Origin of the sequence: Nonomuraea sp. MTCD27, assembly GCF_041950495.1 — a bacterium.
Classification (GTDB): domain Bacteria; phylum Actinomycetota; class Actinomycetes; order Streptosporangiales; family Streptosporangiaceae; genus Nonomuraea.
Map to the genome: position 1 here is coordinate 223,077 of NZ_JBGNUW010000010.1, position 56,576 is coordinate 279,652.

52 protein-coding genes (2 of these 52 cut by a window edge) are annotated in these 56,576 nt (G+C 70.8%); 29 read left to right on the forward strand and 23 right to left on the reverse strand.

The features are described 5' to 3' along the window. Positions 1-259: the 3' portion of a TetR/AcrR family transcriptional regulator gene (locus tag ACBJ59_RS28865; protein ID WP_375113358.1), read on the forward strand. 341 nt of this gene lie to the left of the window's left edge; 259 of the gene's 600 nt are visible here — the last part of the coding sequence; its start codon lies off the left edge, out of view; it ends in the stop codon at positions 257-259. On the opposite strand, the gene ACBJ59_RS28870 is transcribed toward ACBJ59_RS28865, so the two are convergent. The 3 genes from ACBJ59_RS28870 to ACBJ59_RS28880 are packed head-to-tail and all read right to left on the reverse strand — an operon-like array spanning position 256 to position 2,728. Beyond that, a complete protein-coding gene (locus ACBJ59_RS28870; RefSeq protein ID WP_375113359.1) occupies positions 256-612 on the reverse strand; it encodes a VOC family protein in 357 nt (118 codons plus the stop codon). The genes ACBJ59_RS28865 and ACBJ59_RS28870 overlap by 4 nt on opposite strands. A gap of 25 nt (positions 613-637) precedes the next feature. Continuing rightward, complete coding sequence (gene xseA, locus ACBJ59_RS28875) at positions 638-1,861, reverse strand: exodeoxyribonuclease VII large subunit (RefSeq protein ID WP_375113360.1); 1,224 nt, start codon at positions 1,859-1,861, stop codon at positions 638-640. 27 nt (positions 1,862-1,888) lie between these two features. Next, positions 1,889-2,728: a hypothetical protein gene (locus ACBJ59_RS28880; protein ID WP_375113361.1), complete on the reverse strand. Its 840-nt coding sequence runs from the start codon at positions 2,726-2,728 to the stop codon at positions 1,889-1,891. 101 nt (positions 2,729-2,829) lie between these two features. Between ACBJ59_RS28880 and ACBJ59_RS28885 the strand changes: the two genes are divergently transcribed. Then, positions 2,830-3,795, forward strand: a complete 966-nt coding sequence (locus ACBJ59_RS28885; protein ID WP_364118893.1) for a 4-hydroxy-3-methylbut-2-enyl diphosphate reductase — start codon at positions 2,830-2,832, stop codon at positions 3,793-3,795. Here the strand turns inward: ACBJ59_RS28885 and ACBJ59_RS28890 are convergent. Together ACBJ59_RS28890 and rmuC are read right to left on the reverse strand one after the other, a co-directional pair. Then, positions 3,792-4,304 (reverse strand): DUF6542 domain-containing protein, encoded by a 513-nt coding sequence (locus ACBJ59_RS28890; protein ID WP_364118890.1) that lies wholly within the window; start codon positions 4,302-4,304, stop codon positions 3,792-3,794. The genes ACBJ59_RS28885 and ACBJ59_RS28890 overlap by 4 nt on opposite strands. A 14-nt stretch (positions 4,305-4,318) precedes the next feature. Further along, positions 4,319-5,575 (reverse strand): DNA recombination protein RmuC, encoded by a 1,257-nt coding sequence (gene rmuC / locus ACBJ59_RS28895; protein ID WP_375113362.1) that lies wholly within the window; start codon positions 5,573-5,575, stop codon positions 4,319-4,321. Between the two features lie 96 nt (positions 5,576-5,671). Here rmuC and ACBJ59_RS28900 point away from each other — a divergent pair, with 96 nt between their 5' ends. Both ACBJ59_RS28900 and ychF read left to right on the forward strand, forming a co-directional pair. After that, the gene (locus tag ACBJ59_RS28900) at positions 5,672-6,400 is read left to right on the forward strand and encodes a hypothetical protein (protein WP_375113363.1); all 729 of its coding nucleotides are present in this window, start codon (positions 5,672-5,674) and stop codon (positions 6,398-6,400) included. Positions 6,401-6,411: 11 nt separating this feature from the next. Further along, the gene (ychF, locus tag ACBJ59_RS28905) at positions 6,412-7,488 is read left to right on the forward strand and encodes a redox-regulated ATPase YchF (RefSeq protein ID WP_364118885.1); all 1,077 of its coding nucleotides are present in this window, start codon (positions 6,412-6,414) and stop codon (positions 7,486-7,488) included. 64 nt (positions 7,489-7,552) lie between these two features. On the opposite strand, the gene ACBJ59_RS28910 is transcribed toward ychF, so the two are convergent. Next, positions 7,553-7,756, reverse strand: a complete 204-nt coding sequence (locus tag ACBJ59_RS28910) for a hypothetical protein (protein ID WP_375113364.1) — start codon at positions 7,754-7,756, stop codon at positions 7,553-7,555. A 193-nt stretch (positions 7,757-7,949) separates the two neighbouring features. Here ACBJ59_RS28910 and ACBJ59_RS28915 point away from each other — a divergent pair, with 193 nt between their 5' ends. The 11 genes from ACBJ59_RS28915 (at position 7,950) to ACBJ59_RS28965 (ending at position 23,005) form a co-directional block, all read left to right on the forward strand. After that, positions 7,950-8,249, forward strand: a complete 300-nt coding sequence (locus ACBJ59_RS28915; RefSeq protein WP_375113365.1) for a hypothetical protein — start codon at positions 7,950-7,952, stop codon at positions 8,247-8,249. A gap of 576 nt (positions 8,250-8,825) precedes the next feature. Beyond that, complete coding sequence (locus ACBJ59_RS28920) at positions 8,826-9,593, forward strand: conjugal transfer protein (RefSeq protein WP_375113366.1); 768 nt, start codon at positions 8,826-8,828, stop codon at positions 9,591-9,593. Positions 9,594-9,674: 81 nt separating this feature from the next. Then, complete coding sequence (locus ACBJ59_RS28925) at positions 9,675-9,920, forward strand: hypothetical protein (RefSeq protein WP_245642445.1); 246 nt, start codon at positions 9,675-9,677, stop codon at positions 9,918-9,920. 54 nt (positions 9,921-9,974) lie between these two features. Then, positions 9,975-13,166 (forward strand): TcpE family conjugal transfer membrane protein, encoded by a 3,192-nt coding sequence (locus ACBJ59_RS28930; protein WP_375113367.1) that lies wholly within the window; start codon positions 9,975-9,977, stop codon positions 13,164-13,166. Positions 13,167-13,213: 47 nt separating this feature from the next. Continuing rightward, on the forward strand, positions 13,214-15,691 hold the full coding sequence (locus ACBJ59_RS28935; protein ID WP_375113368.1) for an ATP-binding protein: 2,478 nt from the start codon (positions 13,214-13,216) through the stop codon (positions 15,689-15,691). Next, positions 15,688-18,021, forward strand: coding sequence for a type IV secretion system protein (locus tag ACBJ59_RS28940; protein ID WP_375113369.1), 2,334 nt, complete (start codon positions 15,688-15,690; stop codon positions 18,019-18,021). Before ACBJ59_RS28935 ends, ACBJ59_RS28940 begins: the two co-directional genes overlap by 4 nt. 3 nt (positions 18,022-18,024) lie before the next feature. Then, complete coding sequence (locus tag ACBJ59_RS28945; protein ID WP_375113370.1) at positions 18,025-18,651, forward strand: hypothetical protein; 627 nt, start codon at positions 18,025-18,027, stop codon at positions 18,649-18,651. Further along, on the forward strand, positions 18,648-19,742 hold the full coding sequence (locus ACBJ59_RS28950) for an NlpC/P60 family protein (RefSeq protein WP_375113371.1): 1,095 nt from the start codon (positions 18,648-18,650) through the stop codon (positions 19,740-19,742). Before ACBJ59_RS28945 ends, ACBJ59_RS28950 begins: the two co-directional genes overlap by 4 nt. A 5-nt stretch (positions 19,743-19,747) precedes the next feature. Further along, positions 19,748-20,143: a (deoxy)nucleoside triphosphate pyrophosphohydrolase gene (locus ACBJ59_RS28955; protein ID WP_375113508.1), complete on the forward strand. Its 396-nt coding sequence runs from the start codon at positions 19,748-19,750 to the stop codon at positions 20,141-20,143. A 64-nt stretch (positions 20,144-20,207) separates the two neighbouring features. Further along, positions 20,208-21,572 carry a hypothetical protein gene (locus tag ACBJ59_RS28960; protein ID WP_375113372.1) on the forward strand — a complete coding sequence of 455 codons (1,365 nt, stop codon included), beginning with the start codon at positions 20,208-20,210 and terminating at the stop codon, positions 21,570-21,572. A gap of 98 nt (positions 21,573-21,670) precedes the next feature. Beyond that, the gene (locus ACBJ59_RS28965; protein WP_375113373.1) at positions 21,671-23,005 is read left to right on the forward strand and encodes a hypothetical protein; all 1,335 of its coding nucleotides are present in this window, start codon (positions 21,671-21,673) and stop codon (positions 23,003-23,005) included. A gap of 53 nt (positions 23,006-23,058) precedes the next feature. On the opposite strand, the gene ACBJ59_RS28970 is transcribed toward ACBJ59_RS28965, so the two are convergent. The 7 genes from ACBJ59_RS28970 to ACBJ59_RS29000 form a co-directional block, all read right to left on the reverse strand. Further along, positions 23,059-23,817 (reverse strand): succinate dehydrogenase/fumarate reductase iron-sulfur subunit, encoded by a 759-nt coding sequence (locus ACBJ59_RS28970; protein WP_364118853.1) that lies wholly within the window; start codon positions 23,815-23,817, stop codon positions 23,059-23,061. Next, positions 23,814-25,715: a fumarate reductase/succinate dehydrogenase flavoprotein subunit gene (locus ACBJ59_RS28975; RefSeq protein WP_364118850.1), complete on the reverse strand. Its 1,902-nt coding sequence runs from the start codon at positions 25,713-25,715 to the stop codon at positions 23,814-23,816. The genes ACBJ59_RS28970 and ACBJ59_RS28975 overlap by 4 nt, the downstream gene beginning before the upstream one ends. 12 nt (positions 25,716-25,727) lie before the next feature. Continuing rightward, on the reverse strand, positions 25,728-26,513 hold the full coding sequence (locus tag ACBJ59_RS28980; protein ID WP_364118847.1) for a hypothetical protein: 786 nt from the start codon (positions 26,511-26,513) through the stop codon (positions 25,728-25,730). Positions 26,514-26,704: 191 nt separating this feature from the next. Next, positions 26,705-27,154, reverse strand: coding sequence for a response regulator (locus ACBJ59_RS28985; protein ID WP_375113374.1), 450 nt, complete (start codon positions 27,152-27,154; stop codon positions 26,705-26,707). Beyond that, positions 27,151-28,293 carry an ATP-binding protein gene (locus ACBJ59_RS28990; RefSeq protein ID WP_375113375.1) on the reverse strand — a complete coding sequence of 381 codons (1,143 nt, stop codon included), beginning with the start codon at positions 28,291-28,293 and terminating at the stop codon, positions 27,151-27,153. Before ACBJ59_RS28990 ends, ACBJ59_RS28985 begins: the two co-directional genes overlap by 4 nt. Continuing rightward, positions 28,290-29,426 carry a PP2C family protein-serine/threonine phosphatase gene (locus ACBJ59_RS28995; RefSeq protein ID WP_375113376.1) on the reverse strand — a complete coding sequence of 379 codons (1,137 nt, stop codon included), beginning with the start codon at positions 29,424-29,426 and terminating at the stop codon, positions 28,290-28,292. The genes ACBJ59_RS28990 and ACBJ59_RS28995 overlap by 4 nt, the downstream gene beginning before the upstream one ends. 30 nt (positions 29,427-29,456) lie before the next feature. Then, positions 29,457-30,386 (reverse strand): LysR family transcriptional regulator, encoded by a 930-nt coding sequence (locus ACBJ59_RS29000; protein ID WP_375113377.1) that lies wholly within the window; start codon positions 30,384-30,386, stop codon positions 29,457-29,459. Positions 30,387-30,519: 133 nt separating this feature from the next. On the opposite strand from ACBJ59_RS29000, the gene ACBJ59_RS29005 reads away from it, so the two are divergent. From ACBJ59_RS29005 to ACBJ59_RS29015, 3 genes are read left to right on the forward strand one after another with little or no spacing between them, the layout of a single operon-like run. Then, positions 30,520-31,278 (forward strand): succinate dehydrogenase cytochrome b subunit, encoded by a 759-nt coding sequence (locus tag ACBJ59_RS29005; protein WP_364118834.1) that lies wholly within the window; start codon positions 30,520-30,522, stop codon positions 31,276-31,278. Continuing rightward, positions 31,275-33,200 carry a fumarate reductase/succinate dehydrogenase flavoprotein subunit gene (locus ACBJ59_RS29010; RefSeq protein WP_375113378.1) on the forward strand — a complete coding sequence of 642 codons (1,926 nt, stop codon included), beginning with the start codon at positions 31,275-31,277 and terminating at the stop codon, positions 33,198-33,200. Before ACBJ59_RS29005 ends, ACBJ59_RS29010 begins: the two co-directional genes overlap by 4 nt. Beyond that, complete coding sequence (locus ACBJ59_RS29015) at positions 33,197-33,937, forward strand: succinate dehydrogenase/fumarate reductase iron-sulfur subunit (protein ID WP_375113379.1); 741 nt, start codon at positions 33,197-33,199, stop codon at positions 33,935-33,937. The genes ACBJ59_RS29010 and ACBJ59_RS29015 overlap by 4 nt, the downstream gene beginning before the upstream one ends. 113 nt (positions 33,938-34,050) lie before the next feature. On the opposite strand, the gene ACBJ59_RS29020 is transcribed toward ACBJ59_RS29015, so the two are convergent. Continuing rightward, positions 34,051-34,578 (reverse strand): NUDIX domain-containing protein, encoded by a 528-nt coding sequence (locus tag ACBJ59_RS29020; protein WP_375113380.1) that lies wholly within the window; start codon positions 34,576-34,578, stop codon positions 34,051-34,053. Between the two features lie 354 nt (positions 34,579-34,932). Here ACBJ59_RS29020 and ACBJ59_RS29025 point away from each other — a divergent pair, with 354 nt between their 5' ends. The 3 genes from ACBJ59_RS29025 (at position 34,933) to ACBJ59_RS29035 (ending at position 38,267) form a co-directional block, all read left to right on the forward strand. Beyond that, positions 34,933-36,399 carry an ATP-binding protein gene (locus tag ACBJ59_RS29025; RefSeq protein ID WP_375113381.1) on the forward strand — a complete coding sequence of 489 codons (1,467 nt, stop codon included), beginning with the start codon at positions 34,933-34,935 and terminating at the stop codon, positions 36,397-36,399. Positions 36,400-36,471: 72 nt separating this feature from the next. Next, on the forward strand, positions 36,472-37,089 hold the full coding sequence (locus ACBJ59_RS29030) for an RNA polymerase sigma factor (protein ID WP_375113382.1): 618 nt from the start codon (positions 36,472-36,474) through the stop codon (positions 37,087-37,089). Further along, complete coding sequence (locus ACBJ59_RS29035; protein ID WP_375113383.1) at positions 37,086-38,267, forward strand: CU044_5270 family protein; 1,182 nt, start codon at positions 37,086-37,088, stop codon at positions 38,265-38,267. Before ACBJ59_RS29030 ends, ACBJ59_RS29035 begins: the two co-directional genes overlap by 4 nt. Here the strand turns inward: ACBJ59_RS29035 and ACBJ59_RS29040 are convergent, their stop codons facing one another. The 3 genes from ACBJ59_RS29040 to ACBJ59_RS29050 form a co-directional block, all read right to left on the reverse strand. Beyond that, positions 38,268-38,675, reverse strand: a complete 408-nt coding sequence (locus ACBJ59_RS29040) for a hypothetical protein (RefSeq protein ID WP_375113384.1) — start codon at positions 38,673-38,675, stop codon at positions 38,268-38,270. It abuts the gene before it with no gap. Beyond that, positions 38,672-38,920, reverse strand: coding sequence for a hypothetical protein (locus ACBJ59_RS29045; protein ID WP_375113385.1), 249 nt, complete (start codon positions 38,918-38,920; stop codon positions 38,672-38,674). Before ACBJ59_RS29045 ends, ACBJ59_RS29040 begins: the two co-directional genes overlap by 4 nt. A gap of 88 nt (positions 38,921-39,008) precedes the next feature. Next, the gene (locus ACBJ59_RS29050; protein WP_375113386.1) at positions 39,009-39,629 is read right to left on the reverse strand and encodes a TetR/AcrR family transcriptional regulator; all 621 of its coding nucleotides are present in this window, start codon (positions 39,627-39,629) and stop codon (positions 39,009-39,011) included. Between the two features lie 80 nt (positions 39,630-39,709). On the opposite strand from ACBJ59_RS29050, the gene ACBJ59_RS29055 reads away from it, so the two are divergent. The 6 genes from ACBJ59_RS29055 (at position 39,710) to ACBJ59_RS29080 (ending at position 46,766) form a co-directional block, all read left to right on the forward strand. Next, positions 39,710-41,131, forward strand: coding sequence for a DHA2 family efflux MFS transporter permease subunit (locus ACBJ59_RS29055; protein WP_375113387.1), 1,422 nt, complete (start codon positions 39,710-39,712; stop codon positions 41,129-41,131). Between the two features lie 185 nt (positions 41,132-41,316). Beyond that, positions 41,317-42,504, forward strand: a complete 1,188-nt coding sequence (locus ACBJ59_RS29060) for an RtcB family protein (protein ID WP_375113388.1) — start codon at positions 41,317-41,319, stop codon at positions 42,502-42,504. 416 nt (positions 42,505-42,920) lie between these two features. Next, a complete protein-coding gene (locus ACBJ59_RS29065; protein WP_375113389.1) occupies positions 42,921-44,630 on the forward strand; it encodes a discoidin domain-containing protein in 1,710 nt (569 codons plus the stop codon). 17 nt (positions 44,631-44,647) lie between these two features. Beyond that, entirely contained in the window at positions 44,648-45,490 is an 843-nt protein-coding gene (locus ACBJ59_RS29070) for a DUF1996 domain-containing protein (RefSeq protein ID WP_375113390.1), read from the forward strand. 61 nt (positions 45,491-45,551) lie between these two features. After that, positions 45,552-46,088, forward strand: a complete 537-nt coding sequence (locus ACBJ59_RS29075) for a DUF305 domain-containing protein (protein WP_375113391.1) — start codon at positions 45,552-45,554, stop codon at positions 46,086-46,088. Between the two features lie 9 nt (positions 46,089-46,097). After that, positions 46,098-46,766, forward strand: coding sequence for a phosphotransferase (locus ACBJ59_RS29080; protein WP_375113392.1), 669 nt, complete (start codon positions 46,098-46,100; stop codon positions 46,764-46,766). Between the two features lie 90 nt (positions 46,767-46,856). Here ACBJ59_RS29080 and ACBJ59_RS29085 read toward each other — a convergent pair whose 3' ends face one another. The 6 genes from ACBJ59_RS29085 to ACBJ59_RS29110 all read right to left on the reverse strand — a co-directional run bounded on the left by ACBJ59_RS29085 (position 46,857) and on the right by ACBJ59_RS29110 (position 54,764). Beyond that, positions 46,857-47,660 carry an SDR family oxidoreductase gene (locus ACBJ59_RS29085; RefSeq protein ID WP_375113393.1) on the reverse strand — a complete coding sequence of 268 codons (804 nt, stop codon included), beginning with the start codon at positions 47,658-47,660 and terminating at the stop codon, positions 46,857-46,859. Between the two features lie 115 nt (positions 47,661-47,775). Further along, a complete protein-coding gene (locus ACBJ59_RS29090; RefSeq protein ID WP_364118787.1) occupies positions 47,776-48,396 on the reverse strand; it encodes a phosphotransferase in 621 nt (206 codons plus the stop codon). Beyond that, positions 48,393-49,124: a respiratory nitrate reductase subunit gamma gene (gene narI, locus ACBJ59_RS29095; protein WP_375113394.1), complete on the reverse strand. Its 732-nt coding sequence runs from the start codon at positions 49,122-49,124 to the stop codon at positions 48,393-48,395. The genes ACBJ59_RS29090 and narI overlap by 4 nt, the downstream gene beginning before the upstream one ends. After that, positions 49,121-49,675 (reverse strand): nitrate reductase molybdenum cofactor assembly chaperone, encoded by a 555-nt coding sequence (gene narJ, locus ACBJ59_RS29100; protein ID WP_375113395.1) that lies wholly within the window; start codon positions 49,673-49,675, stop codon positions 49,121-49,123. Before narJ ends, narI begins: the two co-directional genes overlap by 4 nt. Beyond that, positions 49,672-51,273 (reverse strand): nitrate reductase subunit beta, encoded by a 1,602-nt coding sequence (gene narH / locus ACBJ59_RS29105; RefSeq protein ID WP_375113396.1) that lies wholly within the window; start codon positions 51,271-51,273, stop codon positions 49,672-49,674. The genes narJ and narH overlap by 4 nt, the downstream gene beginning before the upstream one ends. Then, positions 51,273-54,764: a nitrate reductase subunit alpha gene (locus ACBJ59_RS29110; protein ID WP_375113397.1), complete on the reverse strand. Its 3,492-nt coding sequence runs from the start codon at positions 54,762-54,764 to the stop codon at positions 51,273-51,275. The genes narH and ACBJ59_RS29110 overlap by 1 nt, the downstream gene beginning before the upstream one ends. Positions 54,765-54,809: 45 nt before the next feature. On the opposite strand from ACBJ59_RS29110, the gene ACBJ59_RS29115 reads away from it, so the two are divergent. Continuing rightward, on the forward strand, positions 54,810-55,976 hold the full coding sequence (locus ACBJ59_RS29115; RefSeq protein WP_375113398.1) for a nitrate/nitrite transporter: 1,167 nt from the start codon (positions 54,810-54,812) through the stop codon (positions 55,974-55,976). A 66-nt stretch (positions 55,977-56,042) separates the two neighbouring features. Beyond that, positions 56,043-56,576, forward strand: partial view of an ABC transporter transmembrane domain-containing protein gene (locus tag ACBJ59_RS29120; RefSeq protein ID WP_375113399.1) — the start only. The gene runs 1,155 nt beyond the window's last position; the window shows 534 of its 1,689 coding nt (coding positions 1-534); its start codon is at positions 56,043-56,045; the stop codon falls past the right edge of the window.

A 56,576-nucleotide genomic window follows, 5' to 3' on the forward strand; every position in this document is an offset into this window, starting at 1 on the left:
GGCGCAGCAGGAGTTGTTCCTGGTGCTGGAGAAGGGCGGCAAGACGAACCGGTTCAGCGGGCCGTACCGCGTGCACCACATCCACCTGGCCACCCTGATCGCGCAGGCCTGCCCGGAGGTCGACGCCCGCTACCTGGCCGACGCCCTGCTCGCGCCGGTCAACGCCTGCCTGATCGCCTTCCAGCGGGAGGAGCGCGGCATGACGGTCGAGGAGATCAAGTCCGGCCTCACCACCCTGGCCGAGGCCGTCACCGGTTAGGTCATGAGGCAGAGCAGGTTGCCCTCCGAGTCCCGGAACGCGGCCATCCGGATCTCCTTGCCCGGCGTGCCGAACGTGCCGTCGTCGGTGAAGATCAGATGCGGCTCCTCGACGATCGCGACCTCGTTGGCCCGTAACCGGGCCACGTCCGCCTCGAGGTCGTCGGAGGCGAGGTAGAGCACGGCCGAGGGGGCGCTCTTCTCGATCAGCAGGCGTACGCCGTCGAGGTCGAAGAAGGCCAGCCCGGGCGGCCGGTAGGTGGCGATGTGCCGCAGGCCCAGCACGTCGCGGTAGAAGGCGGTGGCCCTCTCGAGGTCGTCGGCGTGCTGGGCGACCTGGGTGAGTCCTCTCATGGGCCGACGGTAGACCTCGGGCCGGTCACTCGCCCCCGGTTTCGCCCGGCTCCTCCGCGCGCACGGTCAGGCGGTCGTCGGTCAGGCGGATCGTCAGCACGGTGCCGGGGGAGACGTCTTTCGCCAGGCGTACGACCTCGCCGGAGGGATGTTGCACGATGGCGTAGCCGCGCTCCAGCGTGGCCGCCGGGGACAGGGAGACGAGGCGGGCGCGCAGGTGGGCGAGGTCGTCGGCGGCGCGGTCGAGGGAGCCGGACAACGAGCGCCTGGCCCGGTCGCGCAGCGCCTCGGCCTGCTCGGCCCGGCGCTCCAGCTCGCGTACGGGATCGGCCAGCGAGGGCCGCGAACGCACGGACGTCAGCCAGGACATCTCCCGGTCGAGCCAGCCGCTCACCACCCTGCGGCTCCGGTCGCGGAGCTGGCGCACCAGCGTGAGCTGCTCGCCCACGTCGGGCACGACCTTCTTGGCCGCGTCGGTGGGGGTGGACGCGCGCACGTCGGCCACCAGGTCGAGCAGCGGGCTGTCCTGCTCGTGGCCGATCGCGCTCACCACCGGGGTGCGGCAGGCGGCCACCGCGCGGACGAGCGTCTCGTCGGAGAACGGCAGGAGGTCCTCCAGCGAGCCGCCGCCGCGGGCGACGACGATCACCTCCACCGCGGAGTCGGCGTCGAGCTTGCGCAGCGCCTCGGTGACCTCGGCCACCGCGTACGGCCCCTGCACGGCCACTTCCTCGACCTTGAACCGCACGGCGGGCCAGCGCCGGCGGGAGTTCTCCAGCACGTCACGCTCGGCCGCCGAGTCGCGGCCGCAGACGAGCCCGATCGTGCCCGGCAGGAACGGCAGCCGCCGCTTCCTGTCGGCGTTGAACAGCCCCTCGGCGGCCAGCAGCTTCCTGAGCCGCTCCAGCCGGACCAGCAGCTCGCCCACGCCGACCGGGCGCATCTCCAGCGCGGTGAAGGCGAACGAGCCCCTGTTGACCCAGAAGTCGGGCTTGACGTGCACCACGACCCTCGCGCCGTCGGACGGTCGCGGCTCGGTCGCCTCGTAGACGCCACGCGGGGCTGTGACCCTGGCGGACACGTTGGCGACCGGGTCGCGCAGGGTCATGTACACCGTGCCGCCACGCGCGCTCAGGTCGGTGATCTGGCCCTCGACCCAGACCGTGCCGAGTCTGCCGATCCAGCCGCCCACCATCTGCAGGACCGTGCGGATCGGCAGGGGAGACTCGGGCGTGGTCTTCGAGGTCATGGCGGAAGACTACGGGTTCGGTGTGACTTATTCCCCGGCCTGGAGCTTGGCGAGGCGGTTCTCGAACATCCGGATGACCTCGGGCCGCGCCGTCGTCGCCCGCTCGTACGCCAGGTAGTCGCCGATCTGCTCGGCGGACTTGCCGCGCATCCTGGCGCGCAGCGAGGCGACGGTGAGCTCGGAGTAGCCGGGCAGCGGCTCGGTCAGATCCACGGCCGCGGGGGCGGCCGGCTCGGGCGCCCGGGTGGGCTCCGCCGTGGCCGCGGCGGGCTCGGGCGCGGGCGCCGGCTCGGGCGCGGCCACCGGCTCCGCGGCCTTGGGGGCGGCCTCGGGAGCGGGGGCGGGCTCGGGGGCCGGCTCGGGGGCGGGCTTGGCTGCGGGCTTGGGGGCGGGCTTGGGGGCGGCGTCGGTCTTGGTGGGGGACTCGGTCTTGGTGGGGGACTCGGCCTTGGGGGCGGCCTCCGTCTCCGGCTCGGCGACGGTCACCGGCTCGGCCTTGCCCGCCGGCGCGAAGATGACCGGGTCGGGCTTGGTCCTGGCGACGCCGTTGGGCTCGGCGGTGCCGGGCCGCGGCGCGAAGATGACCGGCTCCTTGCGCTCCGGCTTGTCCTCCTCGGTCTCCGCCGGGGCGACGGCCACCTGCTCGGCGGCGGAGGGACGGGAGTCGTGGACCTCCTCGCGCTCCTCCTCCTTGCGGCCGAGGCCCTTGATGGAGTTCTTCATGCGGTCCACGAGCAGCAGCGCCTGGCCCGCGGCGCTGAGCGTGGTCTGGACGACGAGCAGGGGCAGGTCCTTCGCCTTCTCCTTCAGCTCGTCCTTGTTGGTGACGGTTCTTGCGATGTTGCGTATCACGTCGCTAAGGGACATGTACGTCTCCCTGGGAGGTCAGTATTGGACGGCTAGTCTGGCAAACCGCGGGCAACCACGCACGCGCGGGCCAGGAGGCCGCTCCACGTAGCATAGAAAGTATGGAGCCCCAGACCCCCACTTCCCGCCGAGTCCTCGTCGCCAAGCCACGGGGCTACTGTGCCGGAGTCGATCGAGCCGTGGTAGCGGTCGAGAAGGCTCTGGAGCAGTACGGCGCGCCGATCTACGTTCGTAAGCAGATCGTTCACAACACCCACGTCGTCAAGACGCTCGAGGCCAGGGGCGCCATCTTCGTCGAGGAGACCGAGGAGGTGCCGGAGGGGGAGATCGTCGTGTTCTCCGCCCATGGAGTGTCCCCGGCCGTGCACGAGGAGGCCAGGCAGCGTCATCTGCGCACCATCGACGCCACCTGCCCGCTGGTCACGAAGGTGCACAACGAGGCGAAGCGGTTCGCCGCGAAGGACTACGACATCCTGCTGATCGGGCACGAGGGTCACGAGGAGGTCGAGGGCACCTCCGGTGAGGCCCCCGACCACATCCAGCTCGTCGACGGTCTCGACTCGGTCGACAAGGTGCAGGTGAAGGACCCGAGCCGGCTGGTGTGGCTGTCGCAGACCACGCTGTCGGTCGACGAGACCACCGAGACCGTCGCCCGGCTCAAGGAGCGCTTCCCCACGCTGATCGACCCGCCCAGCGACGACATCTGCTACGCCACGCAGAACCGTCAGGTGGCGGTCAAGGAGATCGCCGCCGAGTCGGAGCTCGTGATCGTGGTCGGCTCGGAAAACTCCTCCAACTCCAAGCGGCTGGTCGAGGTGGCCAAGGACTACGGCGCGCAGGCGTCCTACCTGGTCGACAACGCCGAGTTCATCCGCGACGAGTGGCTCGACGGCGTCACCACGGTCGGCGTGACCAGCGGTGCCTCCGTGCCGGAAGAGCTGGTCGACGAGGTGCTGGCGCGGCTGGCCAAGCACGGGTTCGGCGACGTGAGCGAGGTCGAGCCGGTGCAGGAGAGCATGCGCTTCGCCCTGCCCCACGAGCTGCGCAAGGACCTGCGCGTCTCCTAGTCCTCCCCGCGCGGGGTGCCGTAGACCTTGGGCTCGAAATAGCCCTCCGGTTCGGGTACGAACGGCTGGCGCGGGCGCGGCACCTCCGCCGCGCCCGCCTTCAGCTCTTCGCGCAGCTCGCGTACGTTGTCGCGGAGCCCCCGCCGCCACGCGACGCCCAGCACGATCGCCGAGCCCGCGAACAACCACGGCGCGCCCCGCGTCAGTGACGTGTAGAGCCCCAGCGCCAGCGACTGCACGATCGACACCGACCCGAAAGCCCGCCCGAGCTCGACGAACAGCGTGGCGCAGAAGAACACCAGCGGCGGCGTCACCACCAGCGACAGCAGCTCGCGCCGGTTGACCAGCAGGGCGCCGAGCAGGCTCGACAGCACGAACGCCGCGCCCACGACGTGGTCGACGTCGAGCACGGCCGTCAGCACATAGCCCGCCAGGGTGGCCACCAGGGCGAGCGCGATGGCGCCGCGCGCCGTCAACCTGACGGCAGAACGCCTGCCTTTCTCACCCACTCGGCCTCCCCCGTTTACTGTGACCCGTTGGCCAACTTACCGTTCGCGTGGGAAATCAGAGATGAGGTTTCGAGCAGTTCGGGGGAGGCCAGGGGTCTGGGCAGCGCTTCGAGCATCTCGGGGGAGTCGAGATCGCCGTCGACGACGCCCAGATCGTGCAGCTTGCGCGCGGTGACCAGGACGCGGCTTTCGAGCGACCCGACCGACTTGTTGTACGCCTCCACGGCCCGGGTCAGCGCCCTGCCGAGCGAGTCGACGTTGCGGCCCAGGGACGACAGCCGCTCGTACAACTCCTTGCCCAGCTCGAACACCGCCCGCGCGTTCTCGCTCAGCGCGGCCTGCTGCCAGGCGTAGTGCGCGGTGCGCAGCATCGTGATCAGCGTCGTGGGCGTGGCGATGTGCACGCGCCGCGTCATGGCGTATTCGAGCAGCCCGGGATCGCGTTCGAGGGCCGGCGCCAGGAACGCCTCACCGGGGATGAACAGCACCACGAACTCCGGCGACGGGTTGAACCCCTGCCAGTAGGCCTTGGCCGCCAGCCGGTCGATGTGCTCGCGCACGTGCCGGGCGTGCGCGTCGAGGCGGACGGAGGCCAGCGACTCGTCCGACGCCTCGGCGGCCTCCAGGTAGGCCGCCAGCGAGACCTTGGAGTCGACCACGATGTTCTTGCCCCCGGCCAGCCTGACGACCATGTCGGGCCGCATGGAGCCCTCGGTGACCTGCTCGTCGAAGTCGCAGTGGCGCTGCATGCCGGCGATCTCGGCGACCCTGCGGAGCTGCAGCTCGCCCCACCGGCCGCGCGCCTCGGGCCGCTGCAGGGCCCTGACCAGGGCGGTGGTCTGGGAGCGGAGCTGCTCGTGGCTCTGCCGGACGAACTCCATCTGCTTGACCAGCTCGGCCCGCGCCGCCCGCTGGCCCGACTCGGTGTCGCGAAGCTGCGCCTCGACCCGGGCGAGCGCGTCCTTCAGCGGCTCCACCAGGTGCTCGACGGCCTGCCTGCGCTGCTCCAGGTCGCCGGTGGCCTCGGCGCGGCTGGCCGCCAGCCTGGTCTCGGCCAGCTCCAGGAACCGTACGTTGTTGACGTCGAGCGCGCGCGTGGACAGGGCCTGGAAGCGCTCGGTGAGCTGCTCCTCGACGTAGACCAGCTTCTCGGCGGACGACCTGGCACGCGCGTCGGCCTCCGCCACCCGCACCGCCGCCCGCGTCCGGGCCACGAGGAACCCGATGACCAGCCCGACGGCGAGACCTATGAGAAGCGAGACGACGTCCACTCCATCGATGATTGCAGGACTTCGGGGCGCGGCTCTTCCCGACACGCTTGGGCGTTCCGCTTGTGCGGCATATGCGCTGTCACTCAGAGTACTGGGATGGACACGCTACCGAAGCTGGCCGCCGCCGGCGCCGCCGTGGCGGTCGCCCTGGTCGCGCTGGCCGGCGCCGTCATAGCCGGGTCAGGGGACGGGTCCGGAGCCGGGGCCGGGGTCCGGCCGGTGCTGCGCTGGTCGCCCGGCGCGTGCGTCACGGGCGGCTACGCGCTGATCGAGTGCAACGACGGGGAGTCCGAGGTGGTGGGGCTGGCCCCCGACCCGCCGGGGCCCGGCGACTGCCCGCTGGACACCGACGCCGTCCTGCGGGTCGGCGGGGGCCGTACGGCCTGCGTACGCAACTTCCTGGACCCGCACCCCGGCGCCCCCGGAGGAGGCGGCGGCCTGCTCAGGCCGGGCGACTGCGTCACGCTCGACGGCCGCGAACGGGCCTGCGCCCGGCCCGGCTGGTACGGCAGGGCGGTCGCGATCGTCCCGGCCGCCACCGGGTGCCCCGCCGGCACCCTGGACACCCTCGACGGCGACTCCCACGTGATCTGCCTGGGCCGGGGCGGCCAGGTGCTCGACCGGGGCGCGTGCGTCGCCGAGCCCGCCACCGACGTGATCGCCAGGTCCGCCGTCACCAGGGTGCCCTGCGACTCCCCGCACGCCTGGGCCAGGGTGCTGTCGTTCGAGGCCGCGCCCGGGGACTGCCCGCCGAGCTCGCGCCGCTACCTGCGCGCCGACGGTGGCTACCGTCCGGTGACCTGTCTGTACGTGCTCAGCAAGTAAACTCGCTCTCCGTGAGTCTCTCGATTGGCATCGTCGGCCTGCCCAACGTCGGTAAGTCCACGCTCTTCAACGCGCTGACCAAGACCGGCAACGCGCTCGCGGCGAACTACCCGTTCGCCACCATCGAGCCCAACGTGGGCATCGTCGGCGTGCCCGACGACCGGCTCCCCGTGCTGGCCGAGATCTTCGGATCGGCCCGCATCCTGCCCGCCAAGGTCGAGTTCGTCGACATCGCGGGCCTGGTCAAGGGCGCTTCGGAGGGGCAGGGCAGGGGCAACCAGTTCCTCGCCAACATCCGCGACACCGACGCGATCTGCCAGGTGATCCGGGTCTTCGGCGATCCCGACGTCACCCACGTGGACGGCGAGATCTCCCCCAAGCGCGACATCGAGACCATCAACACCGAGCTGATCATGGCCGACCTGCAGACGGTCGAGAAGGCCATCCCGCGCCTGCAGAAGGAGGCGCGCAACAACAAGGACAAGAAGGCCGCGCTGGAGGCCACAGAGGCCGCGCTGGCCGTCCTGGAGACCGGCAAGACCATCTTCGAGAGCGGCCTCGACCGCGACGAGCTGCGCGAGCTCCACCTGCTGACGGCCAAGCCGTTCCTGTACGTGTTCAACCTCGACGCCGACGAGCTGATCGACTCGGCGCTCAGGGAGCAGCTGTCCACGCTGGTCGCCCCGGCCGAGGCCGTCTTCCTCGACGCCAAGATCGAGTCGGAGCTGGTCGAGCTCGACGAGGACGAGGCGCTGGAGCTGCTGCAGTCGGTCGGGCAGGAGGAGTCGGGCCTGCGCCAGCTCGCCAGGGTCGGCTTCGAGACGCTGGGCCTGCAGACCTACCTGACGGCCGGGCCGAAGGAGACCAGGGCCTGGACGATCCGGAAGGGCGCCACGGCGCCCGAGGCGGCCGGCGTGATCCACACCGACTTCCAGCGCGGCTTCATCAAGGCTGAGGTCGTCTCCTTCGAGGAGCTGGTCGAGGCCGGTTCCATCGCCAACGCCCGCTCGGCCGGCAAGGCCCGCGTCGAGGGCAAGGACTACGTCATGCGCGACGGGGACGTGGTGGAGTTCCGCTTCAACGTCTGAGCAGGCGTTCGCGGCAAGTGGGGCGCGGCCGGAGCTTTTTCGGCCGCGCGCTCCCGTTCCCCTCTCAGCCGGCGTGGACGAGCTGCTGGTCCCACGTGCCGCCGCGGCAGATGGCCATGCCCTCGCCGACCGGCGTGACGGTGCCGCCGTCGTCGGTGCACTCGCCGGCGGTCACCCAGGCGGGCGCGGCGAGGGCGGGAGAGACCGCGGCGAGGGCGTACGCGGTGAGCAGAGCGGCGGGCGCGAGAGCCGCGGCGATTCGTCGCATGTCCTGAGTCCAATCACGTAGAGCGAACCTTCGCTACGGTAGGTTACCGACGGCGACCGGCGGCGAAGCACCCTTAGAGGTCTGATTCCCGGGGACGACTGGACGTTTGTTCCGGGGACAACTGATGCGTCAACCACTTTGGGCCCCCGCGCGTCGAATCGTCACGGCGTTCACGCTGACTCGGGAGGCCCTCATGATCCGTCGCATCATCCGGAAACGACGCCCGGCGCCCACGCTCGCCGGCATCAGCCTCGAGGAGGAGCTCGCCCTCATCAGGGTCGAGCTCATGTACGGCCTGCGTGTCAACCGCGAGGCGTACCTCCGCAGGAAGGTCGACGAGCGGAACGAGATGGCGACGCGGATGCGGGAGCGCGAGCCCGCCGAGATGCTGGCCGATCTGCGCGGCTCGCTGGAGCGGGCGGTCCGGCCCACGGTCGTCGATCTGCACAGCAGGCGCCAGGCGCGCTCCTCCCAGGACCCGGAGCCGGCCTGACCTGGACCCCCTCTGCTCGCGATCCATGCCGAATCCGCAGGTCGCGACAGTCCATGCCTGTTTTGGACAGGAATCCATGGCCGTCCCGCTATGCGATTTTAGGCGTCTGGCCTGGTCAGAAGCCGATTCCACCGGGAATTGACAGGAATCGGCACTGTGGCCTGTCATGCGGGCCCGGTTTGCCGTCAGGACGGTCATGCCGCAGCATGGGCGTGGCTTTCCTGGAACAATGGCGGAGACCGGATAGGGTGACTACTTCACCGCGGATGATGGGGATCGGCAACGGACGACACCGCGCCAGCCGGGGGGATCGGCGCGAGCGGAGGCGTGATGGCTCGTAGGTCTACCGTCCAGCACGATCCTCGGATCGCTGACGGGCCCGGGCTTTCCGCAACCCTGGACACGGCTGACTTCGACGCGCCGCAGCCCCGCCGGCCGCGGCGCGGCGGCTGGTCGGGTGGCGGCGGACGGTGGCTGGTGTGGACCGGCCGCATCATTCTCTGGGCGCTTATTGTGGTTATCGTGGTGAATGGGATTCGTGCCCCATTTGAGCGGTTTGCCCAGCAAGAGCCTGCAATGTCCAATGGCGCCGTGCAGGCGGACAAGGGGTTCCCCGCAGACCGCGGCATGGCTTTCGCCGCGCAGTTCGCCGGGGTCTATCTCAATTTCAACCCGGAAGACGCGGCCAGCAGGTCGAACAAACTGGCGGCGTTCCTGGCCGAGGGCATGGATCCGCAGCTGGGCTGGGACGGCTACGGCCAGATGGCGGCCGTCGCGATCCAGCCGTACGACATCGAGCCGACCGACGACCACAACGCCGTGGTGCGCGTGGCGTTCCAGTCGGGTCCGCGCAGGATGATGCTCTCGGTGCCGATCTACTACGCCGGCGACGCCGGCGGGCGCTTCGTCGTGGCGGGCAGCCCGGCGATCCTGCCCGCGCCGCCCCCGGCCGACCTCCCCCAGGTCGCCCGGCCGGAGACGGACGACGCGGCCGCGGCCGAGCTCAAACCACAGCTGGAGGGCTTCTTCAAGGACTACGCGTCCGGCGACGCCGCCGGGCTGCAGCGCTATGTCGCCGCGGGCAAGAGCCTGCCCAGCTTCGGCGGCGCGTTCGCCTTCTCACAGCTCAAGGAAGTCGTGGTGCCTGTGGGGGGTGCCACCCGAGAGATCCAGGCGGTCGTGGTGTGGGCCGTGCGGAACGGCGACGCCGCGCCCACTCCCAGCACCACCGACCCCACGGCGGTCGGCGGCACGCTGGAGCAGGTCTACCGCCTGACCGTCGAAAAGCAGGGCGACAAGTGGTTCGTCGCCGACATCCGCGGCGCCGGCCGGGTCGTTGGATAGAAGCACGGCCGCGCTGCTGATCGGTACCCCCCGGGAGGACGAGAAGTGACCTTGAAGACCATAGTGTTCACCTTGATCGAAATGACGCCGACACCGACGTCGACCGGCATTGACACCGGAGGGCTCGCCGACTTCCTGCGCGCGTTCTTCGCCCCGTTGTTCCTCGTCGTCGTCTCCGTGGTCGCGCTCTTCTTCCTCTTCACCCGCGAGATCACGCGGTTCGTGCAGTTCCTGATCCTGGCCGTGGCCATCGGAGTGATCTTCTACGTTCCCAACATCATCGAGGTGACGGCGAAGGCGATCGCGGGCGCACTGGGCATCAGGTAAGGGTTGAGACCGCTCCGCGGCGGTCATGTACGAGCGGGTGGAGAGGAGGACCGCGTGGACCTGCCCACGTACACGAACATCTGGCGGATAGAGAAGCGGCTCTACAAGCTGTACGACCTACGGCTGCCGATGCCGCTGCCGATCGTCTGGATCGGCGTTTTCGTCGGGGTGTTCGTCCCGTGGTCGCTCCTGCTGGTCCTGGTGGGCGTGCCGGTGGAGATGCCCTGGCACGTGCTGTTCCTGGTGCCGCCGGGCATCGTGACGTGGTTGTCCACGCGTCCCGTCATCGAGGGCAAGCGGCTGACCGAACTGCTGGAATCCCATCTCCGCTACCTGGGCCAGCCGAAGGCGTGGTACCGCCTGGCGCCCACGTCGGAGCCCGAGGCCGTCACGTTCTCCGGCCGCGTCTGGCGCACGACGCCGGCGCGGGCCAAGTCGAAGGCGCCGCGCAAGGCCCGCCGGCTGCAGCGCGGGCGCGAGGGGCAGCGGATCACCGGGCCCCGGCAGGTGCGTCCCGCCGTCGCCGCCGCGGCGGCCGCGGCATCGCAGGCGCCCGTGGCGGAGCCGCCCGCCCGTACGGGCTGGGGCGCCCGGCGCGGCGCAGCGCCCGCTCTCAGAGCCCGGACCCGGCATCAGGCCGCCGGATCCCCGGCGGGGCCGGTACGGCGCGAGGAGGGGCTCTCAGGGGCTCCTGGGCGGCGTCGGGAGCAGCCGGTGGCGCTCCACGACGAGCCGACCGGCCCGGTGACTCCGCCGGTGCCGGCATCCGCGTCGGCCCCGGGATCGGCGACGGCCGAACGCGAGCCTGCCGTGCGCGACAGGGAGACCGTGCGGCCGGTCGACGCGGGCCATGAGGCAGTCGTACGGGAGGCGATCGGCGGCCGTGCACTGCCCGCCCGCGATCCGGCCGACCGTTCGGCCGCCGGCCGCGAGGTGGCCGACCGTTCGGAGGCGGATCGCGAGGCGGGCGGTCGGGCGCGCGCGGGCCGGGAGGCCGCTGCCGGGGCGCAGGGCGCGCCGGAGGTCGGGACCGCGCATGGGGAGATGAGCGCCGAGGCTCTGGCCGCGCGTGAGGCGAGCGTGCCGATCAGGACGACCGAGAGCCGCAAGCCCGCCGCGGGCAAGCCCATCGACACCGAGGCGCTGCGGCGGTTGCGGCGGCTCGCGGCGAGTGCCGACGCCCCGGCCGGTACGGCTGGGCGGGCCGAGGGAGGCGTGCGCCGGGAAGGGGAGCGGCCCCAGGACGAGGTCGCCCGGGACCAGCACAGGAAGGGGCAGCCGCCGAGGCTCGCCCCCGGGCTGGTGCTGTCGGGCGCGCAGCGGGTCTGGCCGCCGCTCAACCCGGACGCCAAGCCCCTGCCCCGTCCCGGGACCCGCCGAAACCAGACCCCCGAGGACGTTCCGGGGAACGGGCGCCCACCGGGAGACGCTCAGGCGGGGGCTGCGAGCCGCAAGCCGGGCACCTCGGGCGACGAGCCGCGGGACGTCGTGCAGCAGGCGCCCGCTGCGGCGGGGGCTGAGGTGACCGACGCCGCTCTGGGGCCGGAACCGGCGACGAGTGCCGGCACCGCCCCGACGGTGGGCAGCGGTAGCACCGCGACAGCGGGCGATGGCGGTGCTGCGGGCGACGGCAGTGCTGCGGCGGCGGGCGACGGCGGTGCTGCGGGCGCTGGTAGCGCGACGGCGGCGGGAGATCGCGATGCGTCTGCGCATGATCGTGCGGTGCCTGACGAGTCGGCCGATGCGCCGGCTGAGGCGCAGGTGCCTCCGGCCGTGAGCGAGCGGCGGGCGTCCCGTGCCGTGGCGGCGGAGCAGGCCGACGCGGCGGCGGAGGAGCCGGCTTCTTCGGTCGAGGGTGAGCGCGAGGCGTCGGGCGTGAGTGGACGGGAGACGTCGGGCGTTAGTGGGCGTGGAATGTCTCCCGCCGTGAGCGAGCGGCGAGCGACCCCCGCTGTGCCCGAGCGGGGAGCGTCTCCGACCGGTGACGACCGCGAGGCGCCTGGGCGCGCAGGTGGGCGCGAGGCAACTCCGGCCGTGGAGAAGCGCGAGGCAACTCCAGAAGTGGAGAAGCGCGAGACGACCCCGGCCGTGGGGAAGCGTGGGGCGACCCCGGCTGGGCGGGGGCGCGGGGTGCCGTCGGTGGGGAGCGGGCGGGCGGGTGACCGTGGTGAAGGGCGGGAGGCGCCGAAGCTCGAGGTGGCGGCCGAGGGGGTCGGCCGGCCGCTGAACGAGCCGGATGACCCCGGGGAGATCGTCACGCCGGTTCCGGTCCCCAGGCCCGGGGAAGGGCGGGTGCGGAGGGTCGAGTCCGTCGTCGGGCGGGACTCCGGCGGGTGGCGGCGTATCGCGCAGGTCGTCGTCGGCGGTGGCGGGGTGCGTACCGACGGGTCCGAGATCGACGAGGCCAGGGCCCGGGGCGTGTTCAGCGGCGGTCGCCGGGTCGTCGTGCTGGGGTGCACCGGCGGCGCCGGTCAGAGCACCACGGCGCTCATGCTCGGCCACACCTTCGCCCAATACCGTGACGACAGGGTCGTGGCCGTCGACGCCAACACCGGCGGCGGCACCCTGACCAGCAAGATCCAGCCGGAGACCCCTGAGACCCTGACCTCGTTGCTGTCGGGGCTCGACCGGGTCAGCGGCTATCTCACGATGCGGGGGTACACCACGCGGACCGCCTCGGGGCTCGAGGTGATCAGCGCGGACACCGACGCGGGCGCCGAGCAGCGCCTGGCGGACCGGTCCTTCTTCTCCGACCACCGGCTCGGCGAATCCATGCGCCTGCTCGACCGCCACTACAAGCTGGCCGTCATCGACCCGGCCGCCGCCCTGGCGGCCCGGTTGCTGCCGTACGCGGACCAGCTCGTCCTGGTGGTCCCGGCGAGCGAGGAGGCGTCGGAGGCGGTGGCGATGACGTACGAGTGGCTCGACGGGCACGGCTGCGCGGAGCTGCGCAGGCGGGCGGTGATGGTGGTCAACGGCGTCAGCAGGCGCTCCATGACCGACGTCGAGCAGGCGGAGTCGGTGGCCAGAGGCAGGTGCCGGGCCATCGTCAGGGTCCCCTGGGAGGACGACCTGGCGCCCGGCGGCGCGGAGGTCGTCGATCCCGGGCAGTTGCGCGCGGCCGGGCGGCGGGCCTACCTCGCCCTCGCCGGTGTCGTGGTCGCGGGCTTCGCGGCACAGACCGTACGACCGAGCGAAGAGGAGTTGGCGAGTGACCCCCCGGGCACGAGAATCGGTGAGCGATAAGTGAACAAGCGAGCAGGTCTGGCCCGTTCATGCGCCGAGGGGGCGGCATGAGCAGGGCGTCTCGAGCGCGCCAGCGCCTCGCGGTCCGCTACTTCGACGACCGCATCCTGCTCACGGACACCTGCGCATGGGCGTATTTCCGGCTCCCGACGGTCAGCTACGAGTTCGTCACGCCTGAGGAGCGCGAGGCGCTGGCCACCAACATCACGATCGCGCTGGCCGCGATCAGGATGCCCGACGCCGAGGTCCACCTGAGGGTCGCGCACCGCACGTACCCCGCGGCGGAGTGGGCCATGGCGCTGAACGCCACGTCCGACGAGGGGCCTGGCTGGCGCGACTACCTGGAGGAGATGTACCGGCACGTCTGGGCCAAGGACTTCTGGTCCAAGGAGGTCTACCTCGGCGTGCGGCTCGGCCCGCGCGGCAAGCAGCTCGGCAGCGGCGTGCTCTCCCAGCTCTTCGGCTTCTACCAGAAGACGGAGAAGGCGCTGGGGATGGAGGACGACCACGTACCAGACAGCGAGATCGGGCGATGGACCGAGCAGGCGGAACGCCTCGGGCGAGCGCTCGCATCGAGCGCTCTCTACGCCCGTCACGCCACCTCCGTCGAGGTGGCGTGGTTGTTCCAGCACTCGGCCGCGGGCGCGCTCGGCGACCCGCCGAGGTCGGCGAGCCCGAGGCGGCGCTGGGGCAGGGGAGAGATCGAGTCGCTGGTCGAGGGTGAGATCCACAACGGCAGGTCGTTGCTGCGGATCGTGCAGCCGCAGGGCGACTCGTACGTGGCCCACCTGTCGTTCGCGCGCTTCCCCGACCTGATGCCGTTCCCCGACGGCGAGCCGTGGCTGCACTTCGCGGACCAGCTGCCGTTCCCGGTGGAGGTCTCCTCGCGCATGCGGCTGATCCCGCCGGTCAAGGCGTCGAAGGACGTGGCGCGCAAGCTGGCGCACGCCCGCGACATGGATCACCACATCCGCGAGGCGGGGGCGGAGGCGCCGCTGGCGCTGGCCGAGCAGATCGACGCGGCCCGGATGCTGGAGCACGGCATCACGAAGGAGCGGCTGCCCTTCGTGTACGGCTGGCACCGCCTGATCGTGTCGGCCCCGACGGAGGAGATCTGCGTGCAGCGGGTGGAGGCCGTGGTCGAGCACTACCGCGACATGGGCATCGACGTGGTCAACTCGACCGGCGACCAGTTCTCGCTGTTCTGCGAGGCGCTGCCGGGCGAGAAGGTACGCGTCAACGCCTACGCCCAGCGCCAGCCCCTGCGGACGATCGCCGGCGGCATGGCCACGGCCACCGTCGACCTCGGCGACCGGCTGGGCGACGGCAGCGAGGGCTGGCTCGGCCCGTACATCGGTGAGACCGTCGGCAGGGCCCGCAGCATCGTGCACTTCGACCCGCTGGTGGCGGCCACCCGCAACCGGCCGACCGCCATCGCGATCACCGGCGAGCCGGGCGGCGGCAAGACCACGCTCGCGCTGCTGATGATCTACCAGATGGCGCTGCGCGGGGTGACCGTCGCGGTGATCGACCCGAAGGGCGACGCGGAGTCGCTGGTGCAGCTGCTGGAGAAGCGGGGGCGCCGGGCGCGGGTCATCCCGCTCGGCTCGGCCGCTCCCGGGCTGCTGGACCCGTTCTCGTTCGGCGACGACATCGCGGCCAAGAAGACCATGGCCACCGAGACGCTCCGGCTGCTGCTGCCCCGCATGTCGGAGGAGCGCGAGTCGGCGATGATCCAGGCGGTGGCAGCCGTGTCGAACGGCGCGGACCCCTCGCTCGGCAAGGTCGTGGACTTCCTGGAGCAGTCCGAGGACCCCGCGTCGAAGAACCTGGGCGCGGTGCTGCGCTCGATGTCGGAGATGCGCCTGGCCCGGCTCTGCTTCGACCCTTCCGGCGGCGACCAGATCGACAGCGAGGGCTGGACGACGGTGTTCACGCTGGGCGGCCTGACGCTGCCCGACGTGGCCACGACCAGGGAGGACTACTCCTACGAGCAGCGGCTGTCGGTGGCGCTGCTCTACCTGGTGTCCCAGTTCGCGCGCAGGCTGATGAACGGCCTCGACCGGCGTGCCCCCAAGGCGATCTTCCTGGACGAGGCGTGGGCGATCACCTCCACGCCCGAGGGCGCCAAGCTGGTGCCGGAGGTCAGCCGGATGGGCCGCTCCCGCAACACCGCTCTGGTGCTGGTCTCGCAGAACGCGGGCGACCTGCTGAACGAGCAGGTGACCAACTGCCTGTCGTCCGTCTTCGCGTTCAGGTCCACGGAACGGGTGGAAGTGGACCACGTCATGTCCCTGCTCGGGGTGGAGCCGTCGGAAGAGCACAAGGCCGTGCTGCGCTCGCTGGGCAACGGCGAATGCGTATTCCGCGATCTGGATGGCAGGGCGGGCCGGATCGGAGTAGACCTGGTCTCCGAGGAACTTCTCCGCTGGCTCGACACGAACCCGACACACGACAAACCCGACGGCGCCGGGCATGATGATCTTCAAGGGGGCGTGGGCAGAGCGCAGGAGGTACGGTCATGAAGATCCGGCTATCCCGACGACTCGCGCTGGTTCTCGCGCTCGTCACCGGTGTCCTGGTGGTGCCGCTCGTGCTGGGAGCGGTGTCCACGCCGGTCGCCGCGGCCCCCTGTGACCTGTCGGGCCCCCTGTCGCCCGAGATGGTCGGCAGCGGCGTCGACGGCCTCATCCAGGCACCGGCCACGGCGGCCGCCCCGCAGGCCCCGGCCACCAACTACGGCCAGTTCGGCATGAGCGGCCAGTTCTGGCACACGCACGAGCTGACCTGCTCCGACTACGTGGCCGTGCTCGGCAACATGTGGGCCAACGGCATCTTCACCGCGGCCAAGGCGGTCGACCGGCTGACGATCACCACGTACCAGGCGGCGGCGACGGAAGGACCGCTCCAGTCCATCAAGGACGTCGTCGACGACATCATCACGAACCTGTCCAACGCCATGTACTGGCCCTACCTCCGCCCCATCGTCATCCTGGGCGCGATCTGGCTGGCCTGGTACGGGCTGATCCGCAAGCGGGCCACCACGACCGCCGAGGGCGTGATCTGGATGGTCCTGGCGGTCACCGTGGCGGTCTGGTTCTTCAGCCGTCCCGGCGACTTCACCGGCCTGGGCAAGGTCATCACCGACAAGACCGGCGAGGTCGTCAACTCGGCCTTCTCCGGCCTGCCCGGCGCCGGCGGTGCCTCCTGCCTGCCGCCGCCCGGCGAGGCCAACCCGCGGGTCAAGGCGGGCGGCTACGGCCAGACCGGCACGCCGGGGGTCGACCAGAACGCCGACGCCCTGTGGTCCACGCTGGTCTGCAAGCCGTGGCTGGTGGGCCAGTTCGGCACCGCCGAGCCCGCGCAGCCCATCGTCCGCGACTGGGGCCGCAAGGTGCTGGAGTGGCAGTCGGTGCCACAGGTCGTGGCCGGGCAGCCGGCTCCCGACGTGGGGGCCCGCCAGTCCGAGTACGCCGCGCTGGCCGACAAGCTCAGGAACGACCCCCGCTACGCCACCTTCTCCGGCAGAGACTGGTCCAACCGGCTCGGCGTGGCCGTCGGCGCGTTCATCGCCGCGCTGGTGGCCGGGACGCTCATCTTCCTGGTGGCGGTGTCGCTGCTGGTGCTGAAGGTGGGCTTCCTGCTGCTGCTCATCCTCGGGCCGATCTTCCTGCTGATCGGCGTGCATCCGGGCAGCGGGCGGATCGTCGCCATGCGCTGGGTGGAGATGCTCATCGGCACGCTGCTGAGACAGGCCGTGCTGACGATCGTGCTGAGCGTCCTGGTGTACGGGTACGCGCTCATCATCTCCACGGCCATGCCATGGGGCATGCAGGTGCTGTTCATGGCCCTGCTGACGATCGCGGTGTTCTTCTACCGGCGCCCGTTCCAGCACCTGTTCGCCTCGATGAGCGGCCACACGGTCGCCACGCGGATGCTCGGCGAGGCCGCGAGCTCGTCGGTGCTGGAGCGGTCGGCGGGCGCGCTGCCGCCGGTCGCCTCGGCCCGGATCGGCCGCTGGGGCCTGCGCAAGGCCGAGCCGCTCATCAGGGCGGCCGGCGCGGCCAACCCGGCGGGAGCGGCGGCCACGGCGGCGGCGAGCGGGCAGGTACGCGTGCGCGGCGAGGAGGGCGAGGGCGCCGCATCCGGTGCCCGGCTCCCGGCCACGGCCGCGCCCCTCGACACCGACCAGCAGGGCGGCAAGGCGGCCGGCCGGGCTCCGCTCGAACCGCGCAGGGGCACCGCGCCCCCGCTCAACCTGGGCGCGCCCACCCGCACCAGGGGTGCCGCGGCGGGAGGCCCCAGGACCGGCGGCTCGGGCGCCGCGGCGGGCGCGTCCGGCGCGGGCGGTTCCGGTGGCTCGGGCGGTGGCTCGGGCGGTGGCTGGTTCGGCGGCGCGTCCGGTGGCGGCTGGGCCCGGCGTGGTGGTTCGGGGGGCGGCTCGGGCGGTGGCTCGCGCACCCCGGCCTCCAACGGTTCGCGCGGCTCGCGCTTCGGCGGCTCGGGCGGCGGCTCTGGTGGCGGCTCGCGTACCGGCGGGACGCGCTCGCGCGGCTCGGGCGGCGGGCTGTTCGGCGGCGGATCGGGCGGATCCGGCGGCTCCAGGGGGTCGAACGGCTCGCGTGGCTCCGGCGGCGGCCTGTTCGGCGGCTCGTCCCGCTCGGGCGGCGGCGGGTCCCGGTCCGGCGGCGGCACCTCGTCCGGCCCCCGGATCTTCGGCTCCGACGAGCCGTCCTCCCGCACCTCGGAGGCGCCGCCGCTCTGGCTGCGCAGCAGCGGCAACGGCGGCGGCTCCGGAGGCGACAGCCCTTCGGTGCCCTTCTGGCTCAAGCCGAACAACCCGGACAAGGACTGATACATGGCGCAGCCAGGTGACAGGCGGGGGGTGGCCTTCGCCGCCATCGTCGTGGTCATCGCCGCGGTCGGCATCTACCTGACCATGTGGCCGGACTCGTCCGACCAGGCCGAGCCCGAGCCGCAGGCGATCCGGACCACCGCCTCCGCCATCGCGTCGAGCACGCCGCTGGCGACCGCGAGCGCGGCGCCGTTCGACGTCTACTCCTACCTGCCGATGCAGAAGGAGCAGCTCGCCGCGGCGGCGGACCTGGCCGAACGGTTCACCGCCGCGTACGGCACCTTCCGCTACGACGAGGACCCCGCGGCGTACGCGGGCCGGCTGAAGGTGTTCGCGACGCCCGAGCTCGGCAACGAGCTGACCAGGACGATGACCTCGGCGGGCACCGTCGAGCAGAACCGCAACGACCAGATCGTCTCCACGGCCACGGCCAGGCTGAAGGAGATCAGGCAGATCGAGAAGTCCTCCGTCGTCTTCCTGATCGCCGGGACCAGGCAGGTCACCGCCAGGAGCGGCAACAAGCAGGTCACCGAGGAGTACGCGGTCACCGTCAGCCAGGTCGTGTCCGACTGGCGGATCTACGACATCAGGCCGTCCACCGAAGGTCAGGAGGGAGACCCCCTCGGGTGAAACTCTCACGAGCGCGCCTAGCCCTGGTGATCGGCCTCGCCGGGATGTTGCTCCTGGTGGCGGTCATCGTGTCACCGCTGTTGCTGATGTCCATGCCGTCCTTTCTGAGCAACGGCGGCACCACCGTCGACTGCCAGGACACGGCCCAGGTGGAGGAGGCCTCCGACTCCGCCGCGTCCGACATCCCCGCCGAATACCTGGACCTGTACAAGGAGCACGGCAAGAAGATCGGCGTCCAGTGGAACATCCTGGCCGCCGTGGGCAAGCGCGAGACCGACCACGGCCGGTCCGACCTGCCGGGCGTCAAGAGCGGCACCAACTACGCGGGCGCGGCCGGGCCGATGCAGTTCCTGATCTCCACGTGGGGCGGCAAGGCCAGGATCCCGATGTCGTCCACGTACAACGGGTACGCCTCCGACGGTGACGGCGACGGCGTGGGCGACGTCTACAACCCGGCCGACGCCATCCTGGGCGCCGCCAGGATGCTCAAGCGCAACGGCGCCCCCGAGAACGTGCGGCAGGCGCTGTTCGTCTACAACCGGGCCTGGTGGTACGTCGACCAGGTCGAGGAGATCGCCAGGAAATACGCCAAGTCCGGCGCGGTGAAGGTGCCGCCGCAGGCGTCGGAGGACTGCGACGAGCCGCTGGTCGAGGCGGCCCCCAACGACGTCGTGGCCAAGATCCTGGAGTTCGCGCTGGCACAGCGTGGCAAGCCGTACCTGTGGGGTGGCACGGGGCCCGACTCGTTCGACTGCTCGGGGGTCATCTTCGCGGCCTACCGGGCGGCGGGGCTGTCGATCCCGCGTACGACGTTCGGGCAGTGGCCGCTCGGGGTGAAGGTGTTAGCGGGCCAGGAGCAGCCGGGTGACCTGGTGTTCTTCAACTCCGGCCCGGGCACCTCCGCGAACAACCCCGGCCACGTGGGGCTGGTGGTCTCCAAGGGCAAGATGCTGGAAGCGCGGTGCCGGCTGTGCGGGCCCATCAAGGTCACGAGCTACCAGGCGCGTACCAACCGCGTGGGCTTCACCCGTCCCCTGCAGAACCCCGACGTGCTCGAACAACTCAAGAAGCTGCAGAATCCTGCCCTATGAGCTCAATGAATCCGGTCGTGGTCGTGGCCGCGGTGATCGTCGCCCCTGGTGGCCGGGTGCTCGCCGCCCAGCGCGCCCAGCCCGCCGCGCTGGCGGGCGGCTGGGAGTTCCCCGGCGGCAAGGTGGATCCCGGGGAGAGCGAGGAGGCGGCGCTCGTCCGGGAGTGCCGCGAGGAGCTCGGCGTGGAGATCGCCGTGGGCGAACGCGTGGGCGAGGACTGGCCGCTGGCCGAGGGGTACGTCATGCGCGTCTGGCTCTGCTCCCTGGCCTCGGGCACCCCGCAGGCCAAGGAGCACCTGGCGCTGCGCTGGCTCGGCCCCGGCGACTACTTCGACGTCGACTGGCTGGGAGCCGACCTGCCCATCATGAAGACCGTGGAGAATCTGCTCCAACGGGATTAGGACATCCCTCTCTGTGACACAATGGTTACTAGGCGTAATTTGTCGCGGCGGGGGAGTTGGAGTGATGCGGCGTGGCTGGATCGTCGCCGGGACGTTGGTCGTGGTGGCGGTGCCGTCCGTGCCCGTGGCGGCGGCCGGGGTGTCGCTGGTCCTCGAGCGGGTGAACGGGGCCGACAGTGTGGGGAAGTGGGTCAGGACCGGGGACGTGCAGCGGTTCCGGGTGCGGCTGAACGGGATGGCCAGCGGCGCCAGGGTGGCGGTGGCGGCCGATCCGGTGGAGGCGTTGTCGGAGGTGTCCTGCCTGCCGTCGGCGGGGCCGAGTCCGTCGGCGAGCGGTGCGCCCGCGAGGGACGCCGTGGCGCCGCCTTCCGACGCGGGTGCGGCGATGGCGAGGGCTTCGAGCCCGGGTGCCGTCGCGGCCGGGGCGCTGGCCGTGCGGGCGCTGGCCGCCGCAAAGGGCTCGGCTGCGGCCGGCACGGCTCCGATTGGCCCGGCTCCGATTGGCCCGGCTCCGATTGGCACGGTTTCGACCGGCACGGTTCCGGCCGGGGCGGTGCTGCCGGGGGCGCGGGTGTGCGCGCTCGGGGAGGTCGCCGGTGAGCGGGCCGTGGACGTCACGCTGAAGGCGCCTGCTGGGGCTCGGGAGGTGGTGCTCGCGGCGGTGGCCAGGATGCGGGGCACCGGGGGCGAGGGGCCGACGACCATGAGCCGGACCACCGCCGTACGGGTCAGGCAGGCGATCACGGGGGACGCGGCGACGTTCAGCGGCCCGGCGCGACTCCTGCGGCCCGCCGAGCGGACGAAGAGCCGGGCCGAGGATGCGAAGAGCCCAGCGGTGGCTGTGAAGAGCCCAGTGGTGGATGCGGAAGGCTCAGCGGAGGTCGTGGGGACCCGGGCTGAGGGTGCGCGGAGCCGGGGCGAGGCCGGTAAGAGCGGGAAGAGCCGGGCCGAGGCTGCGGAGAGCCGGGCCGAGACGGCGGAGAGCCGGGACAAGGCGGAGGAGCGGCAGCCGGTGGCTGAGGCTCCCGCTGCAGAGGTGACGCTGCCGGAGGTCGTGCCGCAGGTCCTCGCCGGCGCCACTCCGAGCACCGCTGCCAGTACGGCGGCGCCGCAGGCCACGCAGGCCCCGCTCGCCCTGCCCAGCGCCACCGGGGTCGCGTCGAGCGGGCCCACGCCGGCGCCCGGAGAGCCCGTGGTCGCGTCGCCGGGACCGGTTGCCTCGTTCCAAGCCGGCGCGGCGGGTGGGGAGGCGCCGCTTCCGTGGGAGGTGGCCGTGTCCGCGAGGGCTGTTCACCCTGTCGGATGGGTCAGCCCCATCGATGGCCCGAGGGCGTTGCCCATGGTCGCCGGGAGCATCGGCGTGCTGATGGGGAGCCTGTGGCTGGTTGTCACGGTACAACGGCGCCGTAACCGTAGAAAGGTGTTGTAATTCCGTCTTTACTGTTACTTTTACCCGGCTAGTATTCCCTTGACCTTGGTTCCGGGACTTCGCGGAGGGCACCGGTGGCACGCACGCGAGCGACAGCCGTGTCCGCTATCGTCCTGGCGCTCGGACTGGCGGGCGCCGGAGCGACGCCGTTCATCGTGCAGAGCGCGAGCGCCTCCGTGGCGTTCGACCCGCCCGTCGAACCCTGTGACGTCGAGGTGGAGTGCGAGACCACGCCGCAGACCACCATCACGGTCACCACCACCTTAGGGTCGCCGTCGCCCGAACCGGAGGACGGGCAGCCGGAGACGACCGTCACCAAGACCGTCACCGCGACCCCGACCAAGACCTCGAAGGCGCCGACCCCGACGAAGACCACCTCGGCCCCCGCGAGCGTCCCGCAGACCACCCCCACGCAGAACCCGCAGCCGCTGCCCACGCAGAGTGCCGAGGTTCCGCCGGCGACACCCATCACCTCGCCCACGACCGAGGCGTCCGTCGAGATGCCGACCATCGCGCCCGAGACGACCACCACCCCGCCGCCGAGCCAGACGGAGTCCGCCTCCTCCGACGAGGTGCCGCTGGAGCTGCGTAACGCGGCGCCGGAGTTCGACCAGCGCACGCTGACGCAGAAGCTCAGCATCCCCGCGCTGGTGCTGGTCCTGCTCGCGCTCTTCGCCGTCCTCATCTTCGAGGGGCGGCTGCGCCGGATGGCCCACGCCGCGGCCGTGCGGAAGGCGGGTCCGCACGCGGGCCGGCCGGACGTGCCTCCGGGTGGCGGATATCCGGCGGGGCCCGGTTACGCCACGGCGGCATTCCCGGCTCCCGGCTATCCGGGCGGCACGGCGTACGCGCCCATCATCAGCTTCGTGCCGGTGCAGACCTACCCGGGCGGCCCGCCCCAGTACGGCTACCAGGACCCGAACCACCCGTACCCGCCCCAGGGGTACGTGCAGGAGCCGTACCCGCCCGCGGAGCCCTCTCAGGAGCCCGTGGTGCTGCACCCCGACGAGTTCGACTCCTACAGCGAGCCGCCCAGGTCCCGCGAGCGCGACCCGTTCGAGCCGCTGATCCCGGCGGTGGAGCCCCCGACGGACATCCCGCCGGGCGGCGCCGGCCCGTACGACGGCGACGTGGAGCAGCCGCTCGGCCCGGCCTCGGCCGCCGAGGCGGGCGACTCGGAGCCGTGGCAGCAGCGGCCGGGCTCGCTGTTCGAGCCGGCGGCCTCCAGGGAGTCCGAGCATGGGCCCGAGGGCCCGCCGGACGGCTACGAGCCGCCGCCGTACCTGCCGGCCGACGGGGACGTGACCGCGGTCCAGCCGCTGCCTCCCCTGATGCCCCTGATGCCCGACCAGGAGAGCGCCGGGCAGGAGCAGGAGCCGACCAAGGAGATGCCGGACGCCAAGCGCAAGCGGTTCGGCCGGAAGAAGCGCTGAAAGACGAAAGGCGGGGGCCGGATTCCCGGCCCCCGCCTTTCGTCGTGTCCGGCCTACTTGGTGGCGCCGCGCTTGAAGATCTTGTTGCCCAGCCACACCAGCGGGTCGTACTTGCGGTCGACCACGCGCTCCTTCATCGGGATCAGCGCGTTGTCAGTGATCTTGATGTGCTCGGGGCAGACCTCGGTGCAGCACTTGGTGATGTTGCAGTAACCGAGCCCGTGCTCCTGCTGGGCCGCCTCCTGACGGTCCGCCACGTCGTACGGGTGCATGTCCAGCTCGGCGATCCGCATGAGGAAGCGGGGACCGGAGAAGTTGCTCTTGTTCTCCTCGTGGTCGCGGATCACGTGGCAGACGTTGTTGCACATGAAGCATTCGATGCACTTGCGGAACTCCTGGGACCGCTCGACATCGACCTGCTTCATCCGGTATTCGCCGGGCCGCACACCGCTCGGCGGCGTGAAGGAGGGGACCTCCCTGGCCTTCTGGTAGTTGTACGAGACGTCGGTGACGAGATCCTTGATGACCGGGAACGTCCGCATCGGCGTGACCGTGATGGTCTCGTCCTCCTCGAAGGTGGACATGCGGGTCATGCAGCCCAGCCGCGGCTTGCCGTTGATCTCCATGCTGCACGAGCCGCACTTGCCCGCCTTGCAGTTCCACCGCACCGCCAGGTCGGGCGCCTGGGTGGCCTGCAGGCGGTGGATGATGTCGAGGACGACCTCGCCCTCGTTCACCTCCACGGTGAAGTCCTCGAGACCGCCCTCGCCGCCCTCACCGCGCCAGACCTTGAACTTTGCCTTGTAGCTCATGACTTCGCTATCCCGTCGAACTCGGCCATCTCTTCGTCGGTGAGGTACTTCTTCAGCTCGTCCCGGTCGAACAGGGTGATCAGGTCACCGCGCATGGACGGCTGGACCTTCTCCTCGACGGTGACGGTGGAGCCGTCCTCGGTGGAGCAGACGAGCAGCTTGCGGCGCCAGTCCGGGTTCATCCCCGGGAAGTCGTCGCGGGTGTGCCCGCCGCGGCTCTCCTCGCGCAGCAGCGCGGCGCGGGCCACGCACTCGGAGACCAGCACCATGTTGCGCAGGTCGATCGCGAGGTGCCAGCCGGGGTTGTAGACGGCCGAGCCGGCCGCCCCGACCATGCGCACGCGCTCCTTGAGCTTCTCCACGACGCCCAGGGCCTCGGAGACCTCCTCGGCCTTGCGGATGATGCCGACCAGGTCGTTCATCGTGCGCTGGAGCTCGTGGTGGACCTCGTAGGGGTTCTCGCCGCTGCGGCCCAGGGGCTCCAGGGCCTCTTCCCGGGCCGATTCCACCTGCTCCGGCAGCACCTTCGGCCTGGCGGGCAGGCCGTCCACGTACGCCGCCGCGCCCGCGCCCGCCCGGCGCCCGAACACCAGCAGGTCGGACAGCGAGTTGCCGCCCAGCCGGTTCGAGCCGTGCATGCCGCCGGACACCTCGCCGGCCGCGAACAGCCCGGGCACCGCCGCCGCGCCGCTGTCGGCGTCCACCTCGACGCCGCCCATGATGTAGTGGCAGGTCGGGCCCACCTGCATGGGCTCGGCGGTGATGTCGACGTCGGCCAGCTCCTTGAACTGGTGGTGCATCGACGGCAGCCGCTTCTTGATCTCCTCGGCGGGCAGCCGGGTGGAGACGTCGAGGAAGACGCCGCCCTGGGGCGAGCCGCGACCGGCCTTCACCTCGGCGTTGATCGCGCGGGCCACCTCGTCACGCGGCAGCAGCTCCGGCGGGCGCCGGTTGTTGGCCTGGTCGGTGTACCAGCGGTCGCCCTCTTCCTCCGTGGTGGCGTACTTGTCCTTGAACACCTCGGGGATGTAGTCGAACATGAAGCGCTTGCCCTCGGAGTTGCGCAGCACGCCGCCGTCACCGCGGACGGACTCGGTGACGAGGATGCCGCGCACGGACGGCGGCCAGACCATCCCCGTGGGGTGGAACTGGATGAACTCCATGTTGATCAGGTTCGCGCCGGCGAGGAGGGCCAGGGCGTGGCCGTCGCCGGTGTACTCCCAGGAGTTGGAGGTGACGACGTACGACTTGCCGATGCCGCCGGTGGCCAGGACCACGGCGGGGGCGTCGAAGAGGATGAAGTTCCCGGACTCGCGCCAGTAGCCGAACGCCCCGGAGATCGCGTCGCCGTCCTTGAGCAGCCGCGTGACCGTGCACTCGGCGAAGACCTTGATGTAGGCCTCGTAGTCGCCGTGCGTCTCGTAGTCCTCCTGCTGGAGCGCCACGACGCGCTGCTGCAGCGTGCGGATGAGCTCCAGCCCGGTACGGTCGCCCACGTGTGCGAGCCGTGGGTACTCGTGCCCGCCGAAGTTCCGCTGGCTGATCTTGCCGTCCTTGGTGCGGTCGAACAGCGCGCCCCAGGCCTCCAGCTCCCACACCCGGTCGGGAGCCTCCTTGGCGTGCAGCTCGGCCATCCGCCAGTTGTTGAGGAACTTGCCGCCCCGCATGGTGTCACGGAAGTGCACCATCCAGTTGTCGTCGGGGTTGACGTTGCCCATCGCGGCGGCCGCGCCGCCCTCGGCCATGACCGTGTGCGCCTTGCCGAAGAGCGACTTGCAGACGATCGCCGTCCTCTTGCCCTGCTGGCGGGCCTCGATCGCGGCCCGCAGGCCGGCGCCGCCCGCGCCGATGACGACGACGTCGTACTCGTGGCGCTCTGTGTTGTGCGTGTTTTCCACTGAAAGCTGTCCTTACGCGTACGGGAAGGCGATGATGCCCTTGGCCACCAGGCGGACGTACAGGTCGGCGCCCATGACCGAGAACATCGAGGCCCACGCGAGGGGTTGGTGCTTGGCGTTGAGCTTGGACACGAACGTCCAGGCCCGGTACCGCAGCGGGTGACGGGAGAAGTGGTTGAGCCGGCCCGCCGTGATGTGCCTGCAGGAGTGGCACGACAGCGTGTAGGCGTTGATCAGCACGGCGTTCAGGATCAGGATCCAGGTGCCCAGCCCCAGCGGCTTGTGGATGAGCGCCAGGACGGCGTCGTAGGCCAGGATGAGGCCGATCACGATGGCCGCGTAGAAGAAGTACCGGTGGACGTTCTGGATGATCAGCGGGAAGCGCCGCTCACCGGTGTACTTGCCGTGCGGCTCCTGCACGGCGCAGGCCGGCGGGGACAGCCAGAACGAGCGGTAGTAGGACTTGCGGTAGTAGTAGCAGGTCAGCCGGAATCCGCCGGGCAGACCGAGGATCAGCAGCCCCGGCGACAGGGTGTACCAGTCGCCGACCGGCGCCCACCCGAACAGCCGGGCCCCCTCGGGGCACGACGTGGCCAGGCAGGGTGATGAGAAGGGGGCGATGTAGGGATCGACGAAATAGCTGCCGTCGATGATCGCCCATACACCGTAGACCAGGAATGAGCTGAGCCCGAGGAATGTCACGAGCGGGACCAGCCACCATCTGTCTGTTCGCAGGGTGCGCACCTTGACTTGCGCACGCTGCCTTCGGACCGGAGCGTCGGGCGTCGTCTGGGTCATCGCGGACCTCTCCACCTCCCGCGGACCCTTCGCGCAGGGGGTCCGTGGTTTCGTTTCGCTGGGCGCGCTCATCGGCGGTATCGCTCAGGCGCGCGTTGGTGGGGGATACGTTACGACGACAGGATCGAAATTTGTGAGCGGGATCACTCACTTTTTCGAGGACCAGCTGTGATTCCTGTCACGTACGTGCGTCAGAGGCGCTGCCCCTGGACCGGCAACTTAACCACAGTCACGAAAAAATCATCGATTTGCCGGACAACCCGGATAAATTGCTCAAAATCCACCGGCTTGGACACATAAGCGTTGGCATGGAGCCGGTAGCTGTGGAGGATGTCCTCCTCCGCCTCCGAGGTCGTCAGGATCACCACGGGGATCGTGCGCAACTCCGGGTCGGCCTTCACCTCCCGCAGCACCTCCATGCCGCTCATCCTGGGCAGGTTGAGGTCGAGCAGGATCAGGTCGGGCCGCGGCGCGTCGGCGAAGTCGCCTTCCCGCCGCAGGAACGCCATCGCCTGCTCGCCGTCGTTGACCACGTTGAGCCGGTTTCGCACCTTGTTGTAGTCGAACGCCTCCTTGGTGAGCAAGATGTCCCCCTGGTCGTCCTCCACCAGGAGCACTTCGATCGGTCGCCATCCGTTCATCGTTCGTCTCCCGCCGCGGGTAGCGTCCACCGGAACGTCGAGCCCTGGCCGTCGGTCTCCCCGTCGAGCCACAACTGACCGCCGTGGTATTCGACGATCTTCCGGCAGAGGGCCAGTCCGATGCCGGTCCCCGGGTACACGTCGCGCGGATGGAGGCGCTGAAAGATCAGGAAAATGCGGTCGGCGTACTTGGGCTCGACCCCGATGCCGTTGTCCCTGCAGCTGAACTCCCACATGTCGCCGTCCCGCCTGACCCCGATGTGGATGCGCGGGGGCTCCTCGGAGCGGAACTTGACGGCGTTCTCCACCAGGTTCTGGAAGAGCTGGGTGAGCTGCAGCTCGTTGCCTTTGACCCGGGGCAGGTCGTCCCGGGTGACGGTGGCACCGCTGTCCTCGATCGTGGCCGAGATGTTGTCCAGCGCCCGGTCCAGCGCCGCGCCCGACTCGGTCACGCCCTTCTCGCCGGTGACCCGGCCGACCCTGGAGAAGTCGAGCAGGTCGTTGATCAGCAGCTGCATGCGCTTGGCGCCGTCGACCGCGTAGTGCATGTACTGCCTGGCCCGCTCGTCGAGCTGCGAGCCGTAGCGCTGGTCCAGCATCTGCGTGAAGCTGGCCACCTTGCGCAGCGGCTCCTGGAGGTCGTGGCTGGCCACGTACGCGAACTGCTCCAGCTCCCCGTTCGACCTGCGCAGCTCCTCGGTCTGGTCGGTGGCCAGGCGCCAGGCCGACAGGATGCGGGCGCGCATGGAGTCGATGTGGCTGGACAGCTCGGCCAGCTCCGACGGCCGGTCGACGTGCAGGTCGCGGTCGAAGTCGCCGCCGGCGACCGCGCGCACCTGCTCGGTGAGCTGGTCGATCGGCTTCAGCACGGCGTAGCGCACGATGACCGCCAGCCCGACGGCGCAGCCGAGCAGCAGCGTGAACAGCACGGTCAGGGCCACGATCAGCCGGTCGAGCTGCGAGGCCACCGCCGGCTCCGGGTTGAGCTCGGCGGTCCGGGCGCTCATCACCATGACGACCACGACCCCGGCCACGAAGATGACGCCGGCCAGCGCACCGATCAGCAGGAACCAGCGGGCGACAGGGAGCCTGCCCAGCCCGGTCGGCTCCTTCGGAGGAGGAAGCGGGTGAATGCTCATGCTCTCCTCTTCCTTACCATGACCACGGCGAGATCGTCGCTCAGTGTGCCCACATGCCTGATGAGCCGGTCAAGGTCGATGGCGCCGTGCTCGCGTACCAGATCGAGCAGGCCGTCCACGCCGAGCAGCTCGCTGGGGCCGCCCACGGCCGCCTCGATCAGGCCGTCGGTGTAGAGCATCATCGACCACTCGTCGCCCAGCGGCACGTCGATCACCGACCACTCCGCGTCCGGGAAGATCCCGAGCGGCGGCCCCGACGGCGCGCCGTCCACCACCTGCACGACGCCGTCGCGCACCAGCACGGGCGGCGGGTGCCCGACCACGCGCATCCTGGCGTGCCCCAGGTCGGGGGTGATCGTGGCCGTGCACAGCGTGGTGAAGATCTCGGGAGCCTGGCGCTCGGCGCGCAGCAGGAGGTCGAGCGTGCGCAGCAGCGTGTCGCTCGTCTCGCCCGCCAGCACCAGGGTGCGCCAGGCGATGCGCAGCGCCACCCCGAGCGCGGCCTCGTCGGGGCCGTGCCCGCACACGTCGCCGATCACGAGGTGCACCGAGCCGTCCGGCGTCTGCACGGTGTCGAAGAAGTCGCCGGCCAGCGTGCCGCCGCTGCCGGGGAGGTAGCGGGTCACGTGCTCGATCGACGTCGTACGCAGGAGGGGCTCGGGGAGCAGGGCGCTCTCCAGCCTGGCGGTCTCCTTGGCCGTCAGCTCCGCCTGGACGAGCTTGAGCTGGGCCAGGTCGGCCCGTTTGCGCTCCATGGCGTAGCTGATGGACCTGGCCAGCAGCCGCGCGTCCACGTCGCCCTTGACCAGGTAGTCCTGCGCACCCGACTGCACGGCCGCGAGGGCCACGTGGACGTCCCTGAGCCCGGTGAGGACCAGCACGGCCGTGTGCGGCGCCACCGCCAGCACCGCCTCCAGCGCCTCCAGGCGGCTGGCGTCGGGCAGCGAGAGGTCCACGAGGACGCACTGGATCTGGGAGGTCAGCTTCGCCCTGGCCTCACGCAGGGTCCGGGCCCGGAAGATCTTGGGCGGGGCCTCGGCCTGCTTGAGCAGCTCCTCGACGAGGAAGGCGTCGCCGTCATCGTCCTCGATGAGGAGCAGCGTCAGCGTTTCTGAGAGATTTGCCGTCAACACGCCTCTTCGGGGAGTTGGAGCCGTTGTTGCTCATTCTGCGATGAGCTCTACCCCTTGTGGAAGCGTGCCCTCGTGCCCGGCTTCCACGACGAAGGACAGCAAGGTCTCCCGGAACGCCTGCGCGGCCCTGGTCGGGTCGACGTCCTTGCGGTGGGCCAGCGCGATCGTACGGCTGAGCCCCGGTGGCGCGAGCGGCGTGCCCAGCAGCCCGGGCCGCCCGTCGAGCACCATCGACGGCACCACGGCCACCCCCAGTCCCGCCTCCACGAACCGCAGCACCGCGTCCATCTCCCCGCCCTGCACCGCGAACCTCGGCTCGAACCCCGCCTGCCGGCACGCCGCCAGCGTCGCCTCCCGCAGGTCGTAACCGCGCCTGAACATCACCATCGACCTGCCCCGCAGGTCCTCGATGCGCAGGTAGGGGCCCTTGATCTGCTCGTGCGAGGGCGAGACGACCACGAGGTTCTCGCGCAGGATCTCCTCGGTCACCAGCGAGGGGTCGTCGCTCTGCAGCGGCATGATGATCAGCGACAGGTCGAGCTGGCCCCGGGCCAGCGCCTTGACCAGATCCCGCGAGCCGCCCTCCTCCACCAGCAGCTCGATCCCCGGGTACGCCCGGTGGAAGCGGGCCAGCGCGTCGGCCAGCAGCCCGGCGCAGAGCGAGGGCGTGGCCCCCAGGCGCACCCGGCCGCGGCGCAGCCCGGCGAGCTGGGCCACCTCCTCCCGGGCGGTGTCGGCGTCGGCCAGGATGCGGCGGGCGAGCGGGAGCAGCGCCTCACCGGCGGCCGTCAGCGTGACGTTGCCGCGTGCCCGCGAGAACAGGCGCGCGCCGAGGTCGTCCTCCAGCGCCTTGATCTGCTTGCTGAGCGACGGCTGCGCGACCCGCATGCGCTCGGCCGCCTGGGTGAAGTGCCTGGCCTCCGCGACCGCCAAGAAGTACGCGAGCTGCTGCAACTGCATGTGATTTTCCTCGCACCGGCACGGCGTAAGCCGGTGATAAAGCCGCGCCTACCCACATCATAGCCTGTAGCTATCGAAACCAGGCCCGTCATGACTTGGACGGATCAATGCTGGATACCTAGCGTCTGAAGACGTGACTGCCACGATAGAGCGCGGTGCCGCCACCGCGCCTGTTACCTCCCCCAAGAAGGCTCAGAAGGCCGCACCGCGGAAGAAGCCCGGCGGGTTCCTGACCTCGTCGAACGGCAAGAAAGTCGTCATGGCCGTCACGGGCGCCGTGATGGTGGGCTTCCTCGTCCTTCATATGCTCGGCAACCTCAAGATCTTCTTCGGCCGTGACTCCTTCAACGAGTACGCCCACGCGCTGCGCACGCTGCTGGAGCCGATCGCGCCGTACCGCACCGTGCTGACGATCCTGGAGATCGGCCTCGTGGCCGCGGTCCTCCTGCACATGTGGGCCGCGATCTCGCTGTCCCGCCGCGCGGGCAAGGCCAGGCCCGTGAAGTACGTGGCCAAGAAGTCGCAGGCGAACGGCTACGCCACGCACATCATGCGATGGGGCGGCGTGACCATCGTGCTCTTCGTGGTCTGGCACCTGCTCGACCTGACCTTCGGCGTCGTCAACCCCAAGGGCTTCGACTCCGCCCCCGCCGACCGGATGATCGCCGGGTTCGACGCGTCCCGGTGGTGGGTCACGCTGATCTACTTCGTGGCCGTCGTCATGGTCGGCCTGCACCTGCGGCACGGCATCTGGAGCGCCTTCCAGACGCTCGGCTGGGCCAACCGCAACCGTAACCAGGTCCTTCGCGTGTCGGCCACGCTGGTCTCCGCGGCCCTGGTGATCGGCTTCCTGGCCCCGCCCCTCGCGATCACGTTCGGAGTTGTCAAGTGAAGTACACCGAAGGCCCCGAGATCCAGGACACCAAGGCTCCGGCCGGTCCGATCGAGGAGCGCTGGGAAAAGCGCAAGTTCGCCGCCAAGCTGGTCAACCCGGCGAACAAGCGCAAGCTCAACGTGATCGTGGTGGGCACGGGCCTGGCGGGCGGTTCTGCCGCCGCGACGCTGGGCGAGCTGGGCTACAACGTCAAGTCGTTCTGCTACCAGGACACGCCGCGCCGGGCGCACTCCATCGCCGCGCAGGGCGGGATCAACGCCGCCAAGAACTACCGCGGCGACGGCGACAGCATCTACCGCCTCTTCTACGACACCGTGAAGGGCGGCGACTTCCGCGCCCGCGAGTCGAACGTCTACCGCCTCGCCCAGGTCTCGGTGAACATCATCGACCAGGCCGTGGCGCAGGGCGTGCCGTTCGCCCGGGAGTACGGCGGCCTGCTGGACACGCGCTCGTTCGGCGGCGCCCAGGTCTCGCGTACGTTCTACGCCCGCGGCCAGACGGGCCAGCAACTCCTGCTGGGGGCGTACCAGGCGCTGGAGCGGCAGATCGCGGCCGGGACCGTGGAGATGCACACCCGGCACGAGATGCTCGACCTGATCATCTCCGACGGGCGGGCGCGCGGCGTCATCGTGCGCGACATGGTGACCGGCGAGATCGAGCGCCACCTGGCCGACGCCGTGGTGCTGGCCACCGGTGGCTACGGCAACGTGTTCTTCCTGTCCACGAACGCCAAGGGCTGCAACACGACGGCCATCTGGCGGGCCCACGAGCGCGGGGCGTACTTCGCCAACCCCTGCTACACGCAGATCCACCCGACGTGCATCCCGGTGTCGGGCGAGTACCAGTCGAAGCTCACGCTCATGTCCGAGTCGCTGCGCAACGACGGCCGCGTCTGGGTGCCGCTGCGCAAGAACGACGACCGCGCCCCCGGGGACATCCCGGAGGAGGAGCGCGACTACTACCTGGAGCGGATCTACCCGGCCTTCGGCAACCTGGTGCCCCGCGACATCGCCTCCCGCGCCGCCAAGAACGTCTGCGACGAGGGCCGCGGCGTGGGCCCCGGCGGGCTCGGGGTCTACCTCGACTTCCGGGACGCCATCAACCGCCTCGGCCGCGACGCCGTGGAGAAGAAGTACGGCAACCTGTTCGAGATGTACGAGCGCATCACGGGCGAGAACCCGTACGACGTACCGATGCGCATCTACCCCGCCGTCCACTACACGATGGGCGGGCTGTGGGTGGACTACGACCTGCAGTCCACGATCCCCGGCCTGTTCGTCATCGGTGAGGCCAACTTCTCCGACCACGGCGCCAACCGCCTCGGCGCGTCGGCGCTGATGCAGGGTCTGGCCGACGGATATTTCGTGCTTCCGACCACCCTCGGCGACTACCTGGCCGCCGGTCCCTTCGGCGACGTGGACGAGGAGGCCGTGGCCCAGGCCGAGATCAAGGTCCGCAACAAGATCGACCGCCTCCTGTCCGTGAACGGCACCCGCACGCCCGACTCCTTCCACCGCGAGCTGGGCAAGCTCATGTGGGACTACTGCGGCATGGAGCGCACCGAGGAGTCGCTGCGCAAGGCGCTGGAGCGCATCCCCGAGCTGCGCGCGGAGTTCTGGGAGAACGTCAAGGTGAGCGGCACCGCGGAGGAGCTCAACCAGGTCCTGGAGAAGGCCGGCCGCGTCGCCGACTTCTTCGACCTGGCCGAGCTCATGTGCCTGGACGCCCTGGTCCGTACCGAGTCCTGCGGCGGCCACTTCCGCGCCGAGTCCCAGGACTCCGACGGCGAGGCGCTGCGCGACGACGAGAACTTCGCGCACGTCTCGGCGTGGGAGTACGGCGGCGAGAACGGGCCGGTGCTGCACAAGGAAGCGCTCGAGTACGAGTACGTCAAGATGACCCAGCGGAGCTACAAGTGAACTTGACCCTGCGCGTTTGGCGGCAGAGCGGCCCCTCGGACGCGGGACGCATGGTGACGTACAAGGTGGAGGACGTCTCCCCGGACATGTCCTTCCTGGAGATGCTGGACGTCCTCAACGAGCGGCTCATCCTGGACGGCGACGACCCGATCGCCTTCGACCACGACTGCCGCGAGGGCATCTGCGGCATGTGCGGCATGGTCATCAACGGCGTCGCCCACGGCGAGCAGCGCGCCACCACGACCTGCCAGCTCCACATGCGCCACTTCGAGGACGGCGCCGAGATCACCATCGAGCCGTGGCGCGCGGCCCCGTTCCCGGTCGTCAAGGACCTGGTGGTGGACCGCAGCGCGTTCGACCGCATCATCCAGGCGGGCGGCTTCGTCTCGGTCCCGGCCGGCTCGGCCCCGGACGCCCACAGCGTCCCCGTACGCAAGGAGGACGCGGACGCGGCCTTCGACGCGGCGACGTGCATCGGCTGCGGCGCCTGCGTCGCGGCCTGCCCGAACGGCTCGGCCTCCCTCTTCACCGCCGCCAAGATCACCCACCTGAGCCTGCTACCCCAGGGCCAGCCGGAGCGGCTGTCGCGCGCCAAGGCGATGGTGGACCAGATGGACGCGGAGGGGTTCGGCGGCTGCACGAACACCGGCGAGTGCACGGCGGTGTGCCCGAAGGGGATCCCGCTGGACACGATCGCCCAGATGAACAGCGACTACCTGAAGGCGAACGCCAAGTAGGCAGGTGAGCCGGGGTCTCGGTGGTTCACCGGCCTGGACCCGCCCCGGGCGCGAAGGGCTTCGCCTGTGGAGCGCTTCGCGCGGGGCGGGCCGGGCTGTCGCCCGGCGAACGCTCAGCCCGCCTCACTGAGCAGGTAGAGCAGCGCGTTCATGCTGGTCCCACCCACGATGTCGCGCTTGTCGATCAACCGGCGGATCTCCCTCAGAGAGACCCATTCCACACGCTCCGCCTCCCACGTGTCCGTGGGCGGCCCGATGTGCTGAGCGCTGTCAGCGCGAAAGATGTAGTGCTCGGAGTCGGAGATGCCGTTGTTCGGCTGGGTGTAGAGCAACGGACGCAAGGGCCCGGGCCGCCACCCGGTCTCCTCCTCGACCTCGCGCGCGGCGGCCTCCATCGGCTCCTCACCCTCCTCGACCTTCCCGATCGGGACCTCCCAGCCCCAGGTGTCGGTGATGAAGCGATGCCGCCAGATCAGCAGCACCCGGTTCTGCTCGTCGGTGACGACGGCACCGGCTCCCGGCGCGGTCCGGATGAGCCGGTGATCGAGGTGCCTTCCGTCCGGAAGCTCCACATCCGCCATGCGGACATCCAGCCAGCGATCGGTGTAGAGCGGTTCTTCCGAGTGGACCTGCCAGCGCATGCGGCTGCTCCCTGGGTGGACTCCTGGACCGGCACCACGCTACAAGGTGGGAACTGACCGATCGGCCCAGGCCGGGTGGGGGCTCAAGGGGAGGAAGGCGGCCAGGGCGCCGTTCACCAGACCCAGCCGTCAGAGTTGTCGCCCGTGGAAGGCCGCTCTGACGGATCGAACGGAAGCCCTGACCGCCATCACCCAGCGTGACATTGCCGCTGCCGATGCTAGTGGAGTGCGGAGTGCTGAGGCGACTGGCGTGGCGCGTTGAAACCTAATTAGTATGCTCGGAAACATACAAGTTAGGTGACGCCAGTGCAGAAGCCGCAGCGAGTGTTGTCCCGGGGTGCCGAGTGGGCTGCTTTGACCCAATTCATCCAGCATCCGGACCCGCATCTTCGCCTCGGCGTCGTCTCGGGGCGGCGGCGGGTGGGCAAGAGTTTCCTGCTCCGGGCACTCGCGGAAACCGCCGGCGGGCTCTACGTCTCGGCTGTCGCGGAGGAGGGCGTGGTCGCCGCGCGGCGACGGCTGGCGGCGGAGATCGCCCGATACGCGGGGGTGCCGGGCGAGCTGATCACCGACGCGGGCTGGGAATCTCTCCTCGCGACGGCCATCGAGTTGACGTCCGGCCGTGGCGGGAAGGCGCCGGGGGTCCTCGTCATCGACGAGTTGCCGTACTGGATGGCTCACTCGCCCGAGCTTCCCGGGCTGCTTCAGCTGCTCTATGACCAGTCCCAGGCCGGCCAGGGCGTGCCGGGCGGGCGTGTGATCGTTTGTGGTTCGGCCATGTCGGTGATGAACGAGCTGCTCTCCGGCACCAAGGCCCTGCGCGGCCGGGCTGCGCTCGACCTGCGCCTGCAACCGTTCGATGTGAGGACCACGGCCAGGCATTGGGGGATCGACGACCCGGCCACGGCCCTGCGGGTGCACGCGATCCTCGGCGGTTCTCCCGGCTATCGGAACCTGGCCAATGTCCCGCCCCCGCGGACCGTCGCCGACGTGGACGACTGGGTACCAGGCACCGTCCTGGACCCGAGGCAGGCGCTCTTCTCCGGCAGCGAGGCCGAATACCTGTTGCGGGAGGACCCCAAGTTCACCGGCAGTGCGTTGCACTACGCGATCATCAATGCGGTCGCGAACGGGGCCACCAGTCCGGCGAAGATCGGCGGGCTGCTGGAGCAGCCGCGTACGTCGCTGACACGGCCCATCGACGGGCTGGTGAGCGCCGGATATCTGAGGTACGACACCGACCCCCTGTGGGAGCGGCGCCCGGTGATCACCGTGGTCGATCCCATCGTGCGCTTCCACAATCTGATCACCGTGCCGCAGCGCGATCTCGTGGACACGGGACAGGCGGCGGAGGCGTGGCGGCGTTCGCGGCCGGCCTTTGTCGCGGGCATCCTGGGGCCGCACTTCGAGCTCTGCGCCAGGGAATGGCTCCGGGGGCAGGCTGATCCGACTCTCCGGGGGAACGCGGGCATGGTCACGGCAACCGTGGTCAACGACAGGAAGGGGCAGGCCAAGCACGAGATCGACGTCGTCGCCCTGGACAAGAGGGCGGGGCGGGCGGTCATCAGCGTCATCGGCGAGGCCAAGGCGACGGTCACCCGGCGGACCATGGCGGATCTCCAGCGACTGGAGCGGCTCAAGGAGCTGCTGGCGGAACACGGGCACGACACGGGGTCGGCCGTACTGGCGCTGTTCTCGACGGAAGGTTTCCAGACGGACCTCCTCGACGCGGCGCGGCGGAGGGGAGACGTGCTGCTGATGGATCTGCCGTCACTGGTCGGTGGGGAAGAACCGGTGGCAGTGCCACGAAATTTCGGTTGATGCGTAACAACAGGAGGGCTCGGACCACTTCCTGGTGTCAGAAGAACGCATCCCGAACGAAGGGGCTGGGCGGTGACGGATGATGCGCACCGGTTCACCGGCATGTACGACGAATGCCGGCAACGCGTGTGGGCCTACGTGGTCAGTCGCGCGGGGCGGCAGGTCGCGGACGAGGTGGTGAGCGAGACGTTCGCGATCGCCTGGCGGCGGCTGGACGACGTGCCCGAGCCGGCGCTGCCGTGGTTGCTCGGCGTCGCCAGGAACGTGCTGCGTGACAACGTGCGTGCGGAGGTCCGGCGGGAGGCGCTCGCCGCCGAGCTGCGGGCCTGGACCGAGGGGGACGTGGCCGATCAGGTCACCGAGCGACTCGGCGTGCTGCGGGCACTGGCCGCGCTGCCGGAGGACGACCGGGAGATCCTCGTCCTCGTCGCCTGGCACGGACTGTCGCCCAAGGAGGCGGCCCGGGTGATCGGGTGCTCGTCGGCGGCGTACCGGGTGCGGTTGCACCGGGCTCGCAAGCGGCTCAGGCAGGCCATGGAGGCGGTTTCGGATCCGGGGCCGGCGGCTCGGGGACGGCGCGGCGGGCGGCGGCCGGAATCCCCCGGCATGCCCGGAGCGGCCGAACGCGCGAGAGTCGCGGAAACGCCGTCCATGCCCCACGTGCGGAATCTCAGCGAGGAGTGGTCATGAACCCCATCGACGAACTTCGGGCGGCCAGGCCCGCGCATCTCGGTGACCGGCCGGTGGATGAGAGCACCAGGGCCGTGGAGCTGGCGCGCGCCATGTCGGGGTCCAGGGAAGGACGGAGGCGGCGGAAGGCCGTGCGGCCGGCGTGGGGGCTGGGACTGGCGGGGGCGGCGGCCGCCGTGACGGCGGCGGTGGTGGTCGTGTCGGGGAACGGGACCGTGCCGGCGACGCCGCGCGCCCCCGGCGGGCAGGGCGTCGTGGCGAGCGCCGGCCCCAGCGGTACGACGGCGCCCCGGGTGACGTTGTCGGCCCGGGAGGTGCTGCTGGCGGCGGCCGAGAAGGCGGCCCGGCAGGACGAGGGGAGCGGGGCCTACTGGCACAGCGTGTCGGTGAGCAGGAACCTGTACACGGTCGAGGGCGGCGGCTACCTGGTCGTGCAGCGGGACCGCAGCGAGGGGTGGACGCCCAGCGCCACCGGGGGCGAGCAGTGGTCGCGCAGCCAGTCGCTCGGCGCGGAGCCCGCCACCGAGGAGGATCGGAAGGCATGGGAGCGGGCGGGGTCACCGGCCGCGTTCGAGGCGGTCGTACCGGGCAAGGGGCGCGGAACGGCCAAGTACGGCACCATCCCGCTGTCCACCTCTCCGGGGAAGGTCACGACGAGCCACAGCCCGCTGGTGGACGGCGACAAGGTGTTCTGGCTCGGGCGGAACGTGACCATGAAGGACCTCCGGGGGCTCCCGAGCGATCCCCGCAGGCTGAAGAAGTGGCTGATGGCCTCCTACGAGGGGCACGGGACCGAGTCCACCGGCGAGGAGATGTCGGGCGACGCCTGGCTGTTCAGGGTCAGCATGGGGCTGATCATGGACATGCCGGTGACGCCCGAGGTGCGCGGGGCGGCGTTCCGCATGCTGGCCGAGCTCGACGAGGTGAAGGTGACCGAGAACGTGACCGACGCCGAAGGGCGGCAGGGCACGGCCGTGTCCGTGGAGGAGAGCCCGACGGGTGGCGGGGTTTACGAGAACCGGCTGGTCTTCGACGAGGCGACCGGGCAGCCCCTGGCCGGTGAGAACGTGGTGGTGAAGCCGGGCGGGCCGCAGGCCGGGTTCGAGCCGGGCGCGGTCTGGAACTCCACCGTGCTGATCGAGGCCGGATGGACCGACAGCGCCCCGGAGAGCTCCTGATCAGCCGCTCTGGCGGGCCTCGTCGTTGGCGTTCGTCCGGATCTGCTGGATGCGCTGCTTCGTCAGCCCGAGCAGCTCGCCGATGTCCCCGTCGGACAGGCCCAGCTCGTGCATGTGCTTGACCCGCTTCTTCAGCGTCCGGGTGTAGTCCTCGGCGATCGCGGCCGCCTGGCGCTGGAGGGCGGCGAAGTCGTCGAGGTCCTGCTCCGACAGGCCGGGCAGGGCGTAGTGGTAGACCGGCGCGGGCGGCTGGGCGCGGTCGGCGAACAGGAACGGGAGCCCCTCGGCGACGTCGCCGTGCAGCTCCTTGAGCGTACGGGCGGACATGCCGCCGGCCACGCCGTCCACCTTGGCCAGCCACAGGTTGCCGGCCATGGTGACGTGGACGTCAATGCGGTCTGCGGTCATCGATCCTCCAGCCATTCGTCGCCGAACAGGTGAGCGAGCCCCTGTTCGAGGGAGTCCACCAGGTGCGGGGTCTCCCCTGGGTACAGCGGGACGATCGCCCGGGCCGCGACGCGGCCCTCGGCATCCCATAGCAGGAGGAATCGCTGTCGCTTCGTCGTTTCCGCCCAGTCGCAGCGCAAGCCATGGAGGTGGGAGAGCCGGATGATCCGATCACGGATGGCCGCGTAGTCGTCTCGTTCCACCACACCCGGCAGACTATATCCCTTGCCTACCATCGACAAGGGGTCTTGTCGGCGGCATTGCGCCATGCGTGTTCGGTTGGGTGCGGGTTGGTCAGGACACGATCCACGCCCGGGCGAACGTCTCCACGGCGGCGTTCGCCATGGCCCGCAACTCCTCGTCCGCCAGTTGCCGGGTGCCCATCTGGGAGCGGGCCTCCAGGGGGCCGAGGAGTAGGGCCATGAACTGCTCGGCCGCGAGGTCGGGCTCCGTGGTGCGCAGGCGGCCGGCGAGCGCGAGCCGGGCCAGCCGGTCGGCCAGCGCCTGGTTGAGGCGGTCGGGGCCGCTCTCCTTGACGATGTCCAGGATGTCGGGGAAGTGGGTGATCTCCGAGTAGAGGAGCCGGCGCAGCGCGCACGAGCGGCCGTCGGTGTGCAGGCGGAGCAGCGCGTACGCCACCTCCTCCAGCGTGGCGCGCAGGTCGTCGCCGGGGGTGGAGAGCGGCTCCAGGGCGGCGACCCGCTCGTCGAGCGAGGTCCGCGCGGCGGCCTCCATGGCGTGCCTGAACAGGGTGGCCTTGTCGGTCATGTGGTTGTACACCGTCGGCTTCGCCACGCCCGCCTCATGGGCGATGTCCTGCACGCACGCCTGGGCGTAGCCCTGCCGGGCGAACACGGTGAACGCGCCGTCCAAGATCGCCTGCCGCTTGTCGATCCGTCCCCGCATGGTGGTCATGGCTCCGATTGTACTCACGGGTTCAAATGTCTGTACGTCATAGGTTGCGTGCGAACGAAGCGGGCAAATATGTTGAACCCATGAGTTCAGATACTGACGATCGGCTGGATCGGCGGTTGCTGGCCACGATCGCCGTGGTCCTGCTCGGCGGGCTGCTGGGGATCCTCAACAGCACCATGGCCGCCGTCGCCACCGGCACCCTGGCCACGGCCTTCGACACCTCGCTCAGCACCATCGGCTGGGCGTCCACCGGATTCCTGCTCGCCGTGACGGCCACCATCCCGTTCACCACCTGGGCCGTCGACCGGTACGGCGGCAAGCGGCTCTGGGTCGCGGGACTGCTGCTGTTCCTGGCGGGTTCGCTGGCCGCCGGGCTGGCCTGGAACGTCGGCAGCCTGATCGCGTTCCGGGTGGTGCAGGGGGTGGGCGCGGGGCTGCTCGATCCGCTCGTGCTGATCCTGCTCGCCCGCGCCGCCGGGCCCCGGCGGGCCGGCCGGGTGATGGGGCTGATGGGCGTCGTGCTGTCGCTGGGGCCGGTGCTCGGGCCGATCGCGGGCGGGGCGATTCTCGGGGCGCTGACGTGGCGGGCGATGTTCCTGATCAGCGTGGCCGTCGGCGTCGTGGCCCTGGTGCTCGCCCTGCGGGTGATTCCCGCCGACGAGCCCGTCGAGCGGGGATCCGCGCGGCTGGACGTGGTGGGGCTGGCGCTGCTCGGGCCCGGGTTCGCGGCCGTCGTGCTGGCGCTGTCGCAGACGGCCGAGCAGGGGACGCCGGGGGCGTGGCAGGCGATGACGCCGCTCGGGCTGGGGGCCGTGCTGCTGATCGGGTACGCCGTTCACGCGCTGCGCGGCCGCCGTACACCGCTGATCGACCTGCGGTTGTTCCGCAACCGGGGGTTCAGCGCGAGCGTCACCATCATGGGGCTCGGCGGCATGGGCCTGTTCGCCGGGCTGTTCGCGCTGCCGCTGTACTACCAGCAGGCGCACGGGCTCGACGTGCTGGCCGCCGGGCTGCTCATGGCCCCGCTGGGGCTCGGCGGCTCCATCGCCATGCCGCTGGCCGGGCGGCTCTCGGACCGGCTCGGGGCGCGTGGCCTGGCCGCCGGGGGCGCGGTCGTGGCGGTCGTGAGCGTGCTCGCCCTGACGCGGATCGGGCCCGACACGCCGGAGGTGTGGCCGGCGCTGGCGGCGCTCACGTTCGGGCTGGGCAGCGGCTGCTTCAGCGCCCCGACGATGGGCTCCCTCTACCGCACGCTCCCCGGGCCCCTGGTGGCGCAGGGCAGCTCCGTGCTCTACATGCTCAACCAGCTCGGCGCGGCGCTCGGCGTCGCCCTGGTCACGCTCGTCGTGCAGACCGCGGCCGGCGCGATCGGCGGGCTGCGCGGGGTCTTCTGGATCGCCGTCGCCACCAACCTGATCGTCTTGGCCCTCGTCCCGCTGCTGCCCGGCAGGGAGGGGGCGCCGCCGGCCGTACGTGACGAAGAGCTCGTGCGGAACCCCTGAAGACTGGGATCACCGACGGGCCGGTCGACCAGGGCATCGGGCCGAGCGGCTGCACGAGCGCGCGCTGGAGCTGCTCGGCCCGGACACAGGTCCAATACGGGCGGGCTAATTCGGTTGCGGTGGGTATGGGGATTCTGGCGTGATAGATCGCGTTCGGGATGTGACCGGGAGGGAGGCGATACAGGATGACGTACAACGAGGTGACCGGAACCCGGCGGCCCCTGAGGATGTGGGCGGAGCCGGAGGCGGTCGATCCGCAGGCGATGCAGCAGCTTCGCAACGTGGCGAACCTGGAGTGGGTCCACGGTGTCGCCGTCATGCCGGACGTGCACCACGGCAAGGGCGCGACGGTGGGCTCGGTCATCGCGATGAAGGACGCGGTGTCGCCGGCGGCGGTCGGCGTGGACATCGGGTGCGGGATGACGGCCGTGAAGACCTCGTACCAGGCTTCGCGGCTCCCCGACAACCTGGCCTACCTGCGCGGGAAGCTCGAGCAGGCGGTGCCGGTCGGGTTCGGGCACCACAAGCGGCCGGTCGACCCCGGCCAGGTGCAGGGGCTGAACACGGCCGGGTGGGCGGACTTCTGGAAGCGCTTCGAGGACCTGGCGCCGGCCGTGATGGCGCGGCGCGAGCGGGCCGAGGTGCAGATGGGCACGCTCGGCGGGGGCAACCACTTCCTCGAGGTGTGCGCGGACGACGAGGGCTGGGTCTGGGTGGTGCTGCACTCGGGCTCGCGCAACATCGGCAAGGAGCTGGCGGAGCACCACATCGGGGTGGCCCGCGGGCTGGCGCACAACCAGGGGCTGGTGGACCGCGACCTGGCGGTGTTCCTCGGCCGTACGTCGGAGATGGACGCCTACCGGCGCGACCTGTTCTGGGCCCAGGACTACGCGCGGCGCAACCGCGCGCTCATGATGGGCCTGGTGTGCGACGTGCTGCGGCGTCACCTGCCGAACATCGCGTTCGAGCAGCCCATCTCCTGCCACCACAACTACGTGGCCGAGGAGCGGTACGACGGGGTCGACGTGCTGGTCACCCGGAAGGGCGCGATCCGGGCGGGCAGCGGTGAGCTGGGGATCATCCCGGGCTCGATGGCCACCGGCACGTACATCGTCAAGGGCCTGGGCAACAGCGCGGCCTTCAACTCGGCCTCGCACGGCGCGGGGCGGAAGATGAGCAGGAACAAGGCCAAGAAGACGTTCACGGTCAAGGACCTGCAGGAGCAGACCGCGGGTGTGGAGTGCCGCAAGGACCCCGGGGTGATCGACGAGATTCCGGGGGCGTACAAGGACCTGGAGTCCGTGATGGCGGCGCAGCGGGATCTGGTGCAGGTGGTCGCTCACCTGCGGCAGCTCATCTGCATCAAGGGCTGACCAGCTGCCCCTTCCGCACGATCACGCTCGGCCGGGAGGAGTACGGGGGTGCCCGGGCCGCGGTCGAACCCGGCCCGGGTGCCGCCTCCGGCGTCGGACGGTTCACCTGCCTCCTCCGTGCTGAGAGAGCGCTCCCTCAGAAGGGTGAGCCGAGGGACGGGGGAGAGTCAAGACGGGGTGGAATCCGGGGTTTCTTGGGCGCCGGGGAGGGGTGAGGGCGTTTCGTCGTCCTCGCGCGCATCGTGGCCGGTCAGGGCGAACGGCGGGGGTCGAGGAGGCGTTAAGAGAGCGCTCTCTGATGCGTCGAGGAGGTTTCCGGAGGGTTAACCCAGACCTTGACAGAGGTTGGGGACGCGAGCAGTCTCCATCTCAGGGAGCGCTCCCTCGAACCATCCCTCCAGTTTGACGGAGACGTCGTGAGTCCACCCCGCAGCCCAGGTTTACGCCGCCTGGCGACGCTCGTCGCCCTCATGTTCGCCATGTCGCTGGTGGCGGTGCTGCCCGCCCGCGCCGCCGACCCCCTGCTGTCCCAGGGCAAACCCGCCACCGCCTCCTCCGCCGAGAACGCCGCCTTCCCCGCCTCCGCCGCCGTGGACGGCGACGCGGGCACCCGCTGGTCGAGCGCCTTCTCCGATCCGCAGTGGATCCAGGTGGACCTCGGCTCCACCGTCGCCGTCAGCCAGGTCGAGCTGAGCTGGGAGGCCGCGTACGCCACCGCCTTCCAGGTGCAGGTGTCCGCCAACGGCACGTCCTGGACCACCCTCCACTCCACGACCACCGCGACCGGCGGCAACCAGACCCTGACCGTCTCGGGCAGCGGCCGGTACGTCCGCGTCCACGGCACCCAGCGCGCCACCCAGTACGGCTACAGCCTCTGGGAGTTCAAGGTGTACGGGACCGGCGGCAGCTCCGGCGGCGAGCGGCTGCTGTCCTACAACAAGCCCGGCGTCGCCTCCAGCTCCCAGCACGACGGCAACTGCTGGGAGTGCACCCCGGCCAGGGCGTTCGACCTGGACCCGGCCAGCCGGTGGGCCACCGCCGCCTGGACGGACCCGGGCTGGATCTACGTGGACCTCGGCGCGACCGCGCAGATCAGCAAGGTCGTCCTGCAGTGGGACCCGGCCTACGCCAGGTCGTACCAGCTCCAGGTGTCCAACGACGCGAACAACTGGACGACCGTCTACAACACGACCAGCGGCAGCGGGTTCAAGCAGACGCTGAGCGTGACCGGCACCGGCAGGTACGTCCGCATGTACGGCACCCAGCGCGCCACCGCCTACGGCTACAGCCTGTGGGAGTTCCAGGTGTACGGCACCGGGGGCGACCCGACCGACCCGCCGGCCCCGCCGAAGGACCCCGCGAACCCGCCGGCCCTGGTGTGGAGCGACGAGTTCAACGGCCCGTCCGGCAGCAAGCCCGACGCCGCCAAGTGGCGGGCGGACCCGGGCACGGGGCCGAACAACGAGCTGGAGTACTACACCAACCACGACAACGCCTCCATGGACGGCCAGGGCCACCTGGTCATGGAGGCGCGCAAGCAGGCCACCCCCGGGTCCGCCTGCCCGCCCGACCCGCTGACCGGCAGCACCACCTGCCAGTACACCTCCGCCAGGATGAACACCAGCACGAAGTTCCACTTCACCTACGGCCGGGTCGAGGCCCGGATCAAGGTACCCAAGGGCAACGGGCTCTGGCCGGCGTTCTGGATGATGGGGGCGGACTTCCTGACCGGGCGGCCGTGGCCGTACAACGGCGAGATCGACATCATGGAGGTCCTCGGCAAGGACGTGAAGACGTCGTACTCGACGGTCCACGCGCCCGCGTACAACGGCGGCGGGGGCATCGGGTCGCCGTACACGCTGCCGAACGGCGCCGACTACTCCGACGACTTCCACGTCTGGGCCGCCCACTGGGACAGCAAGGGCATCGTCTACACGCTGGACGGCCGGACGGTGTTCACGCTCAGCAAGGACCAGGTGGAGCAGACGCGCGGCCCCTGGATCTTCGACCACCCCTTCTACCTCATCCTCAACCTCGCGGTCGGCGGTGACTGGCCGGGCCCGCCCAACACGGCCACGCCGTTCCCGTCCCGGATGCTCGTCGACTACGTGCGGGTCTACCAATGATCACCAAGGGAGCCGCCATGCTCGCCTCACGTCTCATCGCCCTGCTGTCCGTGTTGCTCGCGACGTTCGCCGTGGCCCCGCGCCCGGCGGTGGCCGAGCCCGTACGGGTGGCGGAGTTCCTCGCCGACTGCCCGTTCAGCCACCGGCTGCCCGACGACCCGATCGTCTTCCCCGGGCTGCCCGGCGCCTCGCACATGCACAGCTTCTTCGGCAGCCGGGTCACCAACGCCCACACCCAGCTCAACGACCTGCTGAACGGCGCCACCAACTGCAACCCGGCCGTGGACAAGTCGTCGTACTGGGTGCCGACCCTCTACCGGGACGGCGCGCCCGTCGAGCCGGCCATCGTCACCTTCTACTACCTCGGCGAGGGGGTGCGTGACGACATCATCGCCAGGATCCAGCCGCTGCCCCTGGGGCTGCGGATCGTGGCGGGCAACGCCAGGGCGACCGGACCCGACAGCACGACCATCTCCCGCTGGTCCTGCCTGCACGCCGGGCACGTGGGGGCCTCCAAGGACTTCGTGAACTGCCCGTCGGGGACGATGCTGGAGTCGTACCTGGACTTCCCGCAGTGCTGGAACGGGCGGGACCTGGACTCCGCCGACCACAAGAGCCACATGGCCTACCCGGTGGCAGGGGCGTGCCCGAGCACGCATCCCGTGCCGGTGCCGAAGTTGCGGCAGGTGATCCGCTACCCGGTGAGCGGTGACCCCTCACACTTCCGGCTGTCGTCGGGAGGCGGGTTCACGATGCACGGCGACTTCTTCAACGCCTGGCCGGTGGCCGAGATGGAGCGCCGGGTGCGGGACTGCATCCGCCCGATCATCAAGTGCGGCGCCGACGGGCGCCCGTCGTAGATCCTGTCCGCTGTCCGGGCGGGAGGCCGCTCCCGCCCGGACCTGGCCCCGGGGAGTGCCGGTGCTGCGATGCCTGCTGCCGATTCTGATCCTGGTCCTGGCGGGCTGCTCGGCTGCCGTCGAGCCCGTCGCCACGCCCGCCGCCGGCCCCGGGTTCAGCACGACCGACGTGGCCTGGTTGCAACTCGCCGACGCGCTGCACACGCGCGCGCTGCCCCTCCTCGCGCTCGCCCCCGAGCGTGCCGCCGAACGGCCGCTGGGTGAGCTGGCGGCACGGCTGGGCAGGGCGCACGAGGCGGGGCGCGGACGGCTGCGCGCGCTGCTCGTCCGGGCCCGGGTGACCGGTGAGAACCCGCACGCCCAGCACGACATGCCGGGCATGCCCACGGCCGAGGAGCTGAAGGCGCTGGAGGGGTCGCGGGGCCGCGGCTTCGACCGGCGGTTCACCGAGCTGCTCCGGGCGTACCTGGATCAGCTCGTGCTGGTCGCCGACGGCGAGCGGAGCTCGGGCGGCGCCGCCGAGGTGCGGGAGCTGGCCGACGCGATGGCTCGCGAGCACGCCGCCGAACGCGCCGAGCTGGAGCGGATCGCCGCGTAGGTTGGGCTCATGGAGCTCGGGGAGCTGGTGGGGACGGGGCGCAGCGCGGACGTGTACGCGATCGGGGGCGGGCGCGTGTTACGCCGCTACCGGAGGGAGGCCGACACCGCGGGGGAGGCGGCGGTCATGGCGTACGTGGCCGGGCACGGCTATCCCGTTCCCGAGGTCTATCCCGATGAGGGCGACGCCACCGACCTGGTGATGGGGCGGCTGTCCGGGCCGACGATGTTGCGGGCCGTGGTCGACGGGGAGCTCACGCCCGAGGAGGCCGGTGCGATCCAGGCGCGGCTGCTGCGGCGGCTGCACGAGATCCCGGCCATGGAGTCGTCGGACCCCGCCGACCGGATCCTGCACCTGGACCTGCATCCGGACAACGTGATGCTGACGGCGAGCGGCCCGGTGGTGATCGACTGGTGCAACGCCGGAGAGGGGCCGCCCGCGCTGGACAACGCGATGTCGGCGCTGATCCTCGCGCAGGTGGCCGTGGACCCGGAGTTCGCGTTCGCGCCCACGGCGCGGTCGACGCTCGTCGCGCTGGCGGCCGAGCTGGGCGGCGACCTGGACGTGGGCGAGCCGCTCGACCGGGTCAAGGCGCGCCGCGATGAGGACCAGGGTCTCACCGAGCGCGAAGCGGGGCTGCTGGGCGAGGCGGTGGAGCTGGTCAGGCAGCTCCGGTGAGCCGGGTCGGCGCCAGGAAATGAGCGGAGGGTCACCGCCAGGCGGTGAGCCGGGCCGGGGTCAGCGTCAGGCGGCGAGCCAGGGCCCGGGTCAGCGCCAGGCGCCGGCGGCGGCGGCCTGCTCGGCGTAGGTCTCGAAGGACTTGGGCGAGCGGCCCGTCACCTGGCTCACCGTCTCCGCGACCGGCTGGTCGCCGAGGGCGCGCAGGGCCGCGAACGCCTTGGCCGCCTGGATCGACTCCCCGGAGAAGCCGTTGGCCGCGATGTAGTCCTCGTCGCCGCCCAGATAGCGCACCTCGCGCCCGGCCGCCCGGCCGACGATCCGCACGGCCTCCTCGAACGGCAGCGAGCGCGGCCCGGTGACCTCGTAGGAGCGCCCCTCGTGGCCCTTCCCCGTGAGGGCCGCCACGGCCACGGCCGCGATGTCGCCCGCGTCGACGAACGCCTGGCCCACGTCGCCGAGCGGCAGCATCAGCTCGCCCGCCATGATCGCCGGTCGGAAGAAGCCCTCGTCGAAGTTCTGGTCGAACCAGCTCGGCCGCAGGATCGTCCACGCGGCGCCGCAGCCGCGGACCGTGCGCTCGGCGGCCAGGAGGCGCTCGTCGCCCATGGTCTCGATGCTCCCGCTGGACAGCAGCACGATCCGCTCGACGCCCCGCTCCACGGCCAGGGACACGAACGCCGGATCGACCGGGGTGCCGTCGGGGGCCATCAGGTAGAGGGCCGACGCGCCGGTCACGGCGGCCTCCCACGTGTCGGGCGCGGACCAGTCGAACCTGGTCTCGCCGCTCCTGGAGGCGGCGCGCACGGGGTGGCCGGCAGCTCGCAGCAGGTCGGCCACGCGACGGCCGGTGGAGCCCGTGGCGCCGAGGACAAGGATCACCTGATCGGTCATGCCCCGAGTCAAGCAAAAGACACCGACAGAACCGGTCAAGGGCGCGGGAGGGCGCGGAGGCGGACCGACGCGGACCGAAGGGGGACGGACGCTGACGGACGGGGACGGACGGGGACTATTCGGTCCAGGCGGCCGTGGCGTCGAGGCGCTCGCGCCAGAGCTTCTCGCCGCCCCCGCCCGGCTCCCACCGGGCGCAGAAGTCGAGCAGGTCGCGGCAGCGCGCCACCATGGCCGCCTGGCGCTCCGGCCAGGCGGGGACGGGCTCGGCGTACGCGGTGAAGAAGTGCGACAGCAACGGCACGTGCTCGGGGTGGTGGCTGCGGACGATCCACTCCAGCCAGGCCAGGTCCTCGACCGGCCGGCCAGGGTGGGCCCACTCCCAGTCGAGGATCGCGATGGTCTCGAACGTGGCCGGGTTGAACAGCATGTTCTGCGGGCCGTAGTCGCCGTGCACGATGCCGAGCCGGTGGATGCGCGACAGCATGCGCCCGCACTCGGTGAACACCTCCACCGCCCGCCCCTCGTCCAGGAGGTCCTGGCCGTGGGAGCCGTCCACGAAACGGGTGGTCAGGCTGGTGGCGGTGACCTGGTGGACGCGGGGGACCGGGAGACGGCCGCGCAGGCGGCGCAGGTATCGGCTCTCCGTGCTCAGCCTGAACGCCGCCTCGGGACCCTGGTAGCACTTCACGACCAGGGCGCCGTCGCCGAATGTGCTGTTGGTGTACCCGTGCTTCACAAGGGTCGATTCTGGCGTACCCGGACCCCTCCCGGGCGCCTCGGCACGCCATCCGGACGGCTCCGATACACGATGTAAGGGCGGAACAAATAGCCCAACGGTGCGGAAAGCGCGTGCACCAAGCGGCTGAACGGGAAAAGCACGAACAGCATCATCCCGATGAGTGTGTGCACCTTGTAAAGATCGCTCGCGCGAGCCATCGCCTCGGCGTCCGGCTGCAGGACGAAGATCCCGCGGAACCAGGGCGCGACCGTGGTGCGATAGCTGACCTCGCTCGGTACGAACCCCGCCACCGTCGTCACCACGCCCGCGACGATGGACCCGGCCAGCACCAGGTACATCACCTTGTCGTTGACCGTGGTCGCCAGGAACACGGGGCCCTGGGTGCGGCGGCGGTAGATCAGCAGGCCCAGCGCCACCAGGGTGACCACGCCGGCCAGGCCGCCCCAGATGAGCGCGTTGAGGTGGTAGGCGTCGTTGGACACGCCGACGGCGTCGGTCCAGGCGATCGGGATGAGCAGGCCCGTCACGTGGCCGACGATCACGAACAGCAGGCCGTAGTGGAACAGCGGGCTGGCCACGCGCAGCAGCGGGCTCTCGTAGAGCTGGGAGGAGCGGGTGGTCCAGCCGAACTTGTCGTACTTGTAACGCCAGATCAGCCCGCCCACGAAGATCACCAGGGTGAGATACGGCGCGACCACCCACAGCGCGCTCTCGACCCAGGTCACAGGTAGCCTCCCACGCTCTCGGCCGGCGGCCCGGCGGCCGCCAGGCGGGCGGCCTTCGCCCGGTCCGCGGCGCTGATGGGCGGCAGGGCCGCGCACACCGTGCCGATCACGTGCCGGTACGGCGAGTCGCGCTCGGTCAGGGCGGTGAGCAGCAGTTCGAGCCCGGCCCGGTGCTCCACCAGCAGCTCGGCGCCCGAGGGGTCGACGGCGGCGAACTCCAGCAGCACCGGGAGGAAGTCCGGCAGCTCGTCGTCCATCAGCTCCCAGCCCGCCGCCCGGTAGCGGCTCTTCAGCGCGGCCAGCGACTCGCCGCGGCGGCGGGTGTCGCCGTCGGTGTAGTAGGTCAGGTAGAGGCAGCAGCGCCGCTGCAGGTCGAACGTGTCCACGTAGTGCGCGGCCAGCTCGCCGGGGCCCAGGCCGGAGACGAGCCCCAGGAACGTGCCGAAGTGCGGTTCGGCGGCCTCCTTGATGAGCGGCAGGCGCCGCCAGAAGCGCTCGTCGGGATAGGCGAGCAGGTGGGCGGCGGCCTGCCAGACGACGGCCTGGGTCATGACTTCTTCCTCCTTGGTGGGAACAGGCCCGCCGGGGTGCCGCGGCCGTCCCAGTTGAGCAGGTTCACCCGGTCGCGGGTGATCTCGTCGCTGGTCTGGCGCTCCTTCAGGCCGTGGAAGCTCTCGATCGAGACCGGGGCCGGCTTGCCGGACGCCTCGCCGAACGGGCCCTGCATGCCCGGCCCCCCGTCGTAGTCGAGGCTGCAGCCGCCCTCCTCCACGACACCCGGCGGGTTGCCGTAGGCGGTCGGGATCACGTAGCGCTCGTCGTACTTGGCCAGGGCCAGCAGGCGGTACATGGCGCGCAGCTCCTCCTCGGACAGGCCGGCGTCCGGCAGGACCGGTCGCTCGCCGAGGTTGACCGCCCGCATGTACGAGCGCATCGCGGCCAGGCGGCGCAGCGCGGCGGTCACGGGCGCGGGGTCCCCGGCGGTGAACAGCTCGGCCAGGTAGTCGATGGGGATGCGCAGCGACTCGATGGCGGCGAACAGGTTGTCCGCGTCCTCGCCGTCGTGGCCGGTGGTGGACAGGGCGTCCACGACGGGGGAGAGCGGCGGGACGTACCAGACCATGGGCAGCGTGCGGTATTCCGGGTGCAGCGGCAGCGCTATCCGGTACTTCTTGATCAGGTCGTAGACGGGCGACCTGCGGGCGGCCTCCAGCCAGTCGGCGGGCAGGCCGGCGGCCTCGGCCTCGGGGCCGTGCGGGTCGATGAAGAGGTCGAGCTGCGCCTCGTACAGGTCGTGCTCGTCGGTCACCGAGGCGGCCTCGGTGACCCGGTCGGCGTCGTACAGCAGGACGCCCAGGTAGCGCAGGCGGCCCACGCAGGTCTCCGAGCAGACCGTGGGCAGCCCCACTTCCACGCGCGGGTAGCAGAACGTGCACTTCTCGGCCTTGCCGGTTTTGTGGTTGAAGTACACCTTCTTGTACGGGCACCCCGTCACGCACATTCGCCAGCCCCGGCACCGGTCCTGGTCGACCAGCACGATGCCGTCCTCGGACCGCTTGTACAGCGCCCCGGACGGGCAGGAGGCCACGCACGACGGGTTGAGGCAGTGCTCGCAGATGCGCGGCAGGTAGAACATGTACGCCTGCTCGAAGTCCAACTTGACCTGGTCCGACACCTTCGCCAGCACCGGGTCGGGGCTCGGGTCGCCGCCCAGGTTGTCGTCCCAGTTGGAGCTCCAGCCGATCTTCACCGGCTCGCCGCTGATCAGGGACCGGGGCGGCGCCACGGGGACGTCGCCGGACAGCGGGGCCGTGGTGAGGTTCTCGTAGTCGTAGGTCCAGGGCTCGTAGTAGTCCTGGATGGAGGGCATCAGGGGGTTGGCGAAGATGCTCAGCAGCTTGCGCAGGCGGCCTCCCGCCCTCGGCTTCAGCGCGCCCCGGCGGGTCAGCTCCCAGCCGCCCCGCCAGCGCTCCTGGTCCTCGTAGCGCCGGGGATAGCCCTGGCCGGGGCGGGTCTCGACGTTGTTGAACCAGACGTACTCGACACCGGGCCGGTTGGTCCACGTCTGCTTGCAGGTGACCGAGCACGTGTGGCAGCCGATGCACTTGTCGAGGTTCATCACCATGGCGATCTGGGCCATCGGCTTCATCAGTACCGCACCTCCTGTGATCTGCGCCGGATGGTGGTGATCTCGTCGCGCTGGTTGCCCGTGGGACCCAGGTAGTTGAAGGCGTACGACAGCTGGGCGTGGCCGCCGATCATGTGGGTGGGCTTGATGAGAACCCTGGTCAGGGCGTTGTGGATGCCGCCCCTGAGACCCGTGGCCTCCGACTTCGGCACGTCGATCAGGCGGTCCTGGGCGTGGTGCATGTAGACGGTGCCCTTCGGCATGCGGTGCGAGACGACGGCCCTGGCCACGACCACGCCGTTGCGGTTGACCGCCTCCACCCAGTCGTTGTCCGCGATCCCCAGGCCGGTGGCGTCCTCGGTGGACATCCAGATCGTCGGGCCGCCTCTGGAGAGGGAGAGCATGAGGAGGTTGTCCTGGTACTCCGAGTGGATCGACCACTTGCTGTGCGGGGTCAGGTAGCGCAGGGTGCCGCTCTCGCCGTACAGCGCGGCCAGGTCCAGCGGGGGGCGGTAGACGGGGAGCGCCTCGCCGTACTCGTGGATCCACTCATGGTCGAGGAAGAAGTGCATGCGGCCGGTCAGCGTGTGCCAGGGCTTGCCGTGCTCGACGTTGATCGTGAACGGGGAGTAGCGGCGGTCGTGCGACTCCTTGCCCGACCATTCGGGGCTGGTGGCGACGTGGGTGGGCCTGGCCTGGGTGTCGCCGAAGACGATGCGGTGCCCCTCGTGCGCCAGACCGTCGAGGTTCGCACCCGTGCGCCGGGCGAGCTGCCGGAAGCCCTGCACGGCCAGCCGGCCGTTGCTCACCCCCGACAGCGCGAGGATCGTCTCGCACGCCTTGCTCTCGGTGTCGAGCTCCGGCCGGCCCTTGGCCGCGCCGCGCGGCACCAGGCCGCAGCACTCGCCCAGCCAGGTCACCTCCTCGTCGGGCAGGAACGTCACGCCCTTGACCGGGATGCCCAGCTTCTCCGTGAGCGGGCCCAGGGCGGCCAGCTTCTCCGCCGTCGCGCCGTAGTCGCGTTCGACCACCTTGAGGTCGGGGCCCCGGTCACCGGCGAGCTCGCCGGGGGTGTCGTGCTGGTGCGCGAGCGCCACCACGTCCCTGCGGACGCCCAGGTGCTTCTTGGCGAGGTCGCTGAAGGCGCGGGCGATGGCGTGGAAGGCGGCGAAGTCGGTCCTCGTCTCCCAGGGCGGGTTGATGGCCGGGTTGAAGGCGTGCACGAACGGGTGCATGTCCGTGGAGGACAGGTCGTACTTCTCGTACCAGGTGGCGGCGGGCAGCACGACGTCGGAGAAGACCGTGGAGCTGGTCATCCGGAAGTCCAGGGTCAGGAGGAGGTCCAGCTTGCCCACCGGCGCGTCGGGGTCGGGGTGCCGCAGGTTGGAGGCCGTGCCGAGGAGGTGGTGCAGGAAATACTCGTTGCCCTTGGCGGAGGAGCCCAGCAGGTTCGAGCGCCAGAGGGTCAGCACGCGGGGCCAGTTGCGCGGGTCGTCCGGGTCCTCCGCCGCGTGCCTGAGCCGGCCCGCCGCGAGCTCGGCCCGGGTGTACGCGACGGGGTCGTCGGCGTCGCCCAGCTCCAGGGGGTTGCGGTCGAAGGCGGGCGCCATCGGCATCCAGCCGTTGCGGATCGACTCCGTCACCAGGTCGGCCGTGTGCTTGCCCCGGAACGCGCCCCTGGCCAGGGGGCTGGTCAGCTCGCCGGCGTCGAAGTGGTCGTAGCGCCACTGGTCGGTGTGCAGGTACCAGTACATGGTCCCGGGGACCTGCCTCGGCGGCCGTGCCCAGTCGAGGGCACCCGCCAGCAGGGACCAGCCGGCCAGCGGGCGGCACTTCTCCTGGCCCACGTAATGGGCCCAGCCGCCGCCGTTGCGGCCCTGGCAGCCGGTCAGGACGAGGAGCGACAGGAAGGCCCGGTAGATCGTGTCGCCGTGGAACCACTGGGCGGCGCCGGCGCCCAGGATGATCATGCACCTGCCCCGGGTCGCCTCCGCCGTCCTGGCGAACTCCCTGACGATCTTCACCGCCCGTCCGGCCGGCACACCGGTGATGGGCTCCTGCCAGGCGGGCGTGTAGGGCTCCGCCGGGTCGTCGTAGCCGGCGGGCCAGGTGCCGGGCAGGCCGGGGCGGTGCACGCCGTACTGGGCCAGGAGGAGGTCGTAGACCGTCGTGACCGTCCGGCCGGCGATCCGGTGGACGGGGACGCCTCTGCGCACCGAATGGCCGCCGTCGAAGCGGGGGAGCAGGACCTCCGCCGCCTCGGCCCCGTAGAGGGTGAGCTTCGGGGGCGAGTCGAGGTTCAGGTTCCAGCGGCCCAGGCCGGAGTCCGTCCAGCGGAAGCCGGCCGAGCCGTTCGGGACCACGGGCTCGCCGGTCTCCGCCATGAGGACGGTCTTATACTCGGCCGCCTCCTCCTCCGAGCCCAGATCCCTGGCCGTGAGGAAGCTGCCGGGCACGTACGCGTCCCCGTGCCGCTCCAGCGTGACCAGGAACGGCAGGTCGGTGAAGCGCTTGACGTAGTCGGCGAAGTAGGGGGTCTCCCGGTCGACGAAGAACTCCTTCAGCAGCACGTGCCCCATCGCCATGGCCAGCGCCCCGTCCGTGCCGGGGCCCACGGAGAGGAACTCGTCGGCGAACTTGGCCGCGTCGCTGTAGTCGGGGGAGATCACCACGACCTTCTGGCCCCGGTAGCGGGCCTCGGCCATCCAGTGGGCGTCCGGGGTGCGGGTGACCGGGACGTTGGAGCCCCACATCATCAGGTACGCGGCGTCCCACCAGTCCGCCGACTCCGGCACGTCCGTCTGGTCGCCGAACACCTGCGGGGAGGCCACCGGGAGGTCGGCGTACCAGTCGTAGAAGGACAGCATCGTGCCGCCGATCAGGGACACGAACCTGGCGCCGGTGGCGTGGGAGACCATCGACATGGCCGGGATGGGGGAGAACCCGGCGATCCGGTCGGGGCCGTAGGTCCTGATGGTGTGGACGTGGGCGGCGGCGACCAGCTCGGTGGCCAGGTCCCAGCTGACGCGGACGAGGCCGCCGTGGCCTCTGGCGCTCTGGTACTTCGCCCTCTTGTCGGGATCTGTGGTGATCTCGGCCCAGGCGGCCACCGGGTCGCCGAGGCGTTCCTTCGCCTCCGCGTACATCTCGACCAGGACGCCCCGCGCGTACGGGTAGCGGATCCGGGTCGGCGAGTAGGTGTACCAGGAGAAGGCGGCGCCGCGCGGGCAGCCGCGCGGCTCGTACTCGGGACGGTCGGGGCCGACGCTCGGATAGTCGGTCTCCTGGGTCTCCCACGTGATGATGCCGTCCTTGACGTACACCTTCCACGAGCACGAGCCCGTGCAGTTCACGCCGTGCGTGGAGCGGACCACCTTGTCGTGGCTCCAGCGGTCACGGTAGAAGGCGTCGCCTTCCGTGCCGCCCTTCAGGAAAAGGGTGTGCAGGTCGCCGCTGGTCGTCGATCTGCGCAGGAAGCGGCCGGTCTTCAGCAGGACGTCCTCGGCGCTCATACCCCCACTTCATCACAGAAGGTGACCACCTGTTACACAGGGTGTATGTCTGAGCTTCGTAAAGGTCAGGTGCGGAACCTGGCTCTGGCCACGGCGGCGTTCGCCGTGACGTTCTGGGCCTGGAACCTCATCGGGCCCCTGTCAGGGAGCTACAGCAGGCAACTGGGCCTGTCGCCGACGCAGACATCGCTGCTGGTGGCGATCCCGGTGCTGGTCGGCTCGCTGGGGCGGATCCCGGTGGGGGTGCTGGCCGACAGGCTCGGCGGGCGGCGCATGTTCGCGATCATCTGTTTCGTGTCGATCGTGCCGGTCCTGTTCGTCGGCTGGTCGGACTCGTACGGCTGGCTGCTGTTCTGGGGGTTCCTGCTGGGCATCCCCGGCACGTCGTTCGCGATCGGGATCCCGTTCGTGAACGCCTGGTACGAGCCCGCCCGGCGGGGTTTCGCCACCGGCGTGTTCGGGGCGGGCATGGGCGGCACGGCGCTGTCGGCGTTCTTCACGCCGCGCGTGGTCGAGGAGTTCGGGCGGCCGGCCGCGCACATCCTCATGGCGGCGATGCTGGCGCTGATGGGTGTGATCATGATGGGCGGCAGCCGGGACTCGCCCGCCTGGTCGCCCGCGACCTCCCCCGCCCTGCCCAGGATGCGGGCGGCCACGAAGATCAAGGCGACCTGGCAGTGCGCCTTCCTGTACGCGGTGGCGTTCGGCGGGTTCGTGGCGTTCTCCACGTACCTGCCGACGCTGCTGCAGAACGTCTACCACTTCGTCCAGACCGACGCCGGGCTGCGCACGGCCGGGTTCTCGATCGCGGCCGTGCTGTCCAGGCCGCTCGGCGGCACGCTCTCCGACCGGATCGGGGCGGTCAGGGTGCTGCTGATCTCGTTCGGCGGCACCGTGCTGATGGCGCTCGTGCTGGCGTTCAAGCCGCCGGTCGAGGTGCCTGCCGGGGTGAGCTTCGTGCTCATGGCGTTCTTCCTGGGGCTGGGCACGGGCGGGGTGTTCGCGTTGGTGGCCCGGCTGGTCGAGGCGTCCAGGGTGGGGACGGTGGCCGGGCTGGTGGGGGCGGCCGGCGGGCTCGGGGGATACTTCCCGCCGCTGGTGATGGGGGCGGTGTACACGGCCACCGGGGCGTACACGATTGGTTACCTGTTGCTGGCGGTGACGGCGGCGGTGGCGCTGGTGTACACGCTGCGGGCATTTCGCACGCTGTAGGGGTGGCCCGTGTTCAGGGAAAATGGTTTGCCGGGCCGGGGGGTGCCTTGTCAAGGTTGTCAGGCTATGCGCTCCCTTCCTGAAGCCGATCCCGGCGTGCCCGACATACGCAGCCCTCTTCGTTTCCTGTGGTGGAACGCGGGGCGGCAGGCGTCATCCCTTCTCGCGGGCATCGGCTTCGCCACCCTGTGGTGGCTGGTGCAGGCCCTGATGCCGGCCGTGCTGGGGAAGGGCATCGAGGCCGTCACCGCCAAGGACACCGGGGCGCTGTGGCTGTGGGCGGCGATCCTGTTCGGGCTCGGCCTGATCCAGGCGTTCACCGGGGTCATGCGGCACCGGATGGCCGTCTACAACTGGCTGGCCGCCGCCTACCGCACCGTGCAGCTCACCGCCCGCCAGGCCACCAGGCTCGGCGCCACGCTGCCGAAACGGCTCTCGACCGGCGAGGTCGTCAGCGTCGGCAACTCCGACATCGCCCACATCGGCAGCTCCATGGACATCCTGCTGCGCGGCACCGGCGCGATCGTGGCCATCGTCACCGTCACCGTGATCCTCATCTCCACCTCGCTGCCGCTCGGACTGCTGGTGCTGTTCGGGGTG

Bases quoted from the DNA above. Each gene is read 5' to 3' on its own strand.
- ACBJ59_RS28870 (WP_375113359.1), bottom strand. From the start codon at position 612: ATGAGAGGACTCACCCAGGTCGCCCAGCACGCCGACGACCTCGAGAGG.
- xseA (WP_375113360.1), bottom strand. From the start codon at position 1,861: ATGACCTCGAAGACCACGCCCGAGTCTCCCCTGCCGATCCGCACGGTC.
- ACBJ59_RS28880 (WP_375113361.1), bottom strand. From the start codon at position 2,728: ATGTCCCTTAGCGACGTGATACGCAACATCGCAAGAACCGTCACCAAC.
- ACBJ59_RS28885 (WP_364118893.1), top strand. From the start codon at position 2,830: ATGGAGCCCCAGACCCCCACTTCCCGCCGAGTCCTCGTCGCCAAGCCA.
- ACBJ59_RS28900 (WP_375113363.1), top strand. From the start codon at position 5,672: ATGGACACGCTACCGAAGCTGGCCGCCGCCGGCGCCGCCGTGGCGGTC.
- ACBJ59_RS28910 (WP_375113364.1), bottom strand. From the start codon at position 7,756: ATGCGACGAATCGCCGCGGCTCTCGCGCCCGCCGCTCTGCTCACCGCG.
- ACBJ59_RS28915 (WP_375113365.1), top strand. From the start codon at position 7,950: ATGATCCGTCGCATCATCCGGAAACGACGCCCGGCGCCCACGCTCGCC.
- ACBJ59_RS28920 (WP_375113366.1), top strand. From the start codon at position 8,826: ATGTCCAATGGCGCCGTGCAGGCGGACAAGGGGTTCCCCGCAGACCGC.
- ACBJ59_RS28925 (WP_245642445.1), top strand. From the start codon at position 9,675: ATGACGCCGACACCGACGTCGACCGGCATTGACACCGGAGGGCTCGCC.
- ACBJ59_RS28935 (WP_375113368.1), top strand. From the start codon at position 13,214: ATGAGCAGGGCGTCTCGAGCGCGCCAGCGCCTCGCGGTCCGCTACTTC.
- ACBJ59_RS28940 (WP_375113369.1), top strand. From the start codon at position 15,688: ATGAAGATCCGGCTATCCCGACGACTCGCGCTGGTTCTCGCGCTCGTC.
- ACBJ59_RS28945 (WP_375113370.1), top strand. From the start codon at position 18,025: ATGGCGCAGCCAGGTGACAGGCGGGGGGTGGCCTTCGCCGCCATCGTC.
- ACBJ59_RS28955 (WP_375113508.1), top strand. From the start codon at position 19,748: ATGAATCCGGTCGTGGTCGTGGCCGCGGTGATCGTCGCCCCTGGTGGC.
- ACBJ59_RS28960 (WP_375113372.1), top strand. From the start codon at position 20,208: ATGCGGCGTGGCTGGATCGTCGCCGGGACGTTGGTCGTGGTGGCGGTG.
- ACBJ59_RS28970 (WP_364118853.1), bottom strand. From the start codon at position 23,817: ATGAGCTACAAGGCAAAGTTCAAGGTCTGGCGCGGTGAGGGCGGCGAG.
- ACBJ59_RS28980 (WP_364118847.1), bottom strand. From the start codon at position 26,513: ATGACCCAGACGACGCCCGACGCTCCGGTCCGAAGGCAGCGTGCGCAA.
- ACBJ59_RS28985 (WP_375113374.1), bottom strand. From the start codon at position 27,154: ATGAACGGATGGCGACCGATCGAAGTGCTCCTGGTGGAGGACGACCAG.
- ACBJ59_RS28990 (WP_375113375.1), bottom strand. From the start codon at position 28,293: ATGAGCATTCACCCGCTTCCTCCTCCGAAGGAGCCGACCGGGCTGGGC.
- ACBJ59_RS29000 (WP_375113377.1), bottom strand. From the start codon at position 30,386: ATGCAGTTGCAGCAGCTCGCGTACTTCTTGGCGGTCGCGGAGGCCAGG.
- ACBJ59_RS29020 (WP_375113380.1), bottom strand. From the start codon at position 34,578: ATGCGCTGGCAGGTCCACTCGGAAGAACCGCTCTACACCGATCGCTGG.
- ACBJ59_RS29035 (WP_375113383.1), top strand. From the start codon at position 37,086: ATGAACCCCATCGACGAACTTCGGGCGGCCAGGCCCGCGCATCTCGGT.
- ACBJ59_RS29040 (WP_375113384.1), bottom strand. From the start codon at position 38,675: ATGACCGCAGACCGCATTGACGTCCACGTCACCATGGCCGGCAACCTG.
- ACBJ59_RS29050 (WP_375113386.1), bottom strand. From the start codon at position 39,629: ATGACCACCATGCGGGGACGGATCGACAAGCGGCAGGCGATCTTGGAC.
- ACBJ59_RS29055 (WP_375113387.1), top strand. From the start codon at position 39,710: ATGAGTTCAGATACTGACGATCGGCTGGATCGGCGGTTGCTGGCCACG.
- ACBJ59_RS29060 (WP_375113388.1), top strand. From the start codon at position 41,317: ATGACGTACAACGAGGTGACCGGAACCCGGCGGCCCCTGAGGATGTGG.
- ACBJ59_RS29070 (WP_375113390.1), top strand. From the start codon at position 44,648: ATGCTCGCCTCACGTCTCATCGCCCTGCTGTCCGTGTTGCTCGCGACG.
- ACBJ59_RS29080 (WP_375113392.1), top strand. From the start codon at position 46,098: ATGGAGCTCGGGGAGCTGGTGGGGACGGGGCGCAGCGCGGACGTGTAC.
- ACBJ59_RS29085 (WP_375113393.1), bottom strand. From the start codon at position 47,660: ATGACCGATCAGGTGATCCTTGTCCTCGGCGCCACGGGCTCCACCGGC.
- narJ (WP_375113395.1), bottom strand. From the start codon at position 49,675: ATGACCCAGGCCGTCGTCTGGCAGGCCGCCGCCCACCTGCTCGCCTAT.
- narH (WP_375113396.1), bottom strand. From the start codon at position 51,273: ATGAAGCCGATGGCCCAGATCGCCATGGTGATGAACCTCGACAAGTGC.
- ACBJ59_RS29110 (WP_375113397.1), bottom strand. From the start codon at position 54,764: ATGAGCGCCGAGGACGTCCTGCTGAAGACCGGCCGCTTCCTGCGCAGA.
- ACBJ59_RS29115 (WP_375113398.1), top strand. From the start codon at position 54,810: ATGTCTGAGCTTCGTAAAGGTCAGGTGCGGAACCTGGCTCTGGCCACG.